The organism is uncultured Methanobrevibacter sp., assembly GCF_902788255.1.
Classification (GTDB): domain Archaea; phylum Methanobacteriota; class Methanobacteria; order Methanobacteriales; family Methanobacteriaceae; genus Methanocatella.
Genome location: NZ_CADAJR010000001.1, coordinates 1 through 56,740, shown reverse-complemented (window position 1 = coordinate 56,740; position 56,740 = coordinate 1). Strand labels below are relative to the sequence as shown.

Below are 56,740 nucleotides of genomic sequence, written 5' to 3'. Positions count from 1 at the left end.
AATGGCAGTCTATCCATACGCACCACTGCGTGAAAAAGAGGGTTGCTTTGTAAGTCAGAAGGAACATACCCTTATTATTGAAAAAGAAGGCTGTACAGTTACAACCATTTAAAAAAAAAATAGTTTGAAGAGAATTATTCTCTTCAATAAATTCTATACTGCTGCAATACGGATGATGCGGTAGCTTTTTTGTATTTTGAAACTAATTTAAAGTAACCTGTCTTTTTAGGTGTTTTAATTTTGAATAATGCTATGCCTTTTTTGTTTGTTTTTGCAGTGTATGTTTTCTTATTGAATTTAACTTTAATTTTTTTATTTTTCAATGCTTTACCCTTATTGTTAAGCAATTTGATTTTGAATTTGAAAGTCTTTTTACCAATTGAATTAACTTTTGTCAAGTGAATCAATGTTGGCTTGACTGTGATTGAATTGAAAACAGCAAAATCACCATACTTAGCCACAACAGAATATGTTCCAGGATTAAAATTAATTTTCAATTTTGCAAAACCATTCTTATCTGTTTTGACAGCGTATTTTTTAGTGACTGTTGTTACCTTACGTGTTATTTCATTGATTTTGTTATATGCAATCAGAAATGTGACTTTTTTATTAGCAGTCACTAGTTTTCCATTATTGTCAAATGCACGGACAGAATAAAATTTGCCACTATTAAAGTACACTTTCATGTTTTTTCCACCGCTCAGCACATCAAACACCTTCAAATCATCAGTAGTCATATCACCAGTTATCGGATTAAACAGATAAAGCTTATAATTCCCATTACTTAAAGGCAATGGGAATTTAGCAACACCGTTTGAATCGGTTGAGATATTCATTCCATATTTTAGTGAATTAACCCCACAGAAAACAAATGTGTTTGTTAATGGTGCACCGTTAGATTCATAAAAGGTGGCTTCATAAATTACCCCGTCAACATATCTGTTAACTACCTTGCCTGGCTTGATTGTTGCATTATGGACACTAATCTCTTGGCCGATAGGTTGTTCCACATTATCATCACTTTCTAAAGTGTCAGCAGATTCACTTTCCTGCAGTGAAATGTCAATATCCTCCTGATCATCAATTTCCTCAAGGGTTAAATCAGTTGAATTATCAGCGGCAAATGTGAAGTTAACTGATAGGACAAATATGATTGCAATTAAAAAAATTAGTAGTTTATTATTGTTCATAATTAACCTCCCTTGTATAATATATATTTCATATATTATTTAATATTATTCAAAAAGAGTTGAGCATAGAGGTTTAAAAAAAATAAAAAAAAGAAAAAAAGAGAAATTAGTATTCCACAGGAAGTGGTAATCCTAATTTAGCTCTGTTTTCACGTTCTTTTCCGTTTTTGTCCTTTTTACCTTTAGCTAATTTTTCAAGTAAAGGAAGACCAGGTTTTACTTCTTCCATTGGTTTTGTTTCAATTAAACCAGCGTCAACAGCAGCTTTAAAGATGCTGTCACCATCGTCGGTTCTGGTTAATACGGTGGACCATCCGTCAGGAGATCCTACAGAACCGGTGGATACGTCAGCCCATTCAGCTACGTAGTCCATACAGATGTTACAACCAGCTTGTTCATAACCGTGGGTTTCTTTAATAGCTAATCCTGAGTCTTCGCCATCTTTGGTTAACCAGAATTTACCTTTACCAATGTCCATTTTGGTAGCGTCGGTTAAGGAGTCAAATCCTAATTTAGCAGTTGCGAAGGTATCAAGAGAAGCCATAGGGAAGTTTTCCATACAGTAGATACCGATGAGTAATTTGATTTTGTCTACAACGAATCTGGTGAATGGATAAGCTTGTGCTTTTCTTAAACCTTGGGTTTGACATGGAGTTGCTACAACACCAACTTTTTCTAAACCATATTGACGGGTAGCTTCTTTTAAAGCGGATAAGGTTGGGGACATTGAGTATTTGGTACCTGCTGCTGCGATAACTTCATCTGCTGAAGTTACTACAGTAGGGATTGGTCTCCAATCTTCATCAGGAGTTCCAGCTACAACTGCACCTTCAATGATTCCTTCATCGAGTGCGTAACAAAGTAAAGCGGAAACAATTCCTCCGTCTTGAGATACATCTAAAATTTTGCTATCTGTAGATCTTGCAGATAATGCTTCTTTATAAGTTCCTAATGGCATGTTCAATCCTCCTATAACCCTGTATTTTCTTTAATTCTTTTTATAGGTAACCATGCTCTTGGACACATTGCATAACAAGTTCCACATTTAATACATCTGTCTCTATCACAGCTAGGTCTACCTTCAGTAAAGCCCATAGCTCTTGTAGGACAAGCTAGAGCACAAGTTCCACATCCACTACATAATCCGTTACGGATTATATTAGTTAATACATCACAGCCACATCCAGTGTTGCAAGCAGCTTTATCGATAGCAGGTTGTAAGTATTCTAAGTCACCGTTACATAATGCAACAACAGCGTTTGCAATCATTTCAGGTGCTACAGGACAACCAGGAAGTGCTAAGTCCACTTTAACTAAGGAGCTTACAGGCACGAATGATTCGTGTTTAGGTTGTGCTTGTTGACCTCCACGTGCGAAGGTTGTGAAACAACCGGTCATAGCACAGGAACCAAATGCACAGATTAATTTGGATTTTTTCCTTGCTTCTTGGATTTCGTGTAAACTGTGTTCATCTTGTAAACAGACGGATCCTTCAATTAAACATAAGTCCATTTCAGGCATTTCTTCAGCATAAGTACCATGAATCCATTTGTCAACTAAAGTTTGTCCGTATACGATATCAATCATATCAGTTAAGACTGTAGATAAAATGTCATAGTTTTCAGTTAAAGACATTGCATCTCCAGTACAACCACTTAAGTGTATGTAACCGATACGTGGTTTTGCTGAAGCAGCTTTTTCTTCTGCAGGAGCAGCTTTTGGAGTTTCTGCTGGAGCAGCTTCAACTTTTTCTTCTACTTTTGGTGCTTCTGGTTCAGATGAACCGCCAAAAGCTTTTTTCAATTTATCAAACATTATTTTACCCCGATTTCTTTTAAAATAAGATCAATAGTCTTAGGAATAGCCTTTTCTACGGATTCTGTTAAACCCATATCCACATCCGGAGTTGGAATTGACTCAGGTTTACAACCTACGACAACCACTTCACATTTCTCTGAAATTTTCTGAAGAGGCTCTTCAACAGTCATTCCGTGAGGATTATCATATTTTCCTATTTTCATTATATTTGGATCAAATACATCGACAGTTCCAGGTTCCGCATCAAATTCAACAACATCAATAACTATCAGTTTTTTCCAGTCGTACTCTTCATAAAGCGGGAAAAAATTTGTTGGAGCTGCAGTTCCGCCGTCAATGAACTGTATGCTGTCAGGCAATGTTATACCTTCAAATTTCTCTTTGATTTGATTCATTATGTCTTTATCAAATTCATCCTCAACATATGATGTGACAGCAGGGTCATAATAATCATTCTGGTCATTGCAGTATTTCTGCAACAGATTAATGACTACCGGACCAAATCCATCATCCTTAAATAAGATATTTCCGCATCCAATAACGATTATCTCCGAATCATAAGGCATTTATTAATCCTCCAACTTAGATTCTCACCATTTCGTTTTTGAGAATGGATTTGTCTTCATCGTCAACTACCATCACGTGAGTAGCACAGGATAAACATGGGTCGTATGCTCTGATAACGTGTGGACCAAATTCATGATGGAATCCTTCTGTAGCTGGACCCATAGTTGGAATGTTCCAAGTGGTAGGTACAATTGCAGAGTAGAATTTGGTTTTTCCATCTTCAACTTTTGCCATGTGAGCGTTGGTTCCTCTAGGACCTTCGATGATACCGAATCCAAGTTCGCCAGTACCTCTAGGATCGTAGTCTGCTCTTGCAGATGCTGCAGGATCAATTGCATCTAATGCTTCTAAACATGCGTCGTAGTTTTTCAACATTTCGTCAGCACGTGCAACGTGTTGAGCGATTACACCTTTGTCTTTGAATCCTTGGAATTTTTCCATTCTTGCTCTAGGACCTGTTTCAACATTGGTTCCGTTGATTAATGGAATTACAGAACATCCTCTTTTACCTACTTCAGGGTCGTCATACCAAGCTTCAGGTAAAACTTCAGAAAATGCATCCATATCAAACTCATTTACACCATAAGTTGGGTGTACAGCGAGTAATGGTTGGTTAACTACACCTAAATCTTTTGGAATACCCATTTTTTCTGCACTTTCAGCAACACAGTTTTTGATTAATTCAACGTGTGCTTCAAGGTCGGATTTAAGTGCGGTCATTCTTTCTATTAATCTTTCTTTTGTAAATGGAGTAATGTTTCTTGCCATTCCTCCAACTCTTACATCAGATGGGTGGATACCTTCACCAGCAATCATGTCTACAACGTATTGTACATTTTTTCTTACGTTACTTACGCTGTCTACAGCAGTAGCGAATAAGTCTTCAGGAACGAAGTCCGGTGCTACTAAGAAGTGGTGAATAGCTGCACTGTTAATGTTGTGTGCTGCTAAGGTAGCTTCTCTTAACAATCTAGCTGCTTTAGGAATTTCAATACCTAATGCTTGATCGATAGCTTCAGCTGATGCTAAAGTGTGTGGAATAGGACATACTCCACAGATTCTTTGACATAAAACTGGAGCGGTTTCAGGTGCTTTGCTAAGAACCATCTTTTCTAAACCCCTTACAGGAGTTATACTAAAATACATACCTTTTGTAACAATCCCTTCGTCGTCGACTTCCATGACGAGTTCGGCATGGCCCTCTTGACGAGTTGTAGGGGATATAACTACTCTATCTTTCAAATATGTCACCTCAATTATAAATTAGAAACTAACATTAAGTATATATATTTTTTATTATTAATAAGTTTCTTTAATAATTATAAATCGAAATATATATAAAAGATAAAAATCTAACTTTTATTATTATAATTTTATAACCAAACAGGAGGGATAAAATGGATAAAGCAAATATAATCATTTCAATAATTGTTGTATTATGTATCGCTGCAGCAGTAACTGCATACGGTATTACTAATAGTGACAATCCGATATTTTCAGATTTATCTAGTATGGGCGCAAATGATAATACTGGAAACGGACTCGGTAACAATACTACCCTGAATAATACAGGTTCATCTGTAGCAACTACCGACGGAAGTTCCAGTTCTACCGGATCCGAATCAGGCAGTTCAGACAGTTATTCATCAGGTAGTTCCTCATCCGGCAGTTCATCAGGAAGCTCATCCTCAAGTAGCAGTGGAAGTTCATCTTCAAGCGACAGTGGCAGTGACAGTGGAAGTTCAAGTAACACACAAATGTCTTATTCAACTGCAAAATCAATCGCAAATGATGCTGTTTTAGAAGACAGATGTTATGCTGGAAGCGGTTATTATTCCAACGGATATTGGATATTTACAATATACGATGCTGACGGTAATGCTGTTGACTCCATAGGAGTTAATGATGCTACTGGAGGTACTGAAAGAGTTTAAATATTTATTTTAATTCTTTCTTTTTTTATTTATTAAATAGTTAAATATATATAATAAGAAAAATAAAATTATTATTGTTGTATATAAGGGCCCGTAGCCTAGCTGGATAGGGCGTCGGACTTCTAATCCGAAGACCCCGGGTTCAAATCCCGGCGGGTCCGTCCTTATAATTCTTTTTTTAAAACAAATTAATATTTGTGGCTTGATAATTTTTTGGGCTTGTAGCCTAGTCTGGAAGGGCGTAAGACTCCTAATCTTAAGATCGAGGGTTCAAATCCCTCCAAGTCCGCTTTTAGAAATTGTCTAAAGTTACCACTTTAGGCTTTTTTATTTCTTTTTTAAACAATATATGACCGTATTGTCCTCCACCACCAGGAACAACATCAATCGTATTGTTTCTAAATGATTCGATGGCATGTGAAACCTCATGATCAACCCTTTTAATATCATCCAATGAAACATTAATCAAAACATCAATTTCAGTTTTGAAATTGTCTATCAGTTTCTGCCATATTCCCTGCACATATTTTGTAGTGACTCCCTTGCCGTAAACAGCGGAAATTATTTCGGCCAAAGGCATCAGATGAACGTAATCCGGTCTGAATTCAGGATGGACAGGATCAGTAGAATCCGCAATTTCGGAAATTCTATAATCAACACCTTTTTTTATTGTCCCTCCACAGGAACATTTCATTTTGTTTTCGCGGGCAACCTCAGGGTCAATCAGTTTGTGGCATTTGGTACATGCGGTCATGTGATACTTTCCCAGATTCGGCACGAGACCATAATTTGCCTTGACATCCCTATGTTTAAATGCCTTCTTGATTGAGGAATATGAAATATCTTCAAGCTCAATTTGATTAAATTCACGACCCAGTCTGTGTGGCCATGGGGAATGTGCATCGGAGTTTGAAAGAAATACAAAATCCTTAAGTTCACGAATCGTATCCGCCATATCCGTATCAGCCGACAGACCCAATTCAACAAAGTCAGGTTTAGCATCATAACAGTCATATATGCTGTCATATGACTTGTACATTCCGGTCCATGGTGTGAATGCATGAGCCGGACCGATGAGACAGTCATGGTCATGTGCAAGCTCCAATAGCTCAGCGCCTCCAAGACGGGTTTTTGGCCTGCCGTCACTGGATTTGTTACTTGACGGCAATTTTGATGAAAGCTCACGCGCAATGTCCATGTCGGGAATTATGATTACATGATGAATCCTGTGTTTGGCCTCAACTTCAGTTGTCAAAACAAAATCCATACCGTCAAAACTGTAAATTCCATCACCCAGATAATCAGTGCTCTCCTCAATGATATCCAGCCATTTGGGATGAAACGCATCACCTGTTCCTAGAAGCTGCAAACCCTTCAGTTTGGATTTTGGAGCCATATTCCTAATAACCATGTCCTTTGATGATGCCATTGAAAAGCAACTGTGAATGTGAAAATCAGCATTGACCAACATGATTAACTGTTAGAAGATAGTATTATTTAAAATTTTTTTGAAATCATGAAAAGGATATGCGTATCTCTTTTTCCTTAAATCGACATCCAGTTGTGATGAAGATTTGAAATTCCTTAAAAAATCGTTTGTTTTGCTAATCAAATCAATGATTTCTTTTTGTGTTGTCGGATATGCAAGCTTTAAGGTGGGAATTTCCATATCGTCAACAATCTTGACCATCAGACTTCGTGCATTGTTGCAGGAATTGCCTCCAAATAGAATCAAATCGTTCAGTGCATCATACATCCTTTTATGACCTTTAGGACGTTTACCGATAATTATTGCAGCATCAGCCTTGTCAATGACTTTTGAAAATAAGAATAATCGTGACCTTACACCGGAGGGCAGTTCACTTGAAGAGTATCTGGTAATAAGATTTTCAAAATTCAGATTCCCCTCGCAAATGTCCATATTGTCATATCGTGAAAAATTGCTTGGAGACAAATAGGTATGGCCATTCTTTTCAATCAATGGAATGACAATCATCGAAGCGTCGGGAACAACTAAAACATTCATAAAAAAAGTAAAATAGATATTGGATGGATTATCCAATATATCTTAAATCATCTGCATTTCCAGCATTTGCCTTATTTATTAAATCCTGTTCCATTTGTTGGGCTTTAGCAATCATCTGTCTGGTTTCTTCAGCCCTTTCATCAAGTTTATCAGTATTAATTTCAAAATTAAGCAATAATGCCAGTTTATTCAATAAAGCTTCAGCGGCTTCAGCATCAATAAAGTAACCTGGAGTTTCACCCATAAGGCAAGACCCTTCGATTCCTCTACGGATTCCTAAACCTAAGAATAATCCGGAAGCACCAACGATTCCACCATCATTGGATCTCATTTCAATATCTGCTTCTTTAAGCAATTCAACATTGGCCTCGCAAGTAGCCGCACCGAACACTTTAGGATTTTCAACAGGCTGTGGAGAAGTGACCATACCGCCTAGGGTGTAAATCCTGTCAATGCCGTAGTTACAGACAAAGTCCAAAGTATCCTTACAAACAAGGTATTGTCCTTCTGGAGATAAAGCTTGAGTATTACCTACAAGAATAATCAAATCCAACTCGTCTTCACCGACATCTTTGAGATAGTATAGCTCATTATACATGTTTTCAATTATTCCCTCATCCTTCACGACAACTTGAGGCGGGAAAGTAGGAGAATAGATTTCAGCAAACTTGGTTGCTCCCAGCTCGTCAATGATATGGTCTGCAGCCAATTTACCCACATGTCCAAGACCAGGTAAAGCCTCTATGAAAACTGGATTATCCAATTCGATTTCTTCTAAGACATTTATTTCAGTATAATTCATCGAAAATTACTCCTTGTTCATTGCTTCTTTTTTTAGTATACGTCGGTATTTTCCATATTTATCCTCAACTGAAAACTTTGGAGGATAAATTACTTTAAGTTGACCTCCACATTTAGGACAAGTCTCTTTTAAAGTATAAATTCCACAAGCAGGACATTTATTCATCTTCATATTCATATGAATCTAATTATCTAACTCTCTTAAAAATGAACCGTTACCGCCTGATTCTTCAACAACTGCAATGCATCTGTCAGCTGCTGATTTAAGAGCTTTTTCTGCTAAAATATAATCAGTAGATTTTACTGTGATTCTGTATCTTGGTGCACCAACACATTGGACTTTGATTTCTTCCTCTTCATCCTCATCATTGTCTTCAGCAGCCTTCAAAGCGCTGATGATAACATCTACTCCATCAGGTACGAATGTTTCAATGTCAACATAACCGTTGATGTGAACTTCAGGAGGAGTAATATTCTTTTTAGCAACTTCAGTAATTGCATCCGCCCAATCCTGAGGGATACCTTCTTCAGTCAAAGATTCTGCACCTTCATCAGAAGCGGCTTCAAAAGCACCATAAACATCTCCGAAGATGTCCATGAGTTCATAACCCACTTCATCATAAGCTTCATCTAAAGACTTATCTAAAGATTTAGCAGATAATTCTAAGAATTTCTCAGCTTTTTGTTCAATTTTCCAATGTTGGATTTTTTTAGTTCTCTGATCTTCACGGATTCTTTTCAGGGATGCATCAACATGCCCTTTTTTTGGGTTTACTCTTAAAACACGACAGACAATCTTTTGATTTTCCCTAACGTGATCTCTGATATTTTTAACCCAACCAGAAGATACTTCAGAAATATGAATAAAAGCTTCTTTGCCCTGATATTCTTCTAATTTAGCAAAAGCCCCATAATTAAGAACTTTATAAACGGTACCTACGATAAGTTCTCCTTCATCAGGCCATTCTTGACTTTTTCTTACCATATTCTCACCAACATCAAATAAAAATTATAAAAAATAGTAAAAAAATAAGTTAAAAACTAGATATCTAGTTTAAAACTTTTTCGATGTGTGCAGTAATTTTAGCTTTAGCACCACGGGATTTTACTAAGGTTTTTCCACAAATAATACATTTTACATCTGATGCTGCACGGTCAAAAATTACTTGCTCATTATCACAATCTAAACATTTAACTTTTAAAAAGTTTCCTCTACCTTTACTAACCATGTTAACCACCTTATTTAGCTACAAATTCAGGTTTACCTGTTCTGAAAGATTGTTTAATGTGAGATTTACCACATTCTTTACATTTAAGCCTTAAATCTAATTTTTTAACTGGTTTGTTTCCAGCAGGTAAAGGCCTTGGGTAACCTCTATAACCAGCAGTCACACGTCTGAATTGTCTTTGTCCCCAGGTTAATTCACTAGCTTTTCTTCTTTTAGCAGTGTGAACTTCATGTACTGTGTGTTTCTTACAGTGAGGACAGTATGTTCTTTTTTCTTTTGGTATTTTCATTATTTCACCGTAAATTAATAAATCATTGTAAACCTATCTATGAATTTATCTAAACTCAATTTAATCGAAAAAACGTAGAGATAAAAACTACCTTGTAACGCATCAAGTCTACACGTAGCAGAAATCCAAATTATATAAAATATAATTTTTTAATATCACAAATAGATACGATTAGTATATCTATTTTTTAAGTTATTTAAAGGTAATGGAAAAAGTCCTAAATTTTCACTTGACGGCCCTTTCTATTTTTGAAAAATATTTTTGCATTAACCAATGGAAGGGTCACTATGTCCTGAGGTCTGAAAGGCCCATAAACTTTTTCATCAACACCGACAATGGCACCTACATCGTCAAAAACAAGCATTGTAACAAGTTCGGTGTCCTTGGCCAACTTCTGAGATTCGAAATCATAAAACTCTTCCTGATCATCTATAGCATTTGGATTGTCCTCAATATCTGCTATAGGCTTTTCTTGAACTGGCGGCTTGATGATAGGTTTTTTAACTTCCCTTTTAACTTCCTTAGGTTTGGCATCCACTTCCGGAGTCAGTGTGGTGGTCTGAGTCTCCTTAGGTTTGATGATCGGTTTTACCGGAGCGTCCTCATCATCAGACAGCTTTTCAAGGGAAATGTTCACCCTGTGATTTTTAAGGGTATCAATAAGTGAATAATAGAATTTCTCCTCTTCGGGAGTTAAGTTCAATGGAGTGGTGTCTACCAAATCGAATTTAGGTTTGCCGGTGAACAAATGGTAAGACCTGTGAATATTTAAAACAGCAGAATTTGCTATTTTGGTTTCCCTTCTCTGACAAATCTCTGTAGCAATGATTTGTGCTTCCTTAAGCATTGCCGGAGCTTTGGAAAATGGATCATTAATTGCCTCTTGCTTTAACTCGTCCATATATTCATGCATGTCATTGTAGAAAGTCTCCTCTACACGAGTTAAAGTACCATTGTTACGTTCCTTCTTTTGAACCTTACGCAATAATTGATAGAATTCATCCACTTAATACCATCTCTAAAAACTAAATTTTAAAAATAAAAAAAAGACGAACAGATGAGTTTATTCATCTTGTTCTAATCTAGGAGCAAGTAAGAAACTGAGTTTACCGTCACCGGTTACCATGTTAAGGGTTAAGCTTAACGGCATGTCGGTACCTAAACTAATTTCCGCTTCCTCTGAAAATTTATCTGCTTTAAGCATTTCCCTGATTTTATCTAAAGAGAAGAGTGCTTTTTCATGGGTTTGAATGTTTTCCCCGTGCAGATATTTAATGCTTGCATCACCGAATTCACCATCAGCTGATGCAATGAAGTAATCTTCATCCACCTGCAATGCAATCTTATCTGAAAAGATGTCAATATCGTTAATACAATCTTTTAAGATGGAGAAACGCACTTTGAATGATGTCGGATGAGATATTTGAGGTGGAGTTGGATTATCATACTCAATATCAATCAATCTGATTTTAAAGGTTCTGGTTGCATCACCTTCAAAAGTAATGATAAAGTTACCTTCATCGAGAGTCATTAAAACTCTGTCCTGAGATTTTGCACGTTTAAGAACTCTCATAAACTCATCGGTATCAATGTTAATCTTTTCAGGTACATCACAAATGTATTCATCGAATAAACTTGATTTAAGTTCTAAATGAACGAAAGTTATGTGACTACGGTCTAGGGCATCTAATCTCATGCCCTCACTGTCAGTTTGAATTTGTACTTCATCAACGATTGATGAAATAGCATCAAAACTGGTTTTTAAAATATTAGAATCACTTAATTCTGCTTTAAACATAAATAATCCTCTTATTAATAGTGTGTATATATTTATTTTTTCTTATATAATAAGGTTATGTTTGGAATATGATTATTTGTTAGAGGCCTCTTTCATGGCTGAAACATATTCCCTTAAAGCATCAGCTGCGTTTTCACCATGTTTCTCAATTATTTTAACGATTGCACTTCCCACAATAACCCCATCAGCAATTTTACCAATATTTTGTGCCTGCTGAGGAGTATTGATACCGAATCCGACCGCCAAAGGCAAATCGGTCACTTCACGAATATCTGATAAAATCGCATTCAAGTCTGTCTTTATCTCTGAACGCATTCCAGTAACGCCCAAAGAGGAAACCACATAAATAAAACCGCTTGCATCATTTGCAATCTTTTGAATCCTTTCCTTTGAGGTTGGAGCAATCAGAGATATCACATCGACATCATTGGACTTTGCAATGTCTGCAATTTCACCTTTTTCCTCATATGGAAGGTCAGGTGATATTATGCCGTCAACGCCCAGTTCGCTACATTTCTTGAAGAATTTTTCATAGCCGTAAAAGAAAACCGGATTTATATATGTCAGAAATACCAGCGGCACATCTGTCTTTTCACGTACACGGCGGACAATGTCAAATACATCATCTGTTGTGGTATTGTGCTTAAGTGCCCTTACATTAGCATCCTGAATGACGACACCCTCAGCCATAGGGTCTGAAAAAGGTATTCCTATTTCAATCAAATCACATCCTGCCTCTTCCATTGCAAGAATATATTCAACAGTCTTGTCAATTGTCGGATCCCCGGCTGTTAGAAATCCGATGAATGCGGTGCCGTTTTTGAATGCGTTTGCTATCTTACTCATTTAGCTCAACTCCCCTGTATTCTGCAATTGACCTTACGTCCTTGTCTCCCCTTCCGGAAAGACATATCATTATTATTTCATCCTCATTCATCTGTGGAGCCAGTTTCATTGCATATGCAACTGCATGTGCGCTTTCAATAGCTGGAATTATTCCTTCCATTCTTGAGAGGTATTCGAATGCCTCAACAGCCTCCTCATCATTTATAGGAACATATTCCGCCCTTCCGATATCTCTCAGATATGCATGTTCAGGCCCGACTCCAGGATAGTCAAGACCGGCGGATACTGAATATACCGGTGCGATTTGTCCATAATCGCCCTGATTGAATATTGATTTCATACCGTGGAATATTCCAATCTTACCCTTTGTAAGTGCGGCCGCATTGTAAGGTGTGTCTACTCCCTTACCTCCGGCTTCACATCCTATCAGTCTGACATCCTCATCATCAATGAAATTATAGAATGCACCCATGGCATTACTTCCGCCACCAACACATGCAATGACTGCATTCGGAAGCCTTCCCTCTTTTTCAAGGAACTGCTGGCGTGCCTCTTCACTGATTACCGCCTGAAAATCACGAACCATCATCGGAAAAGGATGAGGTCCCATAGTTGACCCTATGACATAGTTTGTATCATGAACCCTTGCAATCCAATCACGGAATGCATCATTGACCGCATCCTTCAGGGTTTTTGTTCCTGATTTGACTGAATGGACCTTTGCTCCCAGAAGTTCCATACGGTAAACGTTCAGAGCCTGTCTTTTGGTATCAACTTCACCCATGAAAACTTCACATTCCATGTCGAGCAATGCCGCAGCGGTAGCGGTTGCAACCCCATGCTGTCCGGCTCCGGTTTCGGCAATTACACGAGTCTTCCCCATTTTTTTGGCAAGCAAAACCTGGCCCAAAACGTTGTTGATCTTATGGGCTCCGGTGTGATTTAAATCCTCACGTTTCAAATAGATTTTTGCCCCGCCAAGGTCTTTTGTCATTCTTTCAGCGTAATATAATAAAGATGGTCTTCCTGCATATTCCTTCAATAATGTATTGAGTTCGTCCACAAATTCGGGATCATTCATGTAATGATTGTATTGCTCTTCAAGATAGAGCAGTTCGTTCATTAATGTTTCAGATATGTATTGGCCACCGTATTCACCATATCTTCCATTATTCAATTTATAGCCTCCATTATTTCTTTTATCTTATTTTCATCCTTAAATCCGTCAGTTTCAAGACTGGAACTTAAATCAACAGCATATGGTTTGAACTCCTCAATGGCCTGAGCGATATTTGAACTTGTCAGCCCACCTGCAAGGAAAAATTCCTTTTTCAAATCCTTTCTGATCAGTTTCCAATCGAATGTTTTTCCGCTGCCCTTACCGCTGTCCAAAAGCAGGTAATCAGCCTCGGAATTGTCATATTTTTTAAGGTCAATGCATTCTTTCATTTCTATTGCATTTATTATCTTTAATTGATTATCAGTTTTATCCTTTAGGTTTTTGATGAACTCCTCACTTTCACTGCCGTGAAGCTGCGCAATGTCTATTGTCCCATCATCGAAAAGACCCAGTATCTCATCGGCGCTTGCATCCACAAAAACTCCTACTGAAACAATGTCAGAGTCCAGATTTTCTTTCATCTGACGGGCCAAATCATGAGAAACCTTTCTTTTTGAATCTGCAAATACAAAACCTATATAATCGGGTTTATGCCTGTTTACAATTTCAATGTCCTCCAATCTTTTAAGTCCGCAGATTTTGATTTTAACCATTCTTCAACTCCGAAATCATAGCCTTCTTATCATCACATTTCATTAAAGTTTCGCCTATTAAAACTGCATCAACATCATTTTCTTTTAATCTGGTGACATCTTCCTTTGTCTTAATGCCACTTTCTGAAATAAACACTACATCCCCGCTGACACATCTACGTAGATTGATACTATTTTCAATATCCACTGTGAAATCTGTCAGGTCCCTGTTGTTTACCCCTATTATTTCAGCGCCGACCGTCAGTGCACGTCTGATTTCATCACCGTCATGAGTCTCAACAATGGCTGAAAGACCCAAATCATGTGCAAGGTCAAGATATTTCTTAAGCTGCACAATATCCAATACGGAAACAATCAGCAATACCGCAGATGCCCCAAGGGCTTTTGCCTGCCAGATCATATATTCATCAACTACAAAATCCTTTCTTAATACAGGAATGCTGACATTTGCCGCAATATCCTTTAGGTAATCATCCGAACCCATGAAAAAGTACGGTTCTGTTAAAACTGAAATTGCAGAAGCACCGGCATCCTCATATTCCTTTGCAATAGCCAGATAGTCAAAATCCTCAGCAATCAGTCCTTTTGAAGGGGATGCCCTTTTTACCTCGGCAATGATTGAAATATCCTCTTCCATCAAGGCCCTTTTGAATGGAAAATCATCCTCGATTTTCATGAGTGAAACTTCATTTTTCAAATCATCCAAGGTAATGATCTTCTTTTCGTCTTCAATTCTCTGTTTCGTTTTTTCTACAATCTCATCCAACATAAAAATCATCTGTTAGTAACTTCAATAAATCTTTCAAGCTGTCTTAATGCCTTACCGGAATCAATGATTTCAGCGGCCATCTCAACACCTTCCCTCAGGGAATCAACCGCTCCTGCAACATATAGTCCTGCAGCAGAATTCAAAAGCACCGCATTTCTTTTAGGTCCTTTTTCGCCGTTAAGTATTGACATTGTGATTTCAGCATTTTCCCTGGCATCGCCACCGACCAAATCCTCTTTGGATGCGATTTCCATGCCGAAATATTCCGGTGAAATTTCATAGGACATTGTCTTGCCGTCTTTCAGTTCACATACGAATGTCTTGTCGCTTGCGGAAATCTCATCCATGCCATCCATTCCATAAACTGAAACTGCAGATTCCACACCAAGATTATTTAATACTTTAATCAACGGTTCTACTAATTCTTTTTCATAGACTCCCAAAACCTGCATTGTCGCACCGGCAGGATTTGTCAGAGGACCTAAAATGTTAAATATTGTTCTGATTGACAGCTCCTTTCTAACATTTGCAACGTATTTCATTGACAGGTGGTAGTTTTGAGCAAACAAGAAGCACAGGTCAATCTCTTCAAGGCACTTCAAACTTTTTTCTGGCTCGATGTGTATATTGACACCCAATTCCTCAAGCACATCGGCGGCTCCGCATTTGCTTGATGCTGACCTGTTACCATGCTTTGCAACCGGAATTCCGGCAGCGGATATTACAATTGAAGAGGTTGTTGATATGTTAAATGTATTTGAACCGTCACCTCCGGTTCCAACTATCTCAAGGACCTCCTTGTCATTCAATAGTCTTACACAATGTGCCCTCATCGCTTCGGCGGAGGCTGTGATTTCATCGATGGTTTCCCCTTTCATGGACATTGCAGTTAAATAAGCACTCATTTGAACTTCGCTTGCTTTTCCACTCATGATTTCATCCATTGTCTGGTATGCCTCATCATAAGTTAAGTCTTGATGTTTGTATACTTTTAAAATTGCTTCTTTAATCATAAAATCCCTCTTTCAACTTTCTCTAAAAAATTTTCCATTATTGTCAATCCGTCTGGTGTCAGTATGGATTCCGGATGGAACTGAAGGCCATAAACGTTATACTGCTTATGCTTGACTGTCATTATTTCGCCGTCATCCTTTGATTTGGAAAGAACTTCCAGACAATCCGGCAAAGTCTCCTCAACCAGACTTAGGGAATGGTACCTTCCAACATTGATCTGGTTTGGAAGACCCTTGAATATAAAGTCATAATCAAGGCCAATGTCTGATGATTTGCCGTGCATCAGCCTTTTTGCATGAGACACTGTACCTCCAAAGGCAACGCATATTGCCTGATGGCCCAGACATACCCCTAAAATAGGAATTGTTTTGTGAAACTCCCTGACCACATCAATGCATATTCCGGCATTTTCAGGTTTTCCAGGGCCTGGAGAGAGGATTATCGCTTCAGGATTTAGCTTTTGGATTTCCTCAAGTGTTATCTTGTCGTTTCTCACAACCTTTATGTCGGATGAAATCTCTCCGATCAACTGGTAGAGATTATATGCAAAACTGTCATAATTGTCTATTAAAAGAATCATTAAATCCCTCCGTCAGCATATTTTAAAGCGTCAATAACGGCCGCCGCCTTGTTTAAGCATTCATCAAATTCATTGTCCGGAACACTGTCTGCAACAATTCCCGCTCCTGAACGAATGAAAACCTTGTTGTTACGTGCAAATGCGATTCTGATGGATATGCATGTGTCAATGTTTCCGCTCAAATCAACATATCCGATAGCGCCGCCGTAAATTCCCCTTTTGTTGTCCTCAAGTTCATTTATTATCTCACATGCCCTTATCTTTGGAGCGCCTGACAGGGTTCCTGCAGGCAGAATAGAGTCTATTGCGGCAAGTGGAGTCAGATCACTTCTTAACTTACCTGTTACTGTTGAGCCTATGTGCATCACATGTGAAAATTTCTCGATTGAGAGATATTTGTCGACACTGACCGAACCGACCTCCGCAATTCTTCCGATGTCATTTCGGCCCAAATCAACGAGCATGTTATGCTCTGCAAGTTCCTTTTCATCGGCCAACAGTTCTTCCTGGAGTTTCAAATCCTCCTCTTCAGTTTTCCCACGTGGCCTTGTACCTGCAAGGGGAAATGTATAAAGCTTATCGTCTTCCAGTTTGACCAGCGTTTCAGGGGATGCACCCGCAATTTCAATGTCATTGCTAGAAAAGTAAAACATGTACGGAGAGGGGTTTGTTGTTCTCAAGACACGGTAGGTGTCAAAGAGACTTCCTGAAATTTTCGCCTCGATTCTGTTTGACAGAACGACCTGGAAGATATCCCCTTCATAAATGTAATCCTTGGCCTTTTCAACCATATCACAAAACTTTTCACGTGAAAAGGTAGGTTTAAAGTCTGATTCCAATTTCAATGGAGGAATAGGGGTGCTGTTACGGCCATTTATCAAATCTCTGATTTCAACCAACTTGTCACATGCCCTTTTGTAGTTATTTTCCAAGTCATCGGTTTTCATGTTTACAATCAAAACGATTTTCTGGCGGAAATTGTCAAAGGCAATGACCTTGTCAAAAAGCATCAGGTCCATGTCCTTGAACCTGTCCTGATTTTCCGCATCAAGATTAAGGCTCGGTTCTGAGTATTTGATATAGTCATAAGCAAAATAGCCTACAAAACCCCCGGTAAATGAAGGCAGCTCCTTAAGCTTTGGAGACTTGTTCTCCTTAAGCAAAGCCTCGAGTATTTCACTGGGATTTTGGGTTTCAATTGTTTGGATATTGTCATTTAATGTATCTGAATTCTTATCCCCCTTGATGGTTACCTCACCATTCTGGCAAGTAAGCTCCAAAATAGGATCAAAACCTAAAAATGAATATCTTCCCCATTTCTTTGACTCCTCAACACTTTCCAGCATGTATGTATGATTGCTGACGCCTTTTAATGTTCTTAATACTTCAATTGGTGTTGCTATATCTGAAAACAGTTCGCAATATACTGGTATTCTTTTGTATTCCTGATTTTTTGCAATTTCTTTTACTTCTTCTAAACTGGGGAAAAACATATTATCACTATAAATTAATTTGAATAATGTACTATTTAAAACCTTGTTGTCATAAAATGTACATTTTACTGAACCTTCAAAAAAAATTTTTTACATCCTGTCCTGTTCCTTACTGAATTGAATGACGATTTTTTTGATTTCCCTGCTTTCCAGGTAAGGAAGGTTTTCTGTCAGTTCACGTTCCAAACTGGAATTCAATTCCAATCTTTTTGAAACGTATTCGTCACCTTCAAATTCCTGCTTGTACTGTTTATTCAGATTAGAATATTTTGTAATCAAAGGCTGAATGACATTTGTAATGTCCCCATCCAGCTGATCGTTGATGATTTTTCTTTTCCTGATGTCAACAACATAACCTAAAACTGTCATGAAAAATCCCAGAACAGTTACGGTCAGTGCAGGAACAAAAATCTGCTGGTTGTTAATAAAAGCAACAGTAAGAACAATACCGATAAATATGAGTAAAATTCCTATTTTTTTAATATCCATATTAAAAATTATTATGATTAATACTATTTAACTGTTTGACTATGAAATATAAAATTAACACAAATGAAATGACTGCAAGAATGGAGACTGCACCCATCACCAAATTATTTGTGAATAATATTTCACCTGAGTCCAAAAAGACAATTACCTCGGCAATGAGGTTGTTTAAAAAATGTGCAAAAATTGGAACTAAGATATTGTCCGTTTTCAGATAAAGAATTGCAACACAAACTGCGAATATAAAGGCCGAAAAGATGCTGCCGAAACCGTGCAGGGACGCAAAGAGAAGTGAAGAAATCAAGACCGCAAATGTGGTGGGAACTATAAGCTTCAATCTGTTTAGAAAAACTCCTCTAAATATCAGTTCCTCTGAAATTGGAGAAACGACAATTGTTGCAAGAAAACTGAACGGCAGAAATGTGTTAAATGCATTAAATGAATTTACACCCTTTAAAATGAAATCGCAAAAATATAACATTCCATATGAAAAAAATATGTTTAAACAAACGATAACAAGAACCGATTTTATAATATCTCTGGAAAATAGACTTGAAATATCATCCGTAATTGAAAAAAGTTCAGTTTTAAGTTTGAAAATAAAATAAAAAATCAGCAATATATAAATCCAAACGACGTCAATGTGAACAATATTAAAAGAATTAATAAAATATTGAATAAAAAATAAGGCAATAATTAAAATTAAAACTTCCTTTAAGGTAATTTCTTTGAGTTTATCATTGAATAAGGACATCTGAATCGAGAAAAAAATCAATCAAAAAAATAATGAGAGAATACTCTAACATATGTTACAAACTACTACTCTCTTCAAATGTTATAATATTATTCTACTCATTCTTCATCACTAAGCAAAAATACTTCTTCAATTGCATTTTTACCTAATATTTTAGTAATTTTATAGGCTAATACTAAGGAAGGATTATAGCGAGCATTCTCTAATGCGTTTATTGTCTGGCGAGTTACGCCTGCCAAATCGGCCAATTCCTGTTGGGTCATAGCCTTCTCTTGGCGAAATTGTCGTATTTTAGTTTCCAAATAATCACCTATTATACGATTTATAATAGTAATAATAAATCTTATAATAAAAGAATATAAATGTTTGCCAAAGATTATAAAACTTTGAACGATAATAAATAATATCATTATAATAATTTTGTGAGTTGATAAAAAATGGCTATACACCCAATTGAATTTAGGTATGGTACTCCTGAAATGAAAAATATTTGGGAAGAGGAAAATAAATTACAAAGAATGCTTGATGTAGAAGCTGCATTGGCATTGGCTGAAGGAAAACTTGGAATTATTCCACAGGAAGTTGCAGATGAAATCGCAGCAAAGGCCAATACAAAATATGTAAAGCTTGAAAGAATGAAAGAAATTGAAGCTGAAACCAACCACGATATCGCAGCATTATCCAAATCAATCACTGAAGTATGTGAAAATGGTGCTGGAGAATACGTTCACTTCGGAGCCACATCCAACGACATTGTAGACAGCTCAAATTCCCTGCTCATTCGTGACTCAATTGATGTTTTAGAAGAAAAATTAGAAAGATTAACAAAAATAATGCTCAAACTTGCAAGCGAAAATAAAATGAAAGTGTGCATCGGACGTACACACGGACAACATGCACTCCCGACCACATACGGAATGAAATTCGGTCTATGGGCAGATGAACTGCACAGACAATATGTAAGACTTGAAAATGCAAAATCCAACGTATGTATTGGAATGATGGATGGTGCAGTAGGTACAACCGCCGCATTAGGCGAACAAGGATGGGAAATCCATAAAACCGTTGCAGAAATCCTGGAATTGCCTGCAGCAACAATCACCAACCAGGTCGTGCAAAGGGACAACCATGTTGAATTCATAAGCGTTCTTGCAAACATCGCAAGTACATTAGACAAAATCGCACTTGAAATCAGAAGTCTTCAAAGAACAGAACTCATGGAAGTTGGAGAATACTTCGATCCTGAAAAACAGGTGGGAAGCAGTACAATGCCACACAAGATGAATCCGATTACTGCTGAAAGAATCTGTGGTGTTGCAAGAATCGTTAAATCATATGTCAACGCAGCATTGGACAACAACCCTCTCTGGCACGAAAGAGACCTGACCAATTCCTCTTGTGAAAGGATAATGTTTCCGGAAAGCTGCATTCTGACAGACTACATCCTGAACTTATCAATCAAACTTATGAACAATTTGGTATTCTACGATGAAAACATCGAAAGAAACCTTAACCTGACCAACGGTCTTATCATGGCTGAAAGATTAATGGCCGAACTTACCCGTGCGGGAATGGGAAAACAAACCGCATACGGTATTGTAAGGAAAAACGCAATTAAGGCAAACAAGGAAAAACTGTTGCTCGGCGAACTGATTTTAGAGGATGAGGAAGTTCAGAAATTTCTTACACAGGAAGATGTCGACAAGATTATGGATCCACATACATACATCGGTTCCATACCAATAATCATCGACGAGTTACTTGAAAAATCAGAAAGCTGGTTTTAGGTGATAGGATGAGTGATGTAAAAGAACTGAAATCTATAGAATTATCTTCTTTTACTACAATGAATACCGGAATTGCAGTTTTATTTTCAATAATATCTGCAATCCTCCTTTCAATTGTAATCGTAGCAACAAACGCCAATGCGGCAAGTGTTGTAATATATCTGATTCCAACAGTTATTGTAGGAACATTCATGTATTCAATTTACAACAGTTTCTGTCAAGGACTGATTTACAATGTGCTTGCCAAAAGACTGAAGACAATAGCAGTCATAATCAAAGACGGAAAGGAAATCGTTAAAATCTCAACAACTGAAACCGCAACAATGACCGGAATAATATTGACAATACAGTTTATCCTAATCTATCTTGTTTCAGTATTTATTTTACCGCTGCTTTTAACCTCAGTGATTCAGACACTAATGTTTACCGGTCAAAGCACACTGGCCTACGGAATTTACCAGTTGCTTGGAATCCTAAGCCAACCTACAACAATTTTAATGTTGATATTCGGTACATTCATCATAACATTCGTGTTTGTCCTGATTGGAACTCACATCTACAATTTCCTTGCAAAATCAGGTAAGGGAGTTGTATTGAATCTAAGTGAGGATAACGGTTTAACAGTGATTGATTCAATCGATACAATGAAACTTGCCATTGCATTTGCTTTAATCTGTGGTATTTTAAGCATAATCACAGGACTCATTTCAGTGTTCAGTGGAAGCAACATCAATGCTTTTATCGGTAGTGTCCTTGGTGGGTTTATCGGTGGATTTGTTGAATTCTATCTTATTGGATTTTTCTATAACTTTTTAGCACCGAAAATTGGAAAAATTAAAATTAAATTAATTGATTTTAGAATCTAATCAATTAATTTTTACTTCTTTTTATTTCAGGAACATATCTCTTAAGCATCAGTGAAAGGGATATGACTGTAACTGAACTTAATGCCATGGCAAGTCCTGCCAGTGCCGGTTCGAATGTTATTCCGAATGTAGGATACAAAACACCAGCTGCAATAGGAATCAGAATTGAATTATAAGCAAAGGCCCAGAATATATTTTCCTTGATTCTGCGCATCACCTTTTTAGAGAATTGGACTGCAGCAACAACATTCTCCAAGTCCCCTTCCATTACAACAATGTCTCCGCTTTCCATTGCAATATCTGTACCGTTACCCATGGCAACACCGATATCAGCCTGTGTCAGTGCAGGTGCATCGTTGATACCGTCCCCGACAAACAGAACCTTTTTGGTATGCTTTGCCTGAATCCTTTTGACGATATCCAATTTGTTTTCAGGTAAAATTCCTGCCTCCACATTGTCGATTCCTACCTCACCGGCAACAGTCAGTGCTGTTGATTCATTGTCTCCGGTCAGCATGTAGGTTTCGATATCCATCTTATGGAGTTCCTCGATGGTCCTTTTGGAAGTTGACTTGATCTTATCGGACAAGCTCAATATGCCCATTACCTCTTTGTTTTCAGCCAAAAGGATAATGGTTTTTGACAATTTTTCAAGTTCATGGTACTTGTCAACAATTTCTGAAGACACTTCAACTTCTGATGCCTCCATTAAAGACAGGTTACCTGCAAGAACTTCATTTGAATTCAAAACTGCTTTAATTCCTTTACCTGTTACATTTTCAAATTCTGATGTCTGGTCAAGTTCAAGGTTTAACTCTTTTGCCTTGTTTACGATAGCCTTTGCGATAGGGTGAGTTGAATTCTGCTCGATGCTTGCGGCAAGAGCGATTAACTCATCATCCGAACCCTGATAGGCGATGACATCATCCACTTCAGGCTTACCTTCGGTAATGGTACCTGTCTTATCGAATGCAGCCACATCAATCTGACCTGCATTTTCAAGTGTGTCACCGTTTTTAATCAGTATACCGAACTCGGCTGCACGCCCTACACCTACAGTGACCGCAGTCGGAGTTGCAAGACCCAATGCGCATGGACATGCGACAACCAATATTGAAATCAGACATGTTAATGAAAAGAGCAATGTCGCACCAAGTACAAAGTACCATATCAGGAACACTGCAATTGCAATAGTCAGAATAACCGGTATGAAGTAGGTAACAATGGTATTTGCGAACTGCTGAACAGGAGGTCTTGAGGATTGAGCCTTTTCAACCAGACGGATGATATTTGACAGCACTGTTTCCTTTCCGATCTTTTTGGCTCTGATATGAAGGACACCATCCTGATTTATGGTTCCGGCAAAGACCTCTTCACCATCCTTTTTGACCTTAGGAATCGGTTCACCATTAATCATTGATTCATCGACATAGGACTCTCCGCCGACAACATCCCCATCAACAGGAATCTTTTCACCCGGTTTTACCAGAAGCAAGTCATCCAATACAATATCTGCAATGGAAACTTCCTTCTGAGATATGACCTCACCATTTTCGTCAACTTCAATAGCTGTTGCAACTGTTGGCTGGAGACCTATCAGTTCACGTATTGAATCTGAAGTGCGTTTTTTGGCTCTGGCTTCAAGGTATCTTCCAATCATTAAAAATGAAGGAAGCATCACAGCTGAGTCATAAAACATGAATGTATGGTCGAGAACAATGCCGAATGTTCCAAAGATACTTGAGATGTATGCAACAAGAATACCCATTGAATACATTACATCCATGTTCAGGTTCTTATGCATCAAACCGTTGATTCCGGCTTTAAGGATAGGCAATGAAACATAAAGAAACGGCAGAATACTTACCAGCAAGGACAAGAGTCCCATTGATGATATGTGCAGACCTGTTGACTGATGAAGGCCGTGTGTCAGGCCCATTAACGGATCCCATCCGCTAAACATCAGAATCATTAAAACTGCTGAGAAAAACAGCCCTACAATGATTCTGTTACGCTTATCTGCAAGGTCCTTTTGATAGATAGCCTCCTCATCAATTTCAGTCTGTCCTTCGACACCCAAAAGTTCAAAGCCCAATGAATCGATTACCTTTTCGATTTCATCCAATGATACTTTGGAAGAATCGTATCTGATTTTGGCAGACTGTGAAGTCAAATCAGCCTTTACATCATAAATCCCATCCAACCTTATCAGGAAGTTCTCAACATTCATCGTACATGACGCGCAATGCATGCCCTGAATCCTGATGGTCATCTCATCCGAATGCAGCTCAAAACCCAGGTTTTTAACCAGCTTTTCCATCTGTTCATATGAAACTTTTTTAGTGTCTACTGTAATGTGCAATTTATTGGAAGCCAAATCAGCATCAACTTCCTCCACACCTTCAATTTTTCCAAAAGTCTTATTAACACTTAAAACACAGGAAGCACAGTGCATTCCTTCAATCGGCAAATCCATATGTTTATGTTTTACCATCCTATCACAACCGTTTCTATTGAATGAAACTAAATTTATATTTTATATATAATAAAGTTTAGGTAATGCTAAACTTACAAAAAAAAGTTATAGGAAAAGTAAAGTTTCCTACATATAATTGACATTAATGTCCTTGTGAGGGATGGTTCTTCTGAATCTCTTTTTAGGATATCCTATGATGAAGGCTGAATTCATGTGTTTGTTTTTATCGATTCCAGGGAAAAATTCCATCAGTTTATCATGGTCAATCTCATCGGCCTTTAGAATGAATAGTGAATAGAATCCTCCAAGGCCTAAAGTGTATGCAAGAAGTTCCATACGGGTGTTTGCAATAACTGCACTGGTCTTATCTGTTGAAAATGTTAAAATCAGCTGCTGACCTGTCCAAAGCAACGGATGAAATTCCTTAATTGAATTATCCCTCAAATAGTCACCGAATTCCTTGATTCTGAAAAATTCCTCTTCCTCAACCTTAATGATATCATATACATGCTTCATGAAATCATTGAGCTTCTTATCCAAAACGACAAATTCGACATCCTGCTCATTTTGTGCTGAAGGGGAATAGTATGCGCCTTCCAACAATTTATTGAAAGTGTCCTTATCAATTTTTTTCTTTTTAAACCATCTGATAGATCTTCTTTGTTTTAAAAATTGCAATAAATCATTATATTCGACTGGAAGCTCTTTGGGATTGTAGTCCTCAATTCTGCTTTCACGGCCCTTGAATATCTTAAGTGTAATGGCTTCAGTAGGACATATTGCCATACAGTGCCCGCATTCAAAGCAGTTGCTTCCGGTTTCTATCGCCACATCATCTATTTCAATATTGTCCCTTATACAAACGGACTTGCACTGTCCGCATCCGATACATTCCTCTTCATCAATCATCAGTTTCATTTTACCATATAACCATCCTGAATAACTCTTAAAATGTTGTCGTTATCACTCAAACAGGTGATATCATCCAATGGGTTTGAATTGACCAGAATCAAATCAGCGACATAATTTTTCCTTACAAGACCCAAATTGTCGAATCCTAAAAATTCAGCTGCCCTGACGGTTCCCGCTGCGATTGCTTCAGCTTCACTCATGCCGATATCGGTCAGATGCTTCAGCTCTTCGAGATTGTGTCCGTGAGGAATTACTCCACTGTCAGTACCCATCAATATGTTTACTCCTTGTTCATAAGCTACTCGGATGTTTTCCTTGTGAACCTTGACTATTTCTTTCAGTTTTTCTGTCTTTTCGTCTGCATAGCTGTCCCATTCTGGAAAGCCATTTTCATATAGGAATTGATGAACAAGAAGTGTTGGAACCAGACTAACATCTTTTTCAACCATTCTCTTTGAGGTTTTCTTGTCAATGAATGTTCCATGTTCAATTGATGAAAACCCTGCATCAATACAATTGTTCATGCCCTTCAAGCTATGGCAATGGGCTGAAACCTTCATGTCATTAGCTTTGGCCTCACAAACAATTGTCTTTAATTCTTTTTTGTTGAACTGGGCAAATTCTGGAGAAGAATTGGTTGTTAAAACTCCACCACTTGCCATTACCTTGATAAAATCAGCGCCCGCCCTTTTCACTTCACGGGTCTTTTTCAGAACCTCTTCAACACCGTCGCATCTTCCCTTAGGAAATCCCGGATAGATTATCTCCATATCCCATCCTGACGGCAGAAGCAGGTCGAAATGTCCTCCGGTCATCACCAATGGAGTGATGGAGAGGTGAATTTTTGGGGCGGTGAATAATTTTTGCTGTTGAGCCATCTTGAAACTCAAATCAGCAGAACCGCAGTCTCTAATTGTTGTTACACCGGCATTTATTGTCTGTAAAGAGTGGGGAACCGCATTGTAAAAATGTAGCCCCAAAGGATTTGCCATATTTTCCTGTTTGTGAAAACCCTTTGCAAAGATATGGGTATGGCAATCAATAAATCCGGAAAGTAAATAATTATCATCTCCATCTATGATATTGGCGTTGGCATTGATTTTTTGTGATGAGATTTCTTTAATCAAGTTGTTTTCGATTAAGACATTCTGATTTGTTTTTATTTCCTCAAATGGATTTATAATATTTACGTTTTCAATTAGAGTTTGCATACTATCACTATAATATTTCTATTGTTCCGTTATCTCCGTCAACTTCAACCATTGTGCCTGTTGTGAGGTCCTTGATTTCAGAAGGTGAATCCACCATCGGAATATCTGACATTATCGCACCGGTTGCAATAATAGGCTCCGCATTCAGACATATGATTGCCTTTGGAGCAGTATTGTTTTTCATCATCTGGAATATTACATAAGACCCTACTGTGGATCCTTTTCCGCCAGGAATGAACAATACCTTGTCCTTGATGATTTCACCTTTCAGTTCATGGTTAGGGTCAATAACCTCACCGTTTTCGGGATTGACTCCGCCTAAAAAACTAATCGGCTCGGATGAAACGATAAGTTCCCCCTTACCTTTACCTTTTGCAATATTTCTACATTTTATCATAAGCATCACTTAAAACAGTTTATCTTGAATTTCATCTCCACGATTGAGAGCATTGGCTGATATAATTGTATCAATCAATGCCCAAATCCAAATTACAAAGCATAATAAAAATCCAATAAGAATCAGAATCAGAATTGCAGATACCACATATGCAATCAAGAATATGGAACCCTTCTGGTCAAGGCCCAGATATATCTGTCCTAGACCCGGCAAAAATATACTTAAAATTACGGCCAAAAGAACATTCTTTTCAGTCGAATGACTAACCACAATTGAGTTGGAAACATTTGGCCTTAAGTCCTGACCGCAGCTTGGACAGAACTTGAAATCGCCTGCAATACTGTTTCCACAGTTATGGCAGAACTTTGCACCTGCCTGCAGTGAAACAGCAACCTCATTACCTGCAGGAATTTGACTTGATTGGCCTGGAAGCGAATCGTTTTCCACTGCCGGTTTTGCTTCCTCAATATTTGCAAGATATGCCCCACAGTTTTTACAGAACTTCTCTTTTGGAACCTCTTTTCCACAATCCGGACATATTACCATATCATCACCTAAACAACATCAACCTTCATGATTTCCCTTAGAACCGCAGTGGCATAAGATCCCTTGTTGATTGAAAACTCACACAGGACCCCCTCGTCTGTAGGTGTCGCACTTGCATCCCATACCTGGAACCTCATGGAACGTCTGAGTCCATGGCTTCCCAAACGTGGCATCTTAGGAACTTCAAAATCCTCTTTTGTCAGACCATATCCTTTTAAGACGTTTTCTTCCATCTCTCCGACAGCTCCACCAGCATAAGGAACCTTTGTTCCATACAAAGGACATGTAGGATTGACCTTGAAATCATCCATCAACTCCTGATACTCCTGCGGAGTCTTGTCATAGACAATGTGCTCCTCGGTGTCGATGATGATGTCTCCTTCAATGTATTTGTCAATTCCCATAGCTACACGATTGCTGACGGCCTCGTTAAAAAGATATGACTGATAGGCATGAACAAACATTCTCTGAAGCGGTTTTGGAAGTGCATGCAAAGCGTTTTTATAAGATTTGTCGGTTAATTCGCCTTTTTTGGAATCCCTTATCAGCTCACGAATCATCATCTTTTCATATCTCATGCCCTTGCCCATAAGATTTAGAGACTCCTCAAGGTTTCCGTCATCATATGCCTGCCTTGCCATCTGGTTTTCCTCATGCTCCTCTTCGGAAGGGTGACCGATATATGTTGAAACAGCCTTTTCAAGGTCATTTTCAATCAATGCCTTTCCGACAAGATGGGTATTGGTTCTAGGCTTACCGAATCTCTGCCAGCCGAAGTAGTTGGGAACACCTGTGCTTTCAAGTTCCTTTAAAACTTCATTGGCGATTTCGGCTGATGATTCAATATCATCCACATCCTTTACCAATATCCTGAATTTGTTTCCCTTAAGCTGACCCATTCTAAGCTTTTTGCGTCCTCTGACAACCTTTAAAAAATCAGTTTTGTAAATATCAAGATTATTGACCCGGTCGAATTGCTCCTGTGAATCCATATTTGCAATACAAATCCATTGACGGGTCAATGCCTTCTTGTCCTTCATTCCAGCAAAGCCCATTCTCTTTCTTGAGATATGCAAATCCCTTGAAATGTCCAAAACAACATCCAGTGTTGTCCTTCCAAGCTTTTCAATCCAAATATATATGTTTGGACCTTCACCTGAAGGAATGATTTCTGGAATTTCTTCAACGTAAAAGTCTTCATACCTGTTTCTAATGGTTCCCCCAATTCCTTTTTGGGAAGTAACATAAGTATTAGCATTTAACATAATAATCACGGAAAATTATAATGCCCTGGCCGGGATTTGAACCCGGGGAATGGGATCCGCAGTCCCATGTGTTATCCAAACTACACCACCAGGGCCAACAAAATAAGATAACAATTAATATTTAAGATTTTCATAGTATTTAATAATTACCATACATATAATGTATACGAATAATCCCCATAATTTCTTGTTGCCACATTAACCTCATTAGCCCTATTTAAATTCCCCGAAGAAGCCAAAACTTTGCCATTCAAGACATTATTTTCCTGAAACTGATAATTTTTAAGATTATACGAATCTAACTTCTCTTTTGAAATTGCACTTACCTGCCTAATAGAATTTTTTGAATTTTTATTGTCCTTCAAAATCCCTGAAATCCTTTCAAGAAACGTGTCATCATTAAAATTGATTTTACCGCTCAAAAGCTCCATAGTATCCTGTGCAGTTCTTATATCCTTACTTTCATAGGAATAATCAGCTGTTGGAATGGTAATTGCGGTGTTTACAACCAAAAATACCAACAAAAGCAAAAATATTGCCAAAATTGCATCCATTATATAAATTGAACCTTTATTATCTAACATACCCTTGAATTGGATTTTGAAATTTATATAAAATGTCGAAGTGCGACTGTATGATTTTGTGCCTAGTCGCACTTCAAAAAATTGTATATTTAAACACCACCCTATTCACTATTACAAAAGTGGTTGTTTCATCGATGATTTTGACAAAGTTGATAATGAGATTAAACAATACCAAATACCAAGAGGATTAATAATGCCATCATTTAGTGAAATAGAAAAAGAAAATAATCCAATTAGTACTGTAATAAGTTATACAAAAAAGTTACATGAAATTACCGGTAGAAATGTAATAATTTATTCTTCAAGCTTCTTAACACAAGATACTGAAGAAACTTCAATCGATGATTATGATAAAAATGGATTCATGAATGTTATTAAAGATTTAGACAAATCAAAAGGTTTAGATTTGATACTTCACACACCAGGAGGATCCGTAGCAGCAACTGAATCCATAATTGATTATCTCCACTCCGTTTTTGGAGACAATATAAGAGCAATTATCCCTCAGATATCAATGTCCGGCGGAACAATGATTGCATGCTCATGTAAAGAAATTTTAATGGGAAAACATTCAAGTTTAGGGTCAGTCGATCCACAAGTATCAGATTTAGCTGCTAAAGATATTATTGAAGAATTCGAATTAGCAAAAAAGGAAACTGCTACACATCCAGAACTGATACCATTTTGGGAAATATTACTTGACAAATATCCTGAAAATATATTAATCGAATGTGAAAAGGCAATTAAATGGTCAGAGTATATTTTAGAAAAATCATTAAAGTATTCCATGTTTAAAGAAAACAATGAAAAAGAAATTAATCAAATTAAAAATGAATTAATTACGAGTGAAACTACAAAAAACCATAGCCAAAACTTATCTGCAAAGAAATGTCAAGAAATTGGTTTAAAAATTAAATATTTAGAAGATGATGAAAACCTCCAGGACATCGTCTTATCTATTCATCACGCTTATTTGAGTTATTTTAATCACAAACCTCAATACAAACTATTTGTTAATCAAAATGGAGAATATTATGCCATTGGAACTGCAGAATAAAAAAATATTTATATTAATAAAATCAAACGAGAGTAATGAGCAGAAGGTGATGAAAATGAATGGTGTAGAAAGACGTATGAAAAAAAGATTTCAAGAATATGAAAAAAGAGGAATGAGAAAATCCCGCTTTGGCCCTGGAAAATTTAGAAGAGACCGTCAAATTTCAGTCGAATGTGGAAAAATGTAGAAGAAAAATATGAATTTTTCTTCAATTAATTTTTTCTAACATACTCAATTACTTTTTCTTTTTTGGCAATTGCCTTATCTGAAGCCTCCTGAACTTTCTGTTTCATTTCTTCGAAGTCTTCAGGTGTTGTCTCACCAACCAACTTTTTAATTTTGGTATAGGCAGCTTCCCTGAATAGAGGAACCAATTTTTCTGTTGAATCATCCTCTTTGATTAAAATAGGTTCGCCTGAAGTGTTGACCTCGCCTATTTCGGATATTGCAACATCATATTTTCCAACTGCACGTTTGATGTCTTCTACAATTTCAGGAGGTACAATCAGCATTAATGAGTCTGTTGATACTCCCAATGGGTCGATATTCAATGTTTCAAGCATGTTCAATACATTAGGAGCCACCATGTTTCTGATTTCTTTTTCATAGAACTCCAAACCGACACCGGTTGTATTTGATATCTCATGGGCATCTCCTCTGAGCCCTCCATTTGTAACATCAGTCATGGCATGAATGTCCTTGACCAAATCAGCTTCAAAAAGGGCATGTGATGCCTGTACAAAGTTAACGTTCATTGTATCCCACACAACATCAAAGAATCCGTTATACAAAGCAGTGGTTGTGATTGTTCCTCCACCTGAACCTTCAGTTAAAAGAATCACATCACCGTCTGTAGCTCCTTTTCTTGCGGTTGGAGGATACGGTGAAACACCCACACTTCCAACGGCTGAAACGAACCTGTCACCTAAAACCATGTCCCCTCCAACACGTAGGGTACTTCCAGCGACAATCGGCACATCAACAAGTTCTGATACTGCAGCGACACCTGCTGTAAAGTCAAATATCTTGGAAACGTCCCCATCATCTGCAAGGTGAACATCACTCAATATAGCAACAGGATCCGCTCCCATTACACAGACATCCCGGAGTGTGGCACGGGTTACATGAAATCCTCCAAGGAAAGGATATTCACTCAGTCTTGAGTGAATTCCGTCAACTGCTGTTGTAATATAGACCTCATCATTGCTTACAGGTGCCTTCACCACCCCACCGTCATCCTGCTCTGAAGGATTGACAAGTGATGCAGTGTTGGTTGATGCAACGATTTCTGCGATTTTCCTGTGGACGAAAAAGTCTCCGGCTCCTCTTGAGCCGACACCCATTTCCCCCATTAGCACATCCGATTTGTTGATGTCAACGATTTCCTTAAGAAATTCATCATCACTGTCACGTAATCTTAATGTGGTTTCGACTTCGTCTATTACTGCCTTTGCCATTTCATGAGAGTTTTCCTCTGAAATCTTTTTGTATTCACGTATTCTTACTGCAAGAATGTCTGCCAGTTCATCATATGAATAATCATCAATTCTTGCTCTTACAAAACCTTCAATATCCATTGTTATATCTCCAAGTTAGTGAAATTCTTTAAAATCTTTAATCCTGCCTTACCGCTTTTTTCAGGGTGAAACTGTGTTGAAAACAGATTGTTCTGACTTAATGATGCAACCACATCCCCTCCATAGTCGCACACACCTGCGATTATTTCATCATCGTCCGGAATCACATGATATGAATGCACAAAATAGAAGTACTCACCATCGATTCCCTCAAGAATAGGTGATGAATTTGTGACCTTCAGCCTGTTCCATCCCATGTGAGGTATCTTTACGTCACCTTTCAGCAATTCCACATTGCCCTTAAACAAGTCCAGTCCCCTGACATTTGGTGATTCCTCGCTTTCACTCATAAGCACCTGCTGACCGAGACATATTCCCAAAAATGGCTTGTCGCTTGCCACATGCTCTGAGATGACATCCCTGAATGCCTCAAGGTTTTCCATTGCACTTCCAAATGCTCCCACACCTGGCAATACAAGATAGTCACTGTCTGCTATTAACTCCTTATCGTCAGTGATTTGATAATCGGCACCTATCTTTTTAAATCCGTTTGATATGCTTTTTAAATTGCCGCTTTTATAGTCTATTATTGTAATCATTCGTTCAACCACCCGATAGCTGATCTAATCATTCCTCCAAAGTCCGAAAACACTATTTCATCTGTTCCCAATGTTTTTGAATGTGCATCAAGCTCCGCAACGACATGGGTGTAGCCCAGCTCTTTAAGGGGTTGCACCAGACGTGGTCCATCGGTTACTGCCACGGATTCAATGTCAAACTCCTCAATTGGAAATGCATGTGGAACACCAAACACCACAATCAAATCCAAATCCTCATCTTTCAGGCATTCTGCAGCCTTATTTGCAGTTATAGGATATTCGTCAAGTCCACCAGTGATAAAATCCGGTTCAATATCCAACTGATTTTTGATGTTGACCGCATGCTGCCTGATTCTTGGAAGACCAATGTTTTCGTCAAGATTGGCAACAAAGACCGGCTTGTTGTCCGGATTTATTTCATTATAATCAAAATTAATGATATCAGCAAACAAGTATGATGTTTCCTTTTTAACGTTAAGTACAAATGCCACCTTTTTATTGTCCTTAAGTGCCTGGACAACAGTTTTTGCAACCTTTTCCTTTGAATCTCCAAAATTAGGTTTAATGTATTTTCCCTGTGCCATTCCACGGGTCTTTTCAACTTCAGTTGCCTTTTCAAGCATCTCAATTTGCCTGTCTGATTCCTCACGTGGAATAACACCTGCCTCAACTGCCGCATCCAGCGCCATTATCGCACCAACAGTATTGTCCCCTTCACCGGATCCCCCATGGGATTCAACAGGGATTACAGTACATGGCAGGTCTGCAGTTGCAATGGCCTCCTTTAAATCCTCACCGATAATCATACTTGCGCAGGTTCCTGCAATTCCCATCAGTTCAGGTTTGAATGTCTCATAGGCTTCGGTCAGTGTCTCAACCAGCTTTTCACCGGCGCCCAAAATAAAATCGTTTTCTGACATTCCAGTAGTTACAACACGCACCCCATCTCCTTCAAGAAGTCTTGCTGTTCTAAAACAACAGCCTGTAGGTCCGTGCATTATAATTACATCAACATTCATGTCTCTTAAAGTGTAAAGAGTAGCAGCAATTGGACTTGGTCTTGGATGTATAATTTTTATCACCTTTTTCTAAATCAACAAATAAATATTTAAAATTCGTCATTAATATAATTATACAATTAACATTTGGAGAGAGCATCATGAAACTTGACAAAGAAATTCTAGAACAGAAAATACGAGAATACCGTGAATTCAAAAGCTGTTCCGAGTCAACTTTAATGGGTCTTTGTGAAACAGCAGATGTCGACATCACACAAAAGGAAATGGTAAAATTGGCCTGCGGATTTGCAGGTGGAATGGGCGGAACATTCGATGAGGGAACCTGCGGAGCGCTGACCGGTGCATTGATGGCAAACGGATTGATTAACGATGATCCGGCAAAAATCAAATCCAATGCAAAAGAGCTCTTCAATGCATTTAAAGAAGAATACGGAACCGTCAGATGCGACATAATAAGTAAAAACGGTGAAGACAAATCCCCTTGTGTCGACTGCTGCGTATTCATTGCAAACAAGATGGCAGATATTTTGGATGAATAGGGATTAGATGATAGAAAAGCAATTCCGATTTGCAACAGAGGACGATTTGACCCTGATTTTGGATTTCATCAGACAATTGGCGGAATATGAAGATATGCTTGATGAGGTCGTTGCGACAGAAGAACTGCTTAATGAATGGATTTTTGAAAAAAAAGTTGCAGAGGTAATATTTGCACTTGAAGATGATGTTGAAGTCGGATTCGCACTGTTTTTCCACAATTTCTCAACATTTCTTGGAAAGGCAGGGATATACCTTGAAGACCTGTTTGTCAAACCGGAATATCGTGGGAAAGGTTATGGCAAGGGTTTGATTAAAAAATTGGCATCAATAGCTGTTGAGAGAAACTGCGGCAGGCTCGAATGGTGGTGTCTTGACTGGAACAAACCGAGCATTGACTTTTACCTTTCACTGGGCGCCGAACCCATGGACGAGTGGACAGTGTACAGAATCACCGGAGATACCCTAAAAAGATTGGCCAAGTAAGATACAATGAAAAGAAAAGATATTTTTTACAAAGACAAGGAGGAACTGACTCAGCCACTAACTCACATCACAGGAGAGATTAGTGACCCTACACTAAAGTTCATTGATGAGTTGTATGGTGCGGCTGACGTTTTAAGCATTGAAAATGCAAAAAAACATCAAAGAGTCCTATTTGTATTGGCGGTTTCCGGAACACTGCTGACAATGTTTTTCCTTTTATATGACGAGGCGGAACTTCATGGGCTCATTCTTGCATGTTTGGTAATGATTGTCTTTTTGTTTATCATCAGAAAAATAGCCGACAATTCCGAATACCACAGAAAATACATTGAGTACCGTGTTCTTGCAGAAACTCTGCGTATCCAATTTTTCCTTTCGGTGGCAGGCGTTCAAAGGCAGGTTGTTGAAATACTGCCCTGGTTTATTAAACAGTCACTTCCATGGATCGAATCCGTCTTAAAAACAGTGCCTAAAATGCAAAACCCTGAAAAAAATCCAATACTGAACTTTTGGATATTGGATCAAAAATCATACCGCGGCAGTGCACTTGTTAATGCTGAAAACAAAAAATACACGGACAACCGAACCGCAAATGTCGTACTGGTAATTACAATCCTGGCATATATCTTTACATTAGGATTTGAGATTTATGTATACACCCAAACTCCGGGAAACCTTAACATCAATGCGGTTCGGGCCATCTTGAAGATAGTTGTCGGAACAATGTCTGCAATCGCACTTTTTACCAGCAGCTATTATGGAAAAATGTCCTTGACCTACACAATCAATGATCACAAAAGGATGATTGAGCTTTACAATTATGTGGAATCCGAAATAACAAAAAACGGAGAATCAGAAGAAATCATTGTCTTTTTAGCACGTGAATCATTAATTGAAAACAGTACATGGTATTCATATCAGACAAAAAACAAACCTGATTTGGTGTTTTAAAAATCCAACTGTTCGGCAATGCACATTTTACATACTGCATTAGGAGATTCTAGATTTGCATCCTTTACCGGACAGTAGAAAACACCATCATGTTCCTCAACATACAGTGAGCCCGGAAACGGAGTGCCCACCGGATGGATAGGCTCTTCCAGAACAAATGTGGTGTAAATAGATATGATGCCATAGATTAGCGGAAATTTGGTTTTTGATGTCATTGACTCATTGACGTGATATGATTTTAAGGTGGCAACCGCATCGATGAACTCTTCCTTATCAACGGGATGTGAATAATGATTATTGTCACTGTTTATATCTTTTAAGCGACCCAAAAAGTATTTTGCATAAACACCATGACTCTTTTCCTTGTAATTTTCCTGAACGTATTTGCTTTCCTCAATCATCTCGGCGTTAACGGCCATCAAGTCAAATACTGAAATTGTGGTTGAATACTTTTTTAAGATTTCCAGAATTGAATCGCATGAAATACTTTCCTCATTGGATATTACATTAGAAAAGTCATCATACATTTCCATTTCAAGCACTTCCCTGAGTCATTACCGGCTTTAACTTTGCTATTGTGTATCTTGCATATATGTAGTTAAAAATTGATGCTATTATCCTTCCTGTAGCCAAACCTATCCAGATACCTGTAAGTCCCCAGTTGAATACCATTCCAAAGAGATATGTGAAACTTACTGTGAGAATCAGTTCCCTGATGATTGTCCAGGCAAGGCTTGTTGTTCCACGGCCGATTCCCTGATAGAAAAAGTTTGAAGGCATACCTATACCTACCAGCAATAGTCCGAATGAAGCGATTCTCAGGAAATTAGTGATTTCCGGAATCAGTGGAGCAGTATCCGGAGTATATGCAAATATCAGTGCGAGTTGAGGGGCAAATATTACCAAAAGAACTGTTATTGCAAGGGACATCATCATGGCAAACTTAGTACCGTAGGTGTGGGTTCTTTTAAGAAACTCCCAGTTCTTTGCACCGAAGGAGCTTCCGCTTACCGTAGCAACGGCACTGCCCACAGCAGTCAACGGCATGATTCCAAACAAATAGAGTCTTTGACCGGAAGTGAATGCTGCAATACCGTATTCCCCACCGATTGCTGAAATGAACATCAGATAAAAGCTCATTGCAATGGACATCATCAGCATATCCAGTGAAGATGGAATTCCAACCTTTAGAATATCCTTTGCTATTTTGGAGTCGAACTTGAATTCCTTTAGGTTTACATCAACGTAAGTGTCCTTTTTTATCAATATCCAATACATAATAACCATTGCTGAACCGAGAGAGCTTACGATTGTTGCAAGTGATGCGCCGGCAGAGCCCAAACCCAAAACATAGATGAACACTGGATCCAAAATAAAATTCAGAACAACGGATACAATCATTGCATACATTGCCCTTTTCATGTCTCCTTCACCACGCAAAATTCCGCTTCCACCATTTCCAAACATGAAAGCGAACAATCCAGCAAACAAAGGAGTACCATATTTTAAACCTTCAACCAGTGCCTGGCCTGATGCGCCGTATGCCCTTAAAAGCGGCTCCTGAATTGTGATTAAGAATAGGGTCAGTATTATGGATGCGATTAGAAATATAAAAAGGGAATGTGCGGCGGATTTGCTGGCGCCATCATGGTTTTTAGCACCAACCGCACGGCTGATGCTGCTTGTCGCACCGTTACCCAATCCTACACTAACACCATTTAAAATCATGAATATCGGTGTTACAAAACCTATCCCCGCAATTGCAGCCTGTCCCAATCCTGCAACCCATATACCGTCGACGATATTGTATGATGCTGTCAGAAGCATTGATATCATTATTGGAATTGCAAGTTTTCTTACCGCAATTTCAGGCTCTCCCCTCATCAGTTCAACATTTTTATTTGCCATGTTACTATCATATGATTTTCATAGAATATACATTTAATTGAATCAAACATTTCAAACGGCTGAGTAATCTCCATTATACATCACCATTACATTTAAATCAATAAAAATTCTAAACTATTTCCATGTCAAGAAGGGAAAAAATTGTAAAAACAAGTATAATAGGTATTGTTGTTAACCTTATTCTGGTTGCATTTAAGGCATTTGTCGGTATTGCCACCAATTCCATTGCGATTACTTTGGATGCAGTAAATAATTTAACCGATGCATTGTCATCCATAATCACAATTATCGGAGCAAAGCTTGCAGGCAGGGCTCCCGATAAAGACCACCCATATGGATATGGTCGTATTGAATATTTTTCATCCGTAATAATTGCAGCCATTGTTCTGTGGGCAGGTATCACCGCCCTGATGGAATCCTGGCCTAAAATATTCACCCCGGATGTCACAAATTACACAACAGTTTCCCTTGTAATTGTTGCGGTTGCAGTTGTTGTCAAATTGGTTTTGGGCCAATACGTCAAACGTGTGGGCGAAGACATTAACTCCCAGGCCCTTGTGGCTTCAGGTAGCGACGCGCTTTTCGATGCAATACTATCCCTTTCAACCTTGGTTGCGGCTATAATTTCAATATTTTTCCACATTTCCCTTGAAGGAATTCTTGGAGTTATCATTTCATTAGTAATTATCAAAGCAAGTATAGATATGCTTAGGGAAACCCTGGACAGCATGATTGGTGCCCGTGTTGATTCTGAATTATCCCAAAAAATCAAGGCATCAATTCTTGAAATTCCAGGCATTTACGGAGCATATGATTTGAGTTTACATAATTACGGACCGGAAGACATGCAGGGTTCTGTTCATATTGAAATCGATGATTCCCTTACTGCACTTGACATCCAGAAGTTATCAAGGAGTGTTTCCGCTAAAATAGCCAAAGAGTTCTCAATAATTTTAACTGTTGGAATATACGCCCATAATGACACATACAAAGAAATTCGTGATGATTTGTACCATATTGTTTCAAAATATCCGGAAGTATTAGAGATACACGGTTTCATTGTTTATGAAGAGAACGATTTGATTACCTTCGACATTATTGTTGACTTTGATGCGGATAGGGAGGCCGTGAAAGATAAAATTTTAAGTGAAATCAAGGCCAAACATCCGAAATTTGATTATCTGCTGATTGACGACTATGACGTCAGCGATTAAAATGATTTTAAAAATTGTGGGAAAGTGAAATCCCACATATTCATTTAATTTTCAAAACTTCCATTGATTAGGAATACAAACTCAAATTATTGTTAAACCAAACAAAATCAACAGCAATACAACATTAAGGATTGTAAATACAGTCAGATATCTTATTTTATATTCATTATGCTCCCGAACAAGAATCTTATATGAAATAAGATTTGCCATGGATGCTATGAGTGTTCCAAAACCTCCAATGTTAATTCCAACAATAATGGCTTCATAGTTTGTACTGAAACCACTGAGAAGCATGGCCGCAGGAACATTAGAGATTATCTGAGAAGACAAGATGCCAAAAATTACCTCATTGCCGATGATCCATTTTTTCAGCAATAAGCTCAAATATGGAATGTTTTCGAGATTTCCAATCAATATGAAAAGGGCAATGAATGTCAGAAGCAGAAAATAGTCAACACCCATAAAAACCCTTTTTATGAAATTTTCACCATCGAATTTCACATCCCCCATACCTGGCAAAACAATATCCTCTTTTGGAACGAATAATGACAGTGCTAATAAAAAAACTAGAGAAACTACTATATAAGGCAAAAGCAGCAGGAAAAATGACTGAAATGGAATATTTGACACAGTATACATTACAATATTGTGAGGAGCTCCAATCGGAAGAACCATACACCCCACATTGGCAGCAATTGTCTGCATGGAAACTGTAAATATTACCAAATCAGACCTTTCAATTTTTCTTAAGGCCAAGATTGCAAATGGGACAAAAATGACTAAAGAAACATCATTAGTGATAAAAATTGATGTGAAAAAACATGTAAAGACTAAAAACAACACCAACCCACGAGTGTTTTTGACTTTAGTCAATAACTTTCGAACCAAAATCTCAAAAATAGTCAGATTTTTCAATATCTCAACAACAAGCATTATCACGAAAAGAAGAAAAATTGTCTGCCAATTGATATATCCCAAATAATCCCAGCTTGGAATAACAAAAAAGCATGAAATAATGGCTAAAACTAATGATATGGAAAATACAAATTCCTTTTTAAAAAAATCAACTAGAGCAGGCATACTAATCTGCATCTTCGTCCATGGTTTCCAACAAAAAGCTTACCGGCCTGAAACCGTCATTGCAGGATAGCATTGCAGACTTTTTGTTTTTCATCCATCCATCATACAAGTCAGTGGCACCATAAGCCAGAGCCATTACGAATGGAGACAGGTTTTCCCATGCGCTGTCACAGAAATTCTCAGGTTTAGCCCAGCCATTGGCGATATAGACTTCACCCACCTCAACGTCACATTCGTTCTCCAGTGGATTCTCGTATTTTTCAATCAAGTCATCATGTCTGACCTTTCTCATGACTGTAATCCTTACCTTTTTCATAATAATGCCACCAAATCACTGCTTTCATATCTGTTATGACCTTTAAGAGATTTTTTATATTTCCAACATTTGATTGCTTCTTCAAGAGACTTGCCATCATTGTCATTGAAGAAGTCCCTTATATATTGATTGTATTGAAATTGTTTATCAATATTTGTTTTTTCCTTCGAATTTTGAATTTCAAAGTAGGCATCAATTGCTTCACGATAGGTCTTATCAGGATTTGCTTTCAGCCATTTTTGAAATTTGACTTTAAACTTGAAGGTTTTGCCTATTTCTTTTTCAAAAAATTCCCTCTTGTCTTGGCCGCATTTGAAATTTTCACCCAATTTTGAATCCAATGTGATTGTTGAATGAGAGTTATTTGAAACTTCCTTAACTACAGGCTCTTCTAACATTTCACCAGTACTTAAATAATGAATTATCCGGTTTTCCAAATCTTGCTTAGATCCGCTAACCTTCAAACCCTCCAACCTGCAAAAATCCTTAAGCTCGTCTTTTAAAAAATAGTATTCCTTAAATTCATATGGACTTAAATTTTTAGTTAATTTAGCCATAAAAATCTTTAAAATAAAAAAAAGTAGAGGAATCATCCTCTTGTTATGATACTTATAATGTCACCGTCTTTCAGTTCATAGTCACTGGCCACACGCATTTTTGACTTTGCATCAACCGCATGCATGAACTTGTCACCGATGTCGGTGTGTACAATATAGGCCAGTTCCTTAGGTGTTGCACCGTTTGGAACCAAAAATCCGTCAGGAAGGACATTACCCTTCTGGTCGGTGTATTTGTTTTCATCTGAAACTGGATAGACTACAATTCTGTCCAATAATTCGAAAATGGCATAATTCAGTGCATTCTGAACACCAGTACTTCCATAAACGTCCAGGATATTGGTTTGAATATATTCTAAACCTTTGCGCTGTGCTTCAGAAAGCTCTTCAGGTTTTAATATTTCAAAGTGATCCTCACCGGAGAGATAACTAATCAAACCGCTTTCAGCAGCCTTTACAAGTGCCAATTCTGAACCTGCTGAAGTTGGAATCACATTAGGATATTTTTCCTTGATTCTTTTGATGTTTTCAGCGGAAGTCGGCAAGTCTGCCTTGTTTGCAATAATCATCATAGGTTTTGCAATGTGGAGAATATTTCTTGTAAGCTCAATGAGGTCTTCCTCTTCCCACTTATTGTAATCAGGTTCTATTGTCCTTTTAGCCTCAATGATATCCTCAATGGCTATACCTGTACCTGACAGCTGGTCAAAAAGCACCTTTGAAATGTCCAGGTGTTCGGCTCCGACCTTCCTTATGAGCCTGACCCAATTTTTGGAAAGTATTCCATACATCCACATGACGATTTCATTTTCAAGAAATTCCAAATCATCAAGAGGATCATGACTTCCAGGGTCAACCGGATTTCCTTCAAGGTCTGTTGATCCTGAAGCGTCAATAACATTGATGAACACTTTAGCCTGCATCAGGTCGTCTAAAAACTTGTTACCTAATCCTTTTCCTTCATGTGCTCCAGGAACAAGCCCTGCAACATCTATCATTTCAATTGGAAGCAACCTTTTTCCATCGATACATATTGAATTGTGAGGATTGCAGGTAACGCCTAATTCCTTACATGGGCAATCCTTAATTACATGAGCAACTGCCTTGTTTGCATCTATTGTTGTAAATGGATAATTAGCCATTTCCACACCAGATGCAGTTGCTGAATTGAAAAAAGATGATTTTCCAACATTTGGTTTTCCACAAACTGCAATTTGAAGCATAATAATCACCTTAAATATATGTTTTTAAAATTATAAATAGTTTCATAATCAACCTATTATCAATGAAAGAAAATGACATTGAAAAGCCACAGGCTATGAAAATCAGACAGGGCATTCAGGATGCGATGACATATTCTCTACCTGACAAGAAGTTTAACCCGAAAAATATTGACCTGGTTGAAATTGATATCGAATTGGATAATTTGGGATGGAATTTTCACAATTACAGGATTTTAAACCTGTGTGATATCCATTTGGGCCAATGGATAAATCCCGAATATCTAAACGACCTGATTGATTATGTAAACACCCTGAACTATGATCTGATTACACTTACCGGAGATTACGTTTCCTATGTTATTGACGGCTATGACAAGGCCTTAAAGGAATCATTCTCCAAACTGGAAGGCAGGGACGGAAAATTTGGAGTTTTTGGAAATCATGACCACTGGATGGGTTCCGATAAACTCAACAAAATCTTTAAAGATTCAGAAATTGTCAATCTGAACAATGATGTTGTCATGCTTGAAAGGGATGGTGAAAAAGTTAATCTCGCAGGCGTCGATTCATGTACCGTGTGTGCGGACAATCTTGACAAGGTACTGGCCAAATTGAACAACAGCTATCCGACAATACTTCTTGCACATGAACCGGATTTTGCAAAGGAATCATCACAGACCGGAAAAATCGACCTGCAGATTTCAGGACATTCACATGGGGGACAGTTCATCATACCAAAATTTGAAACCACCCCTTTCAGAGGTCCGAACTCAACAAGATATCCTGTTGGACTTTATAGAGTCAATGACATGATTCAGTATACAAGCAAAGGACTTGGAACCAATTCATTCAGAATCAGAATCAACTGCAAACCTGAAATCACAATCATTACCCTGAAAAGTAAAAAACGACAGAAAATCACGATAGAATGACTTTGAAAAATCAGATTATCTCCTCACTCAAGACAGTGATTACATCAATTCTGCTTATCCTAGCGAACATAATCGCCGTTTTTGCAGTGGACTACATCAGTACAGATTTCAATATCGGCCCTGCATACAATGCACTGATTATTGTTATTGCAGTCGTTATTGCAAATGCACTGCTGTGGCCGATATTTCGACGTTTTCTGATGAAATACATCATCCTGACATTCGGTATCGGTGCATTGGTACTTAATTCAGTGATTTTTTATATTGCAACCTATCCCATCCCAGATGTCTATGTCGGCTTTTACGGCTTTTGGCAGGTCCCGATAGTGATGGCAATAGCCACCACATTTGCATCAAACATCACAAATACAAACTATTACGACAACTACATTAAACGCAGCCTAAAATATGCATTAAAAAGAAAGAGTGAAACCAAAAGATATCCAGGAGTGCTGATGCTTGAAATAGACGGATTATCTGCAAATACATTAAAAAAGGCAATAGACAACAACATAATGCCCACATTGAAAAGCTGGATAGAAAACGGCACCCACACATTGAAGGAATGGGAAACCGATCTCTCATCACAGACTGGAGCCAGCCAGGCGGGAATCCTTCATGGAAACAACAATAACATTGTTGCCTACAGATGGGTTGAAAAGAGAAACGACAACAGGATCATGGTTTCAGGAAAACTGAGCCATGCCCCGGAAATCGAGCAGAAAATAAGCAATGGAAACGGCCTTCTTAAAAATGGTATAAGCATTGCAAATATGTTTTCAGGAGACAGCAAGCTATCCGCCCTCACCTCCTCGAAACTGCATTCAATCACAAGAATCTACAACAAGACCCTTCATACAGTATTTTTGGACTCATATAACTTCCAAAGGATATTCGTTCTATTCCTGTGGGACATCCTGATGGAATTTAAATCCCAAATCAGACATAGAATCAGAAATGTGCAGCCAAGAATTAGAAGAGGCATCGTCTATGCCGCAGTAAGGGCCGGGGCTAATGTGGTATTAAGGGAAGCCACAACCGAAATTCTGACAAGCGAACTGTTCAGGGGAGAAATCGACACCGCATATGCCACATATATGGGCTATGATGAGGTCGCTCATCACTCAGGAGTTGAGGACAAAGACGTATGGGGCGTTTTAAAACAGATTGACCTTCAGTTTTCAAGACTGACCTCCGCCATTGAAATGAATGACCGTGACTACAAGATAGTGGTACTTTCAGACCACGGCCAAAGTAACGGGGCGACATTCAAACAGAGATATGGAATAACCCTGGGAAACTATGTGCGCCATCTGCTTCCGAATGACATCACATTCTTTAAAAACGAATACAACATTGACCACTTCAGGGATGCGGTCATACCTGAAAATAAACAGCTGTTAAACATTAAGGAACGTGTCGGAAACATACGGGACGACCTTTTTGAAGATGACGGAGCGGTTCAAAGCATCAGAAAAGGACTTGAAGAGCACAAACCTAAAATCATTTTTGAAAATGAACAGTACCTTAACTTGCGTGAAAGATATTCAAACAGCCTGGAATACATTACCGGCCATGACTATGTGGAATTGAGTACAAAAAAAGCCAAGGATTCCGAACTTATAGTTTTAGGTTCTGGAAATCTGGGTCTGATTTATCTGACCCAATGGAAGGAACGTCTGAATTATGAGGAACTGGTAATGCTGTTTCCGGAACTGATTCCGGGTCTTGTAAGCCATTCCGGAATTGGATTCATCATGGTGAATTCGATTACAAATGGGGCAATGGTCATCGGACAAAGGGGAATCTATTATCTGGACACTGATGAGATAGTTGGTGAAAACCCGCTTGAAGGTTTTGGTGAAACTGCCGCAAAACATCTTAAAAGACAGAATTCATTTGAAAATATGCCGGACATTCTTGTAAACAGCTTTTATGATGAAAAGCATGACGAGGTATGTGCCTTCGAGGAGCTTATCGGAAGTCATGGTGGACTTGGCGGAAACCAGACAAAACCGTTCATACTGTATCCGTCACAGTGGCAAGATCCAGGCGAATTGATAGGCGCGGAATCAATCTATAAATTCCTAAAAAAAGAAATTGAAAATTTAGATTCTGGATAGCCAGTAATCCAAAATTTCCTCTACATTCTCATCAAAACTTATTGTCCTATCCTTGTTTTCAGGTATTGCCTGCGGATAGTCCAAATTAAGTCTTATCAATGTTGAGTCTGGAGTGTTATAGGTCATCTGTTCGAAAGGATATCTGATAATGCCCGGAGTGTTGTAACCTACACCGATTTCAAGAAATACAATGTTTCCATCTGCCTTTTTTAAAAAATTTGAATAGTTCACACTCATCTGATGCCATTTTTCATCTTCAACGAAATAATTGTCCTTTCTAAGGTTCAGATCCATTTCCTCACCGCAAACGGGACATTTTGGAACCAAATCAGTAGGAATTTTGAAATTTTCAGTTTTATCAAGCCATTCGAAAACCTGTTTTTCATTGTCATAGAGCTTATCATGACATGCCTTGCCGCACTGCAAAAGACCATAATCGCCCTGTGTTGCAAAAATCCTTTCATCCTCAAAGCCGTTTATCCAGAACTGATGCTCGACATTTGTTGTGAGAACAAAATACTCCTTATCCTCAACCAATTTTAACAATTTTTGATAAACATCAGTTTTTCCGACATCATAACGGTTTGCAAAGATATGCCTAGCCCAATAGGCCCACTTTTCCTCTGACGTTTCAAAGGGATAGAATCCTGATGAGTACATGTCTGTGAAATGGTACTCGTCAATGAAATCCTTGAAGTACTTTTCAAACCTCTCTCCCGTGTATTCAATTCCGGCAGCGGTTGAAAGTCCAGCTCCCGCACCGATAATTATATAATCCGCTTCATCAATGGCCTTTTTAGCCTTATCCAATCTTAAAACAAATTTATCCATAAATTAACTCCTTATACAACAAATAGCTTTCATCTGAGAAAACGTCAAAAATTACATGTTTCAATGTGGTCTCATTGTCTTTGAGATAATCCTTGACGGTTTTTACGGCAATTTCACATGCCAGATCCTGCGGGAAGTTAAACACCCCTGTTGAGATGCCGCAGAACGCTATGGATTCAAGTTTATATTCCCCTGCAATACCCAGGCATGACTTATAACAGCTTGCCAAATCATCCTTATCCTTTTTTGACGGTTTCAACCCTTGAGGGATTGCAGGCCCCACGGTGTGAATCACATGTTTGGACGGCAGATTATATGCCCCCGTGATTTTTGCCTTTCCGACGCTTTCGTCAAATCCCTGCCTTTCCATTATCCTGTTGCATTCGTCCCTCAGCTGCAAGCCTGCGGCGGAATGGATTACATTGTCAATGCAGTTGTGCTGGGGTATGAAGCATCCGAGCAATTTTGAATTTGCGGCGTTTACAATTGCATCAACCTTCAAGGTGGTAATGTCACCCTGCCACAGCATTATCCTGCCGTCAACATCTTCAATATCCTCAATTCCAGTCAGGTGCTTGTTCAATGTTTCCGCTGTCAGGAATTCGTCCTGAACCTTTAAAAACTCATCGGATATTTTTAAAGGAGGTCTTATGTTCATAAGTGAGCGAAGCAATGCCCTTTTGGAATCATAGTCATGAGGAACAGCAATATCTTCATTTCTCTCATCAATCAAATAGCCAATCAAGTAATCCAACTGTTCTTTTGCGTTAATTTAAATCCCTCCCCAATATTTAATCATAGTTTGAATTATGATATTTAAATGATTTTTGTAACTTTCTGGAAACCGGGTTACCAAAAAGAAACCAATATATAATATCTTAATCAATTTTTAATTATGAACCCTGAAAAAGTAGTCTGTCCGGTTGACAGAACCTTAAGTCTTATCAACAAAAAATGGAGCATCCAAATCATAAGAGACATGTTTTTTGGAAAAAAGCACTTTAAGGAATTCAAGGAGGATAAGCCAAACCTTTCAAATAAGGTCTTGTCCAACTGCCTTAAGGATTTGGAAAAAAATGGACTGATTGAAAAGAAGGTTTTGAACACCAGTCCCGTCACCACCGAATATTACCTGACCGAATACGGACAGTCTATGAACAGGATTATATATGAACTTGCGATGTTTACCCTGGATGACGATTTGGATGAAAACTATCCGGAAGACAAGCGAGACGAACTGAAAAACACTTTTAGACAAACCCTGAAAATTGATGATTGAAATGAGCGGAAAAATTTATATCATTGGAATTGGACCAGGTTCAAGCGAATACCTGACCAAAAAGGCTCTTGACACTGTTAAGATGAGTGACTATACCGTTGGAAGCACACGTGCGATTGATCTTTTTGATGATGTGCAAAACAAGATTGCATTCAATGTAAAGGAATTGTTAGACACTTTGAAAAAGGGTGTTCAGCTTGCAGTTGACGGCAATACCGTATCAATTTTATCAACAGGAGATCCGGGTTTTTCAGGTGTCTTAAATACCGTTTTGAGAATTTCGGATGAGAAAGGTTTTTCCAAGGACAACATTGAGGTGATTCCCGGAATCAGTTCCCTTCAGCTTGCGGCGGCAAGATGCCATATCCAGTGGGACAATGCAAACATCATGACATTTCACGGACGTGAAAACATTGAAGACATACTTCCAGTCATCAACAACGGAAAGACAACCATTGCACTGCCGTCAAGAAAAGTCAAGGACATGGCGCAGTTTCTGCTTGACAACGGGGTTGAGGCGAAGCGCAGGGTAACCGTCTGTGAAAGGTTAAGCTATCCGGATGAGAAAATTGTAAGCACCACACTGGATTGCATTGCAGACAGTGAATTCACATACATGTGCATAATTGTCATATATCCATAAAATTGAGCTTAAAAATTCATTTTAAAAGTCTTTTACCTTTTAATTTGAAAATAAATCTTTATATAGTTCAGATATCATACTTTTATCGTCGATTAGACCATTATTGACGAAAAGGTAGATATTATGAACATTAAAATAAACACCATATGTTTCATTATCCTGCTGTTTTTACTTATCGGAGTCGCATCGGCAGCCGATAGCGATAATGAAACATTCACACAACCAATTGAACAACCAGACGATGAAATTTGCCTGATGAGTTCTGATGGCCAGGATGAATTGAAGGCAAGTAACGAGGATTCACAAAAGCTTGAAAAGAGCGATTCGGATGACAAGCTTGGGGCGAAAAGCAGCACTAAAAAGATAGAATCCAAATCCTCCAAAAAGGCAATATACGTACTTACAGAAGCGAGAACAAAAACCACTTTGAAGGTATCGAACGTCAAAATGCACTACAAGGATGGAAGCAAGCTTGTGGTCACATTAAAGGACAAAAACAAAAAGGCAATATCCAAAGCCAAAATAAAAATATATGTTTTTGGTAAAAGCTACACCGCAACCACAAATTCAAAAGGTAAGGCCTCTTTAGGCATAAATTTGAATGTTGGAACCTACAGCGGATTTGTTATCTATGGCGGATCTAAAAGATATTATGAAAGCAGTGCAAATTTCAAAATTACGGTAAAAACCACAGTAAAAAGTAAAAACCTGATAAAATTCTACACAAACAAGGCTGCATTCTATTCAACATTCTATGACAAGAAAGGAAAGCTTTTGAAAAACACCGCAGTCAAATTCAATGTGAAGGACAAGACATATTCCGTTAAGACCAACAAGAAGGGAGTTGCAAAGTTATCGATCGACTTGCCTCCGGGAGAGTATCCAATCTATTCAATAAATCCAAAAACATCACAGATTGTTTTAAACACAATCATAATCCGCACAATTCTTGAGACAAGAGACTTGACCATGCAGGAAAATGACGGAAGCAAGTTTACGGTCAAGGTTCTTAACTGTTACGGAAAGATTTCACCAAACAAAAAGGTTACACTGAAAGTCAACGACAAGACATACACCCCCACAAGCAATTCACAGGGCATTGTAACACAGGCAATTGACCTTCCCGCAGGAAAATACATCATAACAACTGAATATGCGGGATTAAAACACACAAACCAAATTACAGTGGAAAAAAGTCTCACACATTCAAAGTTCAGCCACATAAGCTTAATTCCGGATCATGTCAATGTTACTGTTCCCTATGTCTTTTCAAATTCAAAATATGCAGTGAAAACCGGTCCTGACGGAATACTTAAACTGCCTAAAAACGATGTCTTTGCAGTCCACATCAGCGAAACCGAACATTACACCTTCTCAACAACACCCCTCCCGAATGTCGATTCGACAGTACTGGACTATAAAACCTATCTGGTGCCATTTGACGGAAGCGGAATCAGAAGCGACTATAATAAAGACAATCTAAAAGGTGACGGCATTCTTATATCAAAAATTACAGACCACACACAGATTGAATTTAGAGGCACAACACAACTTGAAGCCGACATGTTCGGACTGACATATGACAAGCACCTTGACAACATCGAAATAATAACATACCTTCAAAATGACATGATAAAAGCAAGAATCCTATTTTTTACAGGAGCATTCGATGAGTTAGGGCTTAGAACAAATCTGGGAAAGCTATATGAAAAAAATACCTATGAAATCAACTTCAACACATACGACAAGCTGACAAACTACAACTCGGACAAAATCAGATTCACAAATACCGGAAAGACTGTGGAATACAGCGATGCGGGAGACTCAATATTTCCCAAAATATCAAAAGAGGACATTACAACAAAGCTGATTGTTAACGGCGTTGAGGAGCTTGACAAAAGTGAAACAATAACATACGGTCTCAGCGACCTCTACCAGCCGTTGAGGGGTTTTGAAGTGCTTCAGTCATTTGCCATAATAAACGATAAAATAGAAAAATCCTATTTGGAAAAATGGACAAAGGTAAGCTCATCATATCTGACCAGAATCGGAATATTAAACATTTATGGAATGTTTCTGGCATCACTTGAAACCGCATGGCTGGCCGATGAGATGGCAGACCAATACGCCGACGAATTCAATGTAAAATGGAGCCGTGAGAAAACCGCCACAATTCTTGGAGGAATCAACCTAAAAGACACATACCTACATATTTTAAATGCAGATATGGGAATGGATGTTACCGGAGATAGTGAGAACTCTTTAATTTTTAAAACAATGAATTCATTTTATTTGCCAAATATTGAAAGTTATGTGTTAAATCCTGTTGCTGAAGAATATAAAGAAAACACCACAAATTCACTGGACAATATTTTTGAATCCGCTGAAAATAACAACTTCAGCATCTCACAGATTGGAGAGATGTTTTATATCATAAATGAAGCTGACAACAGCAGTATAATAGCAATCAACTCAACAAGCGGAATTGCGAATGTCATTTACATCGGTGATGAATTTGCATACAAAGGATCTATGGTATCAACACCATGTGACTGCTGCAGCGTAGGCTCAACACCTATACAAATAATTACAGGAATTGGCAATACTTTCAACAGGATGAAAAACGCTGCGGGAGACATTGCGGGAAATGTTTTAAATAAGATTCATCCATTGAGCGTTCTGGGATATAAAGCTGGAGCCCTGGCTGCAGGAATTGCTGGAAAGTTAGTTAGTGGAAGTGTCATGGTAGGTCTTGCAAGTACAGTCGGACTGATGATGGGAATACATGGAGTTGGAAACTATGTGAAAAACAACTTTGTAGACAAAAAAGACTGGCATTGGGCTTATGAACATGTTGCATTTACCAGAAACGGATATATGCAAAGCAAAAAGTTTTTCAATATTCCCAAAAGTGACGGTACCTACGATTATATCGAAGTTGGAATTAATTCCGACGGCAGCCTAAACAGAAATAATGCATTATATATTGGAGACGGATACACTAAAAAACTTACAAAAGGTGAAACCTATAACTATTTCACAGAAGAAAAATGGACTGCCTGCAATATTCCAAGAAAATACCAAAAATATGAAGTGCCCCTCGTATTCGGATAATGAAAAGTTAAAATAATTTATTTTAACTTTTTTTAAATTTTTGAAAGACAGAATGTATATAAAATATACCAAAAAATATATTACATTATAAGATTAACAAAAGGAGGAAAACAATGGAGAAATATGAAATCCTGTTTGCAATACTAATAATAATTGCATACATTATATGCTCACTAACACTAAATATCCCACTTTATGCACATTTAATGTTTGGAGCGATACTATTAGTGGTACTGATGATTGCAATACTTCTAAAATTCAAACTAAAGTATGAAAACGAAAAGATTAGCAAAATTTTTAGAGTCATGTCAATACTTCTAATTGTCTGCTGGGGAATTGCAAGTGCTTTGGAAACAATCTATCAAAAAACTTTTTTCATCAATTCCGCAATATTCATAATTTTGATATTGATTGTTGAAGTGATTAGTTGGGTTTTAAGAAAAAATGAGAATGGTTAAAAGTTTAAACTTTTAACTTTTAATTTTATAATTGTATTGCTTCCTGAACGACCTCATCGTTGTCCTCACCATCATAGAGGATATGAGCAAGGTTTAAGAGTTTTTCCTGACCTTTTACCTCATCCTTGAATAGCGGAACTTCAGCGATGTGCTGGTCCGGGAACTTCTGGTCAATTAAAGCCAGTCTTTTTTGCTGGAGCTTGTGTCTTGAGTGGCAGAAGTCACAGTCACAGATGTCAGGCATCACCTGGTTGACGATTACGCTGTCAACGGTAATGTCATACTTGTTTAATGCTTCAAGTGCCCTTTCTGACTCATAGATTGACATTTCCTCAGGAATCACAACCATCTTGAATGTGGTCCTGTCAGGGTCTGACAATACCTCTTTTGCCTTGTCGATTTGCTCCTTGGTTCTTTTCAAGTCTTCAGATGTTTGAGGATCATCAACAGCTTCCATGAACGGCATGATTTTTTTAAGAGCATTTGTTGCTGAGCCCAGTTTTGCCTTTGCCAGCATCATTTTTCCAACCCATGAGTCCATGACTTCAGGAAATGACAGTAACCTTAATGTGTGTCCTGTTGGTGCGGTATCAAACACTACAACATCATACTCTTCAGAGTTCATTACTGTCATGAACACTTCAAATGCTGCTGCCTCATCCGCACCCGGTGAGGATGATGCCATGTCCAGCTGATCTGTTAGAAAATCCATTCCCAATAATCCTCCATCACTATCCGGATTTGCTGCTTTTTGAGCTTCCAATTGTGCCTGCTTTTGAGCCATTGCCTCATCAGGGTCAATTTCAAGTGCAAACAGGTTGGTCTTGATTTCTCTTGGATAGCTTCCAATTGGAACTTCAAGGGAATCGGCAAGTGAATGTGCAGGGTCTGTTGATACAATCAATGTTTTTTTGCCTTGTTCGGCCAGCCATAATGCTGTAGCGGAAGACACTGATGTTTTTCCAACTCCTCCCTTTCCACCTACAAAAATGAATGTTGTTTTATCCTTGTTGAATTTGAAATAATCTCTAAATGCCAAAAAAATGACCTCCTTAAATAAAGTTACTTTTAGTAGGCTCAAGTATTTTCCTATACTTATCGCCCATTTTGAGGGAATTTTTTCTACCTCAATTTCCACAACAATTTGGTAAATATAGGAATTATCTTTAAACTTACCTTTGGTAACTATATTTATTTTCATATAGTAACTATATACTTTTCGGTATGAAAATTCCAATACTTACCAAATGCTCTCTAGGACAATTTATAGTATAACTAAAATATTTATTATGTATTATATATAAAAGTTTATTATAAAAAAAATATATAAGTAATAATAAAATTATTACTTACACGATACAAAATAAGTTTTTTCTTAAGAGCATTATCCTGGAGATTGATTTTTTGAAGTTTTATTGTTGTTGTTCTTTTTCATCCATTTCCGCAAGTTCTTTTTGTAAATCATGTATTTTCATTTCTTTATAATGTCTCTCAAACTTTCCGGTTTCAATAAGAAAAGCTGATACTTCAAGAGCATCTCTATAGGTATAATTTGACTCTTGTATAATTTTCTTTTTATCCTCATCCATATAAGATGAGGTATTATTAACATTGGCCATAACTATTACAACCTATATATAATAATTAATATAATATTATATTATTACACTTATATAAATATAATTATTTAATTCATACAAATATTTTTAATGATAAAATAAAAAAAGAGTTAACATTAACGTTAACTACTGTATAAATCTGCAAATATCCAGGATGGATCAATAGCTATGACATTTCCATCTTCACACCAGATTGATCTTACATTTCCTGAAGTGGCATCTGCCACTGCAGCAGGATCTCTGTTAATCCAATTTCCAGATGTATGTTTCTTATGTCTTAATCTTAATCTGATGTGGCCAGTACCACTGACACGACATTTTACATGGACAAATTGTACATCATAACCTAATGATTTAGCTATTCTATAATAGACTTGTCCCCAGTCCACACAGTTGGAACCTTTACCTTGACTAGCATCTGTTATTGTTTTCTTGTCTGTTTTTTGTGAATCAAAGTATTTGCTGCATAATTTCTTTTTAGCTATTACTGCTAGAGCCTCATCAATACTATTACCTTTGAAAGTATAAGTCTTTTGTCATTACAACCGGTTCATTGACAAGGACTCCTACAGGAACTTCTGTGTCGTCACCAGTGTATTTTCTGAGTGACTCCTTTCCTATTGCTGATTTGTCTGAAATACAAAGTATGTCATCAACCATGCACTTATTGGAATACTCGTATCCAAGACTACTACCAGATGTAGTTATTACATTATCGACCAATGTTTTAACTCCATCATCCAATAAGAAGGTAGTAATCTCCTTTCTTTCTTCCAATAAAACAATTGTATCATTCACATTATCACATCGAATATATGGTTTCCTTTAACTGAAGGATTACATTTGATATTGCAGCCGTTTTCACTGGCCAGATTGCAGAAGTATAAATCCTCTGACAATACTGAATCATCCTCATAGGTTACGAACTTGAAATATGGATATGATAGCTTTTCAAAGATATCAACTTTAATCAGTGCAATTCCAAGTCCTCCACCTTTGATTTCAATTGGCCTTGGCACTTCATGAATCATGGTCTGACCAGTAATGCAGTTTTGATCATCGAAGTTTTTGCCGAAAGTGAATATCACTGTCTGATCAGTATTTGTTCTTTTCCGGTAATACCATCCAAGTGCGATATCAGATTCACATTCCAATAGCCTGATTAAAGTGTCAGGCTGTAATTGTATATCTGAATCTACCATCAGCACATAGTCATAGTTTCCGGCCATTGCGTTTTTAGCTATTTGGTTTCTTGCCTTGGCGCAGTCATAGCCTGAAACATAATCAAAGTAGAGAGTACAACTGTCAGGCCTAGTTAATCCGTATATGCTTTTGAAGCATTCGGGTTTGATGCTTTCAAAGGTTGGAACTGCAATCAGTATCTTCACTTGTCACCCTCCAGTTTCTGGATTCTCTCCTCAAGTTCATTCAAATTAGTCTTATCCTCTTTTTCACATCTATACTGATACAAGTCAATTAATAGTACAATAGTGATGGCTAAAGCAAATGGTATTATGCCTTCCATTAAAGCATACTTTGTTGCATTATCCATTATGATGTTGATAGCTATTGCTGTTAAAACAGCACTTGAAATTGTTTTGGTAAAGTTACAGATGATGATTTTCTTTTTTAAATCTTTCATAGAAATCAACTTAACAATATTCTCCATAAAAGCCTATTCCTTTTGAGGGTATCCCAAAACTCTTTTAGCTTTTTTCTTTGCGTATTCAACATCCCCAGCGCCTCTTATCCTACTTGCATAATGACTGGCTATGCCTAAAATAATCATTAGTATGCAGTAGGGAATGGTATTTTCTGTGATTCCCAAAGATTCTGAGTATAACATGATGATTGGTATAATGGTGACTAAAAATGAAGTTAATATGTCAATGTCTTTTCTGTTTCGCTCTAACCATTCATAAAGCAATGTTTTCCACCTCTTCATATGATTTGTTTGTGTGGCTGAGTATTATGCCGTCAACACAAATCTTTTCTTCAGTCCTGTAGACTTCTTCAGCGTTTTCCTCTACGTTTATCCAATCTTCGTATTCTTCAAGAGTTTCAAAGTATTTGATGTATTTCATTGTGCCTCCCAAGTAATTGAATAGTATAAGATTCCATTTTCGATTTTGAATTCTATAATGGGCTTGACTGCATAGGGATAGCCTGAGTCCACATATTTGGTGCCGTTCCAGTAGAACCAATGGCCTGTGGCCTGGTCAATGTAAGGGCCTTTGTTTTCCAATGTTCCGACAAGCTTCCTTATAGTCATAATCAAACCTCACTAATGATATTATATTTTTTATTATATAATTTATTATATATTTTATTATTTCTTTTATATAAAATATACTTTTTCATTATCATCGCAACCGTCCCATTCCATGTAGAGCTTGTTGTCTTCCCATACGAATCTGACGTTGTTGACAATAGCTACGTCCGGAAGTTCACAATAAGTGACTCCGTCCTTGTCCTTGACATAATTGGCCTGCGCCATGATGTTGGACTCTGTCGGTACGATCATGTTTACCACATGAGTTATTTCATCCTGCTCGAAGCTGCAGTCTGCAAGATCAATGCAGTTCTGGGATTCAGGATACATTTCAACTTCAGACATCTGCCTGTATACTCGAATGTATTCGACAGGATCCGTTTCATCAAGACCGACAATTGACAGCAACCTCAAGTCATGACCTTCATTTGGATTGCACAAGCCGTTTTTGTCAATGTAGATTCTGTCATTTGGATGAATACACTCGTTTGGCTTTTTAAGCTTTAATCGGAATACATCACCCAATACAGCTACAGTAACTAAAGTGTGTCCTGAAGAGCGAACCTGAACCTTCCCTAATAAATAGCCAAATGCCAGTTCTCCCTCTTTGGCTTTTCTAACTATTGTATGATTCATTGTTGATGATTCATCCAATGTTACCATTTCACCTACTCTGCACTGGTCTGATGAAATCCAGGCAGTATGTTCCTCATTAACATATGTTCTCTCACCCTCGTCCAGTAGGCAGGCTATTACGTCCATCTTCTCTTCATGGCTTAATCCTGTCGGATATCCACGGCCATGTCCGATTGTTTCTCTGTACTCTTCAATCATTTAAAACACCCAGTCCCAATCTTTGTTTTTAATTTTATCTGGAATGTATAGTCCGGTATTTTCCATTGTCTCATCATTAGCATCCCACAATAGATTACTGCCTTTATAAGCTTTGGGATATTCATGTTCTCCCTTGTATAATCTGATTCCTGTTTTAGTTTGTTTTTCAGTTACGGTTATTTCTGGAATTCCATTAGCTGCGAACAATGGTGATGGGAAGATTAACATCCACTTCAAATCAACATAGTTGTATTCTTCAAATTCTGTTGTTGCAAAGAATGTTGGAGCTATTTCAACTTCAGCGAAATTACTGTCATAAATTTTAGTTGGATTGTTCCTGCTGAATCCCTCAAGATAATCACCGTTTGATGAAAAACCATTTCCCACTCTTCCGTGAATGTGATATTGTTTATAGCTTCCGTTACTGTCACTTCCCTGATTGTAAGCGTCCCATGATGAAACCTGAACCAATGTTTTAGCTCCGTTAAACATCAGATAGCTTTTGTCACTGCCAGCCCAGTTTAGTGATGTTGATTTGGTGTCAATGCCATATGTTGTGAGACTTCCGTCCACTTGCATCATGACACTTCCAGTTGTTGAACCATGATATGTTGCATTATCATTAACATCAACACAACCGGTAATTCTTTTAAATCTTGCTATAACAACACGATTGTTTGATAATGATTGGCTTGAAGCA

Annotated in this window: 69 protein-coding genes and 3 tRNA genes (1 of these 72 cut by a window edge); 18 read left to right on the top strand and 54 right to left on the bottom strand. The window is 37.9% G+C overall.

All coding sequences use genetic code 11. The features are described 5' to 3' along the window. On the top strand, window positions 1–112 hold the 3' portion of the coding sequence (gene map / locus QZV03_RS00360; RefSeq protein WP_296873734.1) for a type II methionyl aminopeptidase. It extends 806 nt beyond the left edge of the window; the window shows 112 of its 918 coding nt (coding positions 807–918); its start codon lies off the left edge, out of view; its stop codon occupies window positions 110–112. 31 nt (window positions 113–143) lie between these two features. Here map and QZV03_RS00355 read toward each other — a convergent pair whose 3' ends face one another. The 5 genes from QZV03_RS00355 to frhA form a co-directional block, all read right to left on the bottom strand. Continuing rightward, window positions 144–1,190: a hypothetical protein gene (locus QZV03_RS00355; protein ID WP_296873733.1), complete on the bottom strand. Its 1,047-nt coding sequence runs from the start codon at window positions 1,188–1,190 to the stop codon at window positions 144–146. A 106-nt stretch (window positions 1,191–1,296) separates the two neighbouring features. Further along, complete coding sequence (gene frhB, locus QZV03_RS00350) at window positions 1,297–2,148, bottom strand: coenzyme F420 hydrogenase subunit beta (protein WP_296873732.1); 852 nt, start codon at window positions 2,146–2,148, stop codon at window positions 1,297–1,299. A gap of 11 nt (window positions 2,149–2,159) precedes the next feature. Next, window positions 2,160–3,005 carry a coenzyme F420 hydrogenase subunit gamma gene (gene frhG, locus QZV03_RS00345; RefSeq protein ID WP_296873731.1) on the bottom strand — a complete coding sequence of 282 codons (846 nt, stop codon included), beginning with the start codon at window positions 3,003–3,005 and terminating at the stop codon, window positions 2,160–2,162. Beyond that, the gene (gene frhD / locus QZV03_RS00340; RefSeq protein ID WP_296873730.1) at window positions 3,005–3,574 is read right to left on the bottom strand and encodes a coenzyme F420-reducing hydrogenase, FrhD protein; all 570 of its coding nucleotides are present in this window, start codon (window positions 3,572–3,574) and stop codon (window positions 3,005–3,007) included. Before frhD ends, frhG begins: the two co-directional genes overlap by 1 nt. A gap of 16 nt (window positions 3,575–3,590) precedes the next feature. After that, the gene (gene frhA, locus QZV03_RS00335; RefSeq protein ID WP_296873729.1) at window positions 3,591–4,817 is read right to left on the bottom strand and encodes a coenzyme F420 hydrogenase subunit alpha; all 1,227 of its coding nucleotides are present in this window, start codon (window positions 4,815–4,817) and stop codon (window positions 3,591–3,593) included. Between the two features lie 155 nt (window positions 4,818–4,972). On the opposite strand from frhA, the gene QZV03_RS00330 reads away from it, so the two are divergent. From QZV03_RS00330 to QZV03_RS00320, 3 genes are all read left to right on the top strand, one after another. Then, the gene (locus QZV03_RS00330) at window positions 4,973–5,509 is read left to right on the top strand and encodes an endoglucanase (protein WP_296873728.1); all 537 of its coding nucleotides are present in this window, start codon (window positions 4,973–4,975) and stop codon (window positions 5,507–5,509) included. Between the two features lie 87 nt (window positions 5,510–5,596). Next, window positions 5,597–5,670, top strand: a tRNA-Arg gene (locus QZV03_RS00325). Window positions 5,671–5,724: 54 nt separating this feature from the next. Further along, window positions 5,725–5,798 (top strand) — tRNA-Arg (locus tag QZV03_RS00320). 3 nt (window positions 5,799–5,801) lie between these two features. Here the strand turns inward: QZV03_RS00320 and QZV03_RS00315 are convergent. The 19 genes from QZV03_RS00315 to QZV03_RS00225 all read right to left on the bottom strand — a co-directional run bounded on the left by QZV03_RS00315 (window position 5,802) and on the right by QZV03_RS00225 (window position 19,669). Continuing rightward, the gene (locus QZV03_RS00315; RefSeq protein WP_296873727.1) at window positions 5,802–6,980 is read right to left on the bottom strand and encodes a TIGR00375 family protein; all 1,179 of its coding nucleotides are present in this window, start codon (window positions 6,978–6,980) and stop codon (window positions 5,802–5,804) included. 9 nt (window positions 6,981–6,989) lie between these two features. Then, on the bottom strand, window positions 6,990–7,535 hold the full coding sequence (locus tag QZV03_RS00310) for a DUF2112 family protein (protein WP_296873726.1): 546 nt from the start codon (window positions 7,533–7,535) through the stop codon (window positions 6,990–6,992). 28 nt (window positions 7,536–7,563) lie between these two features. Then, on the bottom strand, window positions 7,564–8,337 hold the full coding sequence (locus QZV03_RS00305; RefSeq protein WP_296873725.1) for a proteasome assembly chaperone family protein: 774 nt from the start codon (window positions 8,335–8,337) through the stop codon (window positions 7,564–7,566). A 6-nt stretch (window positions 8,338–8,343) separates the two neighbouring features. Next, a complete protein-coding gene (locus QZV03_RS00300) occupies window positions 8,344–8,514 on the bottom strand; it encodes an RNA-protein complex protein Nop10 (protein WP_296873724.1) in 171 nt (56 codons plus the stop codon). Window positions 8,515–8,520: 6 nt separating this feature from the next. Next, entirely contained in the window at window positions 8,521–9,321 is an 801-nt protein-coding gene (locus QZV03_RS00295) for a translation initiation factor IF-2 subunit alpha (protein WP_296873723.1), read from the bottom strand. Window positions 9,322–9,385: 64 nt separating this feature from the next. Beyond that, the gene (locus QZV03_RS00290; RefSeq protein WP_067044971.1) at window positions 9,386–9,565 is read right to left on the bottom strand and encodes a 30S ribosomal protein S27e; all 180 of its coding nucleotides are present in this window, start codon (window positions 9,563–9,565) and stop codon (window positions 9,386–9,388) included. Between the two features lie 10 nt (window positions 9,566–9,575). Continuing rightward, a complete protein-coding gene (locus QZV03_RS00285; protein ID WP_295610613.1) occupies window positions 9,576–9,854 on the bottom strand; it encodes a 50S ribosomal protein L44e in 279 nt (92 codons plus the stop codon). A 217-nt stretch (window positions 9,855–10,071) separates the two neighbouring features. After that, window positions 10,072–10,860, bottom strand: coding sequence for a hypothetical protein (locus QZV03_RS00280; protein ID WP_296873722.1), 789 nt, complete (start codon window positions 10,858–10,860; stop codon window positions 10,072–10,074). 57 nt (window positions 10,861–10,917) lie between these two features. Then, entirely contained in the window at window positions 10,918–11,652 is a 735-nt protein-coding gene (pcn, locus tag QZV03_RS00275) for a proliferating cell nuclear antigen (pcna) (protein WP_296873721.1), read from the bottom strand. Between the two features lie 72 nt (window positions 11,653–11,724). Further along, complete coding sequence (trpA, locus tag QZV03_RS00270) at window positions 11,725–12,498, bottom strand: tryptophan synthase subunit alpha (RefSeq protein ID WP_296873720.1); 774 nt, start codon at window positions 12,496–12,498, stop codon at window positions 11,725–11,727. Continuing rightward, window positions 12,491–13,675, bottom strand: a complete 1,185-nt coding sequence (trpB, locus tag QZV03_RS00265; protein WP_296873719.1) for a tryptophan synthase subunit beta — start codon at window positions 13,673–13,675, stop codon at window positions 12,491–12,493. The genes trpA and trpB overlap by 8 nt, the downstream gene beginning before the upstream one ends. After that, window positions 13,672–14,271 carry a phosphoribosylanthranilate isomerase gene (locus QZV03_RS00260; protein WP_296873718.1) on the bottom strand — a complete coding sequence of 200 codons (600 nt, stop codon included), beginning with the start codon at window positions 14,269–14,271 and terminating at the stop codon, window positions 13,672–13,674. Before QZV03_RS00260 ends, trpB begins: the two co-directional genes overlap by 4 nt. After that, on the bottom strand, window positions 14,264–15,040 hold the full coding sequence (gene trpC / locus QZV03_RS00255) for an indole-3-glycerol phosphate synthase TrpC (protein ID WP_296873717.1): 777 nt from the start codon (window positions 15,038–15,040) through the stop codon (window positions 14,264–14,266). The genes QZV03_RS00260 and trpC overlap by 8 nt, the downstream gene beginning before the upstream one ends. A 5-nt stretch (window positions 15,041–15,045) precedes the next feature. Next, window positions 15,046–16,053, bottom strand: a complete 1,008-nt coding sequence (gene trpD, locus QZV03_RS00250; RefSeq protein ID WP_296873716.1) for an anthranilate phosphoribosyltransferase — start codon at window positions 16,051–16,053, stop codon at window positions 15,046–15,048. After that, window positions 16,050–16,634, bottom strand: coding sequence for an aminodeoxychorismate/anthranilate synthase component II (locus tag QZV03_RS00245; RefSeq protein ID WP_296873715.1), 585 nt, complete (start codon window positions 16,632–16,634; stop codon window positions 16,050–16,052). Before QZV03_RS00245 ends, trpD begins: the two co-directional genes overlap by 4 nt. After that, entirely contained in the window at window positions 16,634–18,127 is a 1,494-nt protein-coding gene (gene trpE / locus QZV03_RS00240; RefSeq protein ID WP_296873714.1) for an anthranilate synthase component I, read from the bottom strand. The genes QZV03_RS00245 and trpE overlap by 1 nt, the downstream gene beginning before the upstream one ends. 90 nt (window positions 18,128–18,217) lie before the next feature. Further along, on the bottom strand, window positions 18,218–18,616 hold the full coding sequence (locus QZV03_RS00235) for a hypothetical protein (protein ID WP_296873713.1): 399 nt from the start codon (window positions 18,614–18,616) through the stop codon (window positions 18,218–18,220). Between the two features lies 1 nt (window position 18,617). Then, on the bottom strand, window positions 18,618–19,094 hold the full coding sequence (locus QZV03_RS00230) for a CPBP family intramembrane glutamic endopeptidase (protein ID WP_296873712.1): 477 nt from the start codon (window positions 19,092–19,094) through the stop codon (window positions 18,618–18,620). Between the two features lie 371 nt (window positions 19,095–19,465). Continuing rightward, window positions 19,466–19,669, bottom strand: coding sequence for a helix-turn-helix transcriptional regulator (locus QZV03_RS00225; RefSeq protein ID WP_296873711.1), 204 nt, complete (start codon window positions 19,667–19,669; stop codon window positions 19,466–19,468). Window positions 19,670–19,804: 135 nt separating this feature from the next. Between QZV03_RS00225 and purB the strand changes: the two genes are divergently transcribed. Together purB and QZV03_RS00215 are read left to right on the top strand one after the other, a co-directional pair. Continuing rightward, entirely contained in the window at window positions 19,805–21,154 is a 1,350-nt protein-coding gene (gene purB / locus QZV03_RS00220; RefSeq protein WP_296873710.1) for an adenylosuccinate lyase, read from the top strand. An 8-nt stretch (window positions 21,155–21,162) separates the two neighbouring features. Beyond that, complete coding sequence (locus tag QZV03_RS00215) at window positions 21,163–22,020, top strand: hypothetical protein (RefSeq protein ID WP_296873709.1); 858 nt, start codon at window positions 21,163–21,165, stop codon at window positions 22,018–22,020. A gap of 4 nt (window positions 22,021–22,024) precedes the next feature. On the opposite strand, the gene QZV03_RS00210 is transcribed toward QZV03_RS00215, so the two are convergent. From QZV03_RS00210 to QZV03_RS00175, 8 genes are all read right to left on the bottom strand, one after another. After that, window positions 22,025–24,514, bottom strand: a complete 2,490-nt coding sequence (locus QZV03_RS00210; RefSeq protein ID WP_296873708.1) for a heavy metal translocating P-type ATPase — start codon at window positions 24,512–24,514, stop codon at window positions 22,025–22,027. Window positions 24,515–24,622: 108 nt separating this feature from the next. Further along, on the bottom strand, window positions 24,623–25,414 hold the full coding sequence (locus tag QZV03_RS00205; RefSeq protein WP_296873707.1) for a nitroreductase family protein: 792 nt from the start codon (window positions 25,412–25,414) through the stop codon (window positions 24,623–24,625). Continuing rightward, complete coding sequence (locus tag QZV03_RS00200) at window positions 25,411–26,619, bottom strand: amidohydrolase family protein (RefSeq protein ID WP_296873706.1); 1,209 nt, start codon at window positions 26,617–26,619, stop codon at window positions 25,411–25,413. The genes QZV03_RS00205 and QZV03_RS00200 overlap by 4 nt, the downstream gene beginning before the upstream one ends. Before the next feature lie 7 nt (window positions 26,620–26,626). After that, window positions 26,627–27,016: a DUF126 domain-containing protein gene (locus tag QZV03_RS00195; protein WP_296873705.1), complete on the bottom strand. Its 390-nt coding sequence runs from the start codon at window positions 27,014–27,016 to the stop codon at window positions 26,627–26,629. Between the two features lie 9 nt (window positions 27,017–27,025). After that, window positions 27,026–27,562: a zinc ribbon domain-containing protein gene (locus QZV03_RS00190; protein ID WP_296873704.1), complete on the bottom strand. Its 537-nt coding sequence runs from the start codon at window positions 27,560–27,562 to the stop codon at window positions 27,026–27,028. 8 nt (window positions 27,563–27,570) lie between these two features. Then, window positions 27,571–28,827, bottom strand: coding sequence for a tRNA pseudouridine(13) synthase TruD (gene truD / locus QZV03_RS00185; protein ID WP_296873703.1), 1,257 nt, complete (start codon window positions 28,825–28,827; stop codon window positions 27,571–27,573). A 21-nt stretch (window positions 28,828–28,848) separates the two neighbouring features. Further along, window positions 28,849–28,922: transfer RNA gene (locus QZV03_RS00180), tRNA-Arg, on the bottom strand. 51 nt (window positions 28,923–28,973) lie between these two features. Then, window positions 28,974–29,381 (bottom strand): hypothetical protein, encoded by a 408-nt coding sequence (locus tag QZV03_RS00175; RefSeq protein ID WP_296873702.1) that lies wholly within the window; start codon window positions 29,379–29,381, stop codon window positions 28,974–28,976. A 223-nt stretch (window positions 29,382–29,604) separates the two neighbouring features. Between QZV03_RS00175 and QZV03_RS00170 the strand changes: the two genes are divergently transcribed. Beyond that, on the top strand, window positions 29,605–30,468 hold the full coding sequence (locus QZV03_RS00170) for a S49 family peptidase (protein WP_296873701.1): 864 nt from the start codon (window positions 29,605–29,607) through the stop codon (window positions 30,466–30,468). A 55-nt stretch (window positions 30,469–30,523) separates the two neighbouring features. Continuing rightward, window positions 30,524–30,655, top strand: coding sequence for a hypothetical protein (locus QZV03_RS00165; RefSeq protein WP_296873700.1), 132 nt, complete (start codon window positions 30,524–30,526; stop codon window positions 30,653–30,655). A gap of 25 nt (window positions 30,656–30,680) precedes the next feature. Here QZV03_RS00165 and QZV03_RS00160 read toward each other — a convergent pair whose 3' ends face one another. Genes QZV03_RS00160 through cfbD form a run of 3 tightly spaced genes read right to left on the bottom strand, consistent with a single transcriptional unit; the run spans window position 30,681 to window position 33,714 of the window. Further along, complete coding sequence (locus tag QZV03_RS00160) at window positions 30,681–32,045, bottom strand: AIR synthase-related protein (RefSeq protein WP_296873699.1); 1,365 nt, start codon at window positions 32,043–32,045, stop codon at window positions 30,681–30,683. Window positions 32,046–32,047: 2 nt separating this feature from the next. Next, window positions 32,048–32,644: an imidazole glycerol phosphate synthase subunit HisH gene (hisH, locus tag QZV03_RS00155; RefSeq protein WP_296873698.1), complete on the bottom strand. Its 597-nt coding sequence runs from the start codon at window positions 32,642–32,644 to the stop codon at window positions 32,048–32,050. Then, window positions 32,641–33,714 (bottom strand): Ni-sirohydrochlorin a,c-diamide reductive cyclase catalytic subunit, encoded by a 1,074-nt coding sequence (gene cfbD, locus QZV03_RS00150; RefSeq protein ID WP_296873773.1) that lies wholly within the window; start codon window positions 33,712–33,714, stop codon window positions 32,641–32,643. The genes hisH and cfbD overlap by 4 nt, the downstream gene beginning before the upstream one ends. Before the next feature lie 89 nt (window positions 33,715–33,803). Here cfbD and QZV03_RS00145 point away from each other — a divergent pair, with 89 nt between their 5' ends. The 3 genes from QZV03_RS00145 to QZV03_RS00135 are packed head-to-tail and all read left to right on the top strand — an operon-like array spanning window position 33,804 to window position 35,637. Then, a complete protein-coding gene (locus tag QZV03_RS00145) occupies window positions 33,804–34,202 on the top strand; it encodes a C-GCAxxG-C-C family protein (RefSeq protein ID WP_296873697.1) in 399 nt (132 codons plus the stop codon). Between the two features lie 7 nt (window positions 34,203–34,209). Further along, window positions 34,210–34,686, top strand: coding sequence for a GNAT family N-acetyltransferase (locus QZV03_RS00140; RefSeq protein WP_296873696.1), 477 nt, complete (start codon window positions 34,210–34,212; stop codon window positions 34,684–34,686). Window positions 34,687–34,692: 6 nt separating this feature from the next. Beyond that, the gene (locus QZV03_RS00135; protein ID WP_296873695.1) at window positions 34,693–35,637 is read left to right on the top strand and encodes a DUF4231 domain-containing protein; all 945 of its coding nucleotides are present in this window, start codon (window positions 34,693–34,695) and stop codon (window positions 35,635–35,637) included. On the opposite strand, the gene QZV03_RS00130 is transcribed toward QZV03_RS00135, so the two are convergent. Together QZV03_RS00130 and QZV03_RS00125 are read right to left on the bottom strand one after the other, a co-directional pair. Continuing rightward, window positions 35,634–36,170: a DUF2115 domain-containing protein gene (locus QZV03_RS00130; RefSeq protein WP_296873694.1), complete on the bottom strand. Its 537-nt coding sequence runs from the start codon at window positions 36,168–36,170 to the stop codon at window positions 35,634–35,636. The genes QZV03_RS00135 and QZV03_RS00130 overlap by 4 nt on opposite strands. A gap of 1 nt (window position 36,171) precedes the next feature. After that, window positions 36,172–37,545: an MATE family efflux transporter gene (locus QZV03_RS00125; protein WP_296873693.1), complete on the bottom strand. Its 1,374-nt coding sequence runs from the start codon at window positions 37,543–37,545 to the stop codon at window positions 36,172–36,174. A gap of 122 nt (window positions 37,546–37,667) precedes the next feature. On the opposite strand from QZV03_RS00125, the gene QZV03_RS00120 reads away from it, so the two are divergent. Beyond that, window positions 37,668–38,759, top strand: coding sequence for a cation diffusion facilitator family transporter (locus tag QZV03_RS00120; RefSeq protein WP_296873692.1), 1,092 nt, complete (start codon window positions 37,668–37,670; stop codon window positions 38,757–38,759). Between the two features lie 81 nt (window positions 38,760–38,840). On the opposite strand, the gene QZV03_RS00115 is transcribed toward QZV03_RS00120, so the two are convergent. From QZV03_RS00115 to QZV03_RS00100, 4 genes are read right to left on the bottom strand one after another with little or no spacing between them, the layout of a single operon-like run. Beyond that, on the bottom strand, window positions 38,841–39,839 hold the full coding sequence (locus QZV03_RS00115) for an SLC13 family permease (RefSeq protein WP_296873691.1): 999 nt from the start codon (window positions 39,837–39,839) through the stop codon (window positions 38,841–38,843). A 1-nt stretch (window position 39,840) separates the two neighbouring features. Next, complete coding sequence (locus tag QZV03_RS00110; protein ID WP_296873690.1) at window positions 39,841–40,155, bottom strand: TIGR04076 family protein; 315 nt, start codon at window positions 40,153–40,155, stop codon at window positions 39,841–39,843. Next, window positions 40,152–40,712, bottom strand: a complete 561-nt coding sequence (locus tag QZV03_RS00105; protein WP_296873689.1) for a DUF6434 domain-containing protein — start codon at window positions 40,710–40,712, stop codon at window positions 40,152–40,154. The genes QZV03_RS00110 and QZV03_RS00105 overlap by 4 nt, the downstream gene beginning before the upstream one ends. A 32-nt stretch (window positions 40,713–40,744) precedes the next feature. Continuing rightward, window positions 40,745–41,935: a redox-regulated ATPase YchF gene (locus tag QZV03_RS00100; RefSeq protein ID WP_296873688.1), complete on the bottom strand. Its 1,191-nt coding sequence runs from the start codon at window positions 41,933–41,935 to the stop codon at window positions 40,745–40,747. 62 nt (window positions 41,936–41,997) lie between these two features. On the opposite strand from QZV03_RS00100, the gene QZV03_RS00095 reads away from it, so the two are divergent. Both QZV03_RS00095 and QZV03_RS00090 read left to right on the top strand, forming a co-directional pair. After that, window positions 41,998–42,867 carry a metallophosphoesterase gene (locus QZV03_RS00095; RefSeq protein ID WP_296873687.1) on the top strand — a complete coding sequence of 290 codons (870 nt, stop codon included), beginning with the start codon at window positions 41,998–42,000 and terminating at the stop codon, window positions 42,865–42,867. Then, window positions 42,864–44,990 (top strand): phage holin family protein, encoded by a 2,127-nt coding sequence (locus QZV03_RS00090; protein ID WP_296873686.1) that lies wholly within the window; start codon window positions 42,864–42,866, stop codon window positions 44,988–44,990. The genes QZV03_RS00095 and QZV03_RS00090 overlap by 4 nt, the downstream gene beginning before the upstream one ends. Here the strand turns inward: QZV03_RS00090 and QZV03_RS00085 are convergent. Together QZV03_RS00085 and QZV03_RS00080 are read right to left on the bottom strand one after the other, a co-directional pair. Continuing rightward, a complete protein-coding gene (locus QZV03_RS00085) occupies window positions 44,976–45,821 on the bottom strand; it encodes a hypothetical protein (protein WP_296873685.1) in 846 nt (281 codons plus the stop codon). The two genes, QZV03_RS00090 and QZV03_RS00085, sit on opposite strands and share 15 nt — an antisense overlap. After that, window positions 45,814–46,593, bottom strand: coding sequence for a protein-ADP-ribose hydrolase (locus tag QZV03_RS00080; protein ID WP_394350669.1), 780 nt, complete (start codon window positions 46,591–46,593; stop codon window positions 45,814–45,816). The genes QZV03_RS00085 and QZV03_RS00080 overlap by 8 nt, the downstream gene beginning before the upstream one ends. Window positions 46,594–46,716: 123 nt before the next feature. Between QZV03_RS00080 and QZV03_RS00075 the strand changes: the two genes are divergently transcribed. From QZV03_RS00075 to QZV03_RS00060, 4 genes are all read left to right on the top strand, one after another. Continuing rightward, complete coding sequence (locus QZV03_RS00075) at window positions 46,717–47,100, top strand: helix-turn-helix domain-containing protein (protein ID WP_296873683.1); 384 nt, start codon at window positions 46,717–46,719, stop codon at window positions 47,098–47,100. Window position 47,101: 1 nt separating this feature from the next. Further along, window positions 47,102–47,743: a cobalt-precorrin-7 (C(5))-methyltransferase gene (locus tag QZV03_RS00070; protein ID WP_296873682.1), complete on the top strand. Its 642-nt coding sequence runs from the start codon at window positions 47,102–47,104 to the stop codon at window positions 47,741–47,743. Window positions 47,744–47,866: 123 nt separating this feature from the next. Next, entirely contained in the window at window positions 47,867–50,857 is a 2,991-nt protein-coding gene (locus QZV03_RS00065; RefSeq protein ID WP_296873681.1) for a hypothetical protein, read from the top strand. Window positions 50,858–50,970: 113 nt separating this feature from the next. After that, window positions 50,971–51,315, top strand: a complete 345-nt coding sequence (locus tag QZV03_RS00060; protein ID WP_296873680.1) for a hypothetical protein — start codon at window positions 50,971–50,973, stop codon at window positions 51,313–51,315. Window positions 51,316–51,340: 25 nt separating this feature from the next. On the opposite strand, the gene QZV03_RS00055 is transcribed toward QZV03_RS00060, so the two are convergent. The 11 genes from QZV03_RS00055 to QZV03_RS00005 form a co-directional block, all read right to left on the bottom strand. Continuing rightward, the gene (locus QZV03_RS00055) at window positions 51,341–52,354 is read right to left on the bottom strand and encodes an ArsA family ATPase (protein WP_296873679.1); all 1,014 of its coding nucleotides are present in this window, start codon (window positions 52,352–52,354) and stop codon (window positions 51,341–51,343) included. Between the two features lie 373 nt (window positions 52,355–52,727). After that, entirely contained in the window at window positions 52,728–52,934 is a 207-nt protein-coding gene (locus QZV03_RS00050; RefSeq protein ID WP_296873678.1) for a hypothetical protein, read from the bottom strand. Between the two features lie 122 nt (window positions 52,935–53,056). Then, entirely contained in the window at window positions 53,057–53,419 is a 363-nt protein-coding gene (locus QZV03_RS00045) for a hypothetical protein (protein WP_296873772.1), read from the bottom strand. Window positions 53,420–53,444: 25 nt separating this feature from the next. After that, complete coding sequence (locus QZV03_RS00040; protein WP_296873677.1) at window positions 53,445–53,732, bottom strand: hypothetical protein; 288 nt, start codon at window positions 53,730–53,732, stop codon at window positions 53,445–53,447. After that, the gene (locus QZV03_RS00035; protein WP_296873676.1) at window positions 53,729–54,322 is read right to left on the bottom strand and encodes a glycosyltransferase family 2 protein; all 594 of its coding nucleotides are present in this window, start codon (window positions 54,320–54,322) and stop codon (window positions 53,729–53,731) included. The genes QZV03_RS00040 and QZV03_RS00035 overlap by 4 nt, the downstream gene beginning before the upstream one ends. Continuing rightward, the gene (locus tag QZV03_RS00030; RefSeq protein WP_296873675.1) at window positions 54,319–54,576 is read right to left on the bottom strand and encodes a hypothetical protein; all 258 of its coding nucleotides are present in this window, start codon (window positions 54,574–54,576) and stop codon (window positions 54,319–54,321) included. Before QZV03_RS00030 ends, QZV03_RS00035 begins: the two co-directional genes overlap by 4 nt. A 33-nt stretch (window positions 54,577–54,609) precedes the next feature. Next, the gene (locus tag QZV03_RS00025; protein WP_296873674.1) at window positions 54,610–54,861 is read right to left on the bottom strand and encodes a hypothetical protein; all 252 of its coding nucleotides are present in this window, start codon (window positions 54,859–54,861) and stop codon (window positions 54,610–54,612) included. Beyond that, a complete protein-coding gene (locus QZV03_RS00020; protein WP_292886553.1) occupies window positions 54,851–55,018 on the bottom strand; it encodes a hypothetical protein in 168 nt (55 codons plus the stop codon). The genes QZV03_RS00025 and QZV03_RS00020 overlap by 11 nt, the downstream gene beginning before the upstream one ends. Then, window positions 55,015–55,206: a hypothetical protein gene (locus QZV03_RS00015; RefSeq protein ID WP_292886550.1), complete on the bottom strand. Its 192-nt coding sequence runs from the start codon at window positions 55,204–55,206 to the stop codon at window positions 55,015–55,017. The genes QZV03_RS00020 and QZV03_RS00015 overlap by 4 nt, the downstream gene beginning before the upstream one ends. 66 nt (window positions 55,207–55,272) lie before the next feature. Next, a complete protein-coding gene (locus QZV03_RS00010; RefSeq protein WP_296873673.1) occupies window positions 55,273–56,040 on the bottom strand; it encodes a hypothetical protein in 768 nt (255 codons plus the stop codon). Continuing rightward, a partial coding sequence (locus QZV03_RS00005) for a hypothetical protein (RefSeq protein ID WP_296873672.1) occupies window positions 56,041–56,740 on the bottom strand: 700 nt, incomplete at its 5' end.

Coding starts and splice junctions, on each gene's coding strand:
- QZV03_RS00030 (WP_296873675.1), bottom strand. CDS start 54,576: ATGAAAGATTTAAAAAAGAAAATCATCATCTGTAACTTTACCAAAACA.
- trpD (WP_296873716.1), bottom strand. CDS start 16,053: ATGATTAAAGAAGCAATTTTAAAAGTATACAAACATCAAGACTTAACT.
- QZV03_RS00095 (WP_296873687.1), top strand. CDS start 41,998: ATGAAAGAAAATGACATTGAAAAGCCACAGGCTATGAAAATCAGACAG.
- QZV03_RS00075 (WP_296873683.1), top strand. CDS start 46,717: ATGAACCCTGAAAAAGTAGTCTGTCCGGTTGACAGAACCTTAAGTCTT.
- QZV03_RS00235 (WP_296873713.1), bottom strand. CDS start 18,616: ATGGATATTAAAAAAATAGGAATTTTACTCATATTTATCGGTATTGTT.
- QZV03_RS00285 (WP_295610613.1), bottom strand. CDS start 9,854: ATGAAAATACCAAAAGAAAAAAGAACATACTGTCCTCACTGTAAGAAA.
- QZV03_RS00245 (WP_296873715.1), bottom strand. CDS start 16,634: ATGATTCTTTTAATAGACAATTATGACAGTTTTGCATATAATCTCTAC.
- QZV03_RS00170 (WP_296873701.1), top strand. CDS start 29,605: ATGCCATCATTTAGTGAAATAGAAAAAGAAAATAATCCAATTAGTACT.
- QZV03_RS00135 (WP_296873695.1), top strand. CDS start 34,693: ATGAAAAGAAAAGATATTTTTTACAAAGACAAGGAGGAACTGACTCAG.
- pcn (WP_296873721.1), bottom strand. CDS start 11,652: ATGTTTAAAGCAGAATTAAGTGATTCTAATATTTTAAAAACCAGTTTT.
- QZV03_RS00110 (WP_296873690.1), bottom strand. CDS start 40,155: ATGAAAAAGGTAAGGATTACAGTCATGAGAAAGGTCAGACATGATGAC.
- QZV03_RS00195 (WP_296873705.1), bottom strand. CDS start 27,016: ATGATAAAATGTAGAAATATTGCAAAAGGTAAAGGTAAGGGGGAACTT.
- QZV03_RS00310 (WP_296873726.1), bottom strand. CDS start 7,535: ATGAATGTTTTAGTTGTTCCCGACGCTTCGATGATTGTCATTCCATTG.
- QZV03_RS00010 (WP_296873673.1), bottom strand. CDS start 56,040: ATGATTGAAGAGTACAGAGAAACAATCGGACATGGCCGTGGATATCCG.
- QZV03_RS00070 (WP_296873682.1), top strand. CDS start 47,102: ATGAGCGGAAAAATTTATATCATTGGAATTGGACCAGGTTCAAGCGAA.
- trpA (WP_296873720.1), bottom strand. CDS start 12,498: ATGAGTAAGATAGCAAACGCATTCAAAAACGGCACCGCATTCATCGGA.
- frhG (WP_296873731.1), bottom strand. CDS start 3,005: ATGTTTGATAAATTGAAAAAAGCTTTTGGCGGTTCATCTGAACCAGAA.
- QZV03_RS00065 (WP_296873681.1), top strand. CDS start 47,867: ATGAACATTAAAATAAACACCATATGTTTCATTATCCTGCTGTTTTTA.
- QZV03_RS00210 (WP_296873708.1), bottom strand. CDS start 24,514: ATGGTAAAACATAAACATATGGATTTGCCGATTGAAGGAATGCACTGT.
- purB (WP_296873710.1), top strand. CDS start 19,805: ATGGCTATACACCCAATTGAATTTAGGTATGGTACTCCTGAAATGAAA.
- QZV03_RS00330 (WP_296873728.1), top strand. CDS start 4,973: ATGGATAAAGCAAATATAATCATTTCAATAATTGTTGTATTATGTATC.
- trpC (WP_296873717.1), bottom strand. CDS start 15,040: ATGTTGGATGAGATTGTAGAAAAAACGAAACAGAGAATTGAAGACGAA.
- QZV03_RS00145 (WP_296873697.1), top strand. CDS start 33,804: ATGAAACTTGACAAAGAAATTCTAGAACAGAAAATACGAGAATACCGT.
- hisH (WP_296873698.1), bottom strand. CDS start 32,644: ATGATTACAATAATAGACTATAAAAGCGGCAATTTAAAAAGCATATCA.
- QZV03_RS00355 (WP_296873733.1), bottom strand. CDS start 1,190: ATGAACAATAATAAACTACTAATTTTTTTAATTGCAATCATATTTGTC.
- QZV03_RS00290 (WP_067044971.1), bottom strand. CDS start 9,565: ATGGTTAGTAAAGGTAGAGGAAACTTTTTAAAAGTTAAATGTTTAGAT.
- QZV03_RS00215 (WP_296873709.1), top strand. CDS start 21,163: ATGAGTGATGTAAAAGAACTGAAATCTATAGAATTATCTTCTTTTACT.
- frhD (WP_296873730.1), bottom strand. CDS start 3,574: ATGCCTTATGATTCGGAGATAATCGTTATTGGATGCGGAAATATCTTA.
- QZV03_RS00105 (WP_296873689.1), bottom strand. CDS start 40,712: ATGGCTAAATTAACTAAAAATTTAAGTCCATATGAATTTAAGGAATAC.
- QZV03_RS00315 (WP_296873727.1), bottom strand. CDS start 6,980: ATGTTGGTCAATGCTGATTTTCACATTCACAGTTGCTTTTCAATGGCA.
- QZV03_RS00190 (WP_296873704.1), bottom strand. CDS start 27,562: ATGGTAATATGTCCGGATTGTGGAAAAGAGGTTCCAAAAGAGAAGTTC.
- QZV03_RS00115 (WP_296873691.1), bottom strand. CDS start 39,839: ATGCCTGCTCTAGTTGATTTTTTTAAAAAGGAATTTGTATTTTCCATA.
- QZV03_RS00120 (WP_296873692.1), top strand. CDS start 37,668: ATGTCAAGAAGGGAAAAAATTGTAAAAACAAGTATAATAGGTATTGTT.
- QZV03_RS00060 (WP_296873680.1), top strand. CDS start 50,971: ATGGAGAAATATGAAATCCTGTTTGCAATACTAATAATAATTGCATAC.
- QZV03_RS00295 (WP_296873723.1), bottom strand. CDS start 9,321: ATGGTAAGAAAAAGTCAAGAATGGCCTGATGAAGGAGAACTTATCGTA.
- QZV03_RS00160 (WP_296873699.1), bottom strand. CDS start 32,045: ATGGATATTGAAGGTTTTGTAAGAGCAAGAATTGATGATTATTCATAT.
- QZV03_RS00200 (WP_296873706.1), bottom strand. CDS start 26,619: ATGCAAACTCTAATTGAAAACGTAAATATTATAAATCCATTTGAGGAA.
- QZV03_RS00305 (WP_296873725.1), bottom strand. CDS start 8,337: ATGAATTATACTGAAATAAATGTCTTAGAAGAAATCGAATTGGATAAT.
- QZV03_RS00140 (WP_296873696.1), top strand. CDS start 34,210: ATGATAGAAAAGCAATTCCGATTTGCAACAGAGGACGATTTGACCCTG.
- QZV03_RS00230 (WP_296873712.1), bottom strand. CDS start 19,094: ATGTTATATTTTTGCGATTTCATTTTAAAGGGTGTAAATTCATTTAAT.
- trpE (WP_296873714.1), bottom strand. CDS start 18,127: ATGTTTTTCCCCAGTTTAGAAGAAGTAAAAGAAATTGCAAAAAATCAG.
- frhB (WP_296873732.1), bottom strand. CDS start 2,148: ATGCCATTAGGAACTTATAAAGAAGCATTATCTGCAAGATCTACAGAT.
- QZV03_RS00300 (WP_296873724.1), bottom strand. CDS start 8,514: ATGAATATGAAGATGAATAAATGTCCTGCTTGTGGAATTTATACTTTA.
- QZV03_RS00085 (WP_296873685.1), bottom strand. CDS start 45,821: ATGGATAAATTTGTTTTAAGATTGGATAAGGCTAAAAAGGCCATTGAT.
- QZV03_RS00020 (WP_292886553.1), bottom strand. CDS start 55,018: ATGAAATACATCAAATACTTTGAAACTCTTGAAGAATACGAAGATTGG.
- truD (WP_296873703.1), bottom strand. CDS start 28,827: ATGTTAAATGCTAATACTTATGTTACTTCCCAAAAAGGAATTGGGGGA.
- QZV03_RS00125 (WP_296873693.1), bottom strand. CDS start 37,545: ATGGCAAATAAAAATGTTGAACTGATGAGGGGAGAGCCTGAAATTGCG.
- QZV03_RS00090 (WP_296873686.1), top strand. CDS start 42,864: ATGACTTTGAAAAATCAGATTATCTCCTCACTCAAGACAGTGATTACA.
- QZV03_RS00205 (WP_296873707.1), bottom strand. CDS start 25,414: ATGAAACTGATGATTGATGAAGAGGAATGTATCGGATGCGGACAGTGC.
- QZV03_RS00050 (WP_296873678.1), bottom strand. CDS start 52,934: ATGGCCAATGTTAATAATACCTCATCTTATATGGATGAGGATAAAAAG.
- QZV03_RS00165 (WP_296873700.1), top strand. CDS start 30,524: ATGAATGGTGTAGAAAGACGTATGAAAAAAAGATTTCAAGAATATGAA.
- QZV03_RS00130 (WP_296873694.1), bottom strand. CDS start 36,170: ATGGAAATGTATGATGACTTTTCTAATGTAATATCCAATGAGGAAAGT.
- QZV03_RS00100 (WP_296873688.1), bottom strand. CDS start 41,935: ATGCTTCAAATTGCAGTTTGTGGAAAACCAAATGTTGGAAAATCATCT.
- QZV03_RS00015 (WP_292886550.1), bottom strand. CDS start 55,206: ATGACTATAAGGAAGCTTGTCGGAACATTGGAAAACAAAGGCCCTTAC.
- QZV03_RS00260 (WP_296873718.1), bottom strand. CDS start 14,271: ATGGTTAAAATCAAAATCTGCGGACTTAAAAGATTGGAGGACATTGAA.
- QZV03_RS00175 (WP_296873702.1), bottom strand. CDS start 29,381: ATGGATGCAATTTTGGCAATATTTTTGCTTTTGTTGGTATTTTTGGTT.